The sequence below is a fragment of the Microbacterium lacusdiani genome, from assembly GCF_054779895.1.
This window is the reverse complement of record NZ_BAAGXJ010000014.1, coordinates 1-41699: the sequence shown is the minus strand read 5'-3', so window position 1 is coordinate 41699 and position 41699 is coordinate 1. Positions and strand designations below refer to the sequence as shown.

The 41699-nt window shown below is 71.5% G+C and carries 41 protein-coding genes and 5 tRNA genes; 30 read left to right on the top strand and 16 right to left on the bottom strand.

Features of this window, described 5'->3' with window-relative positions; genetic code table 11:
* Nucleotides 1–539, top strand: a 539-nt coding sequence (locus ACYVGN_RS09230) for a DUF2243 domain-containing protein (protein ID WP_460790282.1), incomplete at its 5' end; no start/stop codon positions are given.
* Nucleotides 540–556: 17 nt separating this feature from the next.
* Nucleotides 557–1036, top strand: coding sequence for a hypothetical protein (locus tag ACYVGN_RS09225; protein ID WP_460790281.1), 480 nt, complete (start codon nt 557–559; stop codon nt 1034–1036).
* Nucleotides 1037–1083: 47 nt separating this feature from the next.
* Here the strand turns inward: ACYVGN_RS09225 and ACYVGN_RS09220 are convergent, their stop codons facing one another.
* Nucleotides 1084–1380 (bottom strand): metal-sensitive transcriptional regulator, encoded by a 297-nt coding sequence (locus ACYVGN_RS09220; RefSeq protein WP_055988447.1) that lies wholly within the window; start codon nt 1378–1380, stop codon nt 1084–1086.
* Nucleotides 1381–1485: 105 nt separating this feature from the next.
* On the opposite strand from ACYVGN_RS09220, the gene ACYVGN_RS09215 reads away from it, so the two are divergent.
* The 3 genes from ACYVGN_RS09215 (at nt 1486) to ACYVGN_RS09205 (ending at nt 3646) form a co-directional block, all read left to right on the top strand.
* Nucleotides 1486–1671, top strand: coding sequence for a hypothetical protein (locus tag ACYVGN_RS09215; RefSeq protein ID WP_055988449.1), 186 nt, complete (start codon nt 1486–1488; stop codon nt 1669–1671).
* Nucleotides 1672–1686: 15 nt separating this feature from the next.
* Complete coding sequence (gene trxA / locus ACYVGN_RS09210; RefSeq protein WP_055988450.1) at nt 1687–2049, top strand: thioredoxin; 363 nt, start codon at nt 1687–1689, stop codon at nt 2047–2049.
* 184 nt (nt 2050–2233) lie between these two features.
* Entirely contained in the window at nt 2234–3646 is a 1413-nt protein-coding gene (locus ACYVGN_RS09205; protein WP_460790278.1) for an MBL fold metallo-hydrolase, read from the top strand.
* Here ACYVGN_RS09205 and ACYVGN_RS09200 read toward each other — a convergent pair.
* From ACYVGN_RS09200 to ACYVGN_RS09185, 4 genes are all read right to left on the bottom strand, one after another.
* Entirely contained in the window at nt 3598–4080 is a 483-nt protein-coding gene (locus ACYVGN_RS09200) for a hypothetical protein (protein ID WP_134745533.1), read from the bottom strand. The genes ACYVGN_RS09205 and ACYVGN_RS09200 overlap by 49 nt on opposite strands.
* 486 nt (nt 4081–4566) lie before the next feature.
* A tRNA-Phe gene (locus ACYVGN_RS09195) sits at nt 4567–4642 on the bottom strand.
* A gap of 69 nt (nt 4643–4711) precedes the next feature.
* Nucleotides 4712–4785: transfer RNA gene (locus ACYVGN_RS09190), tRNA-Asp, on the bottom strand.
* Nucleotides 4786–4811: 26 nt separating this feature from the next.
* Nucleotides 4812–4884, bottom strand: a tRNA-Glu gene (locus ACYVGN_RS09185).
* A 187-nt stretch (nt 4885–5071) separates the two neighbouring features.
* Here ACYVGN_RS09185 and ACYVGN_RS09180 point away from each other — a divergent pair.
* Nucleotides 5072–6532: a peptidoglycan DD-metalloendopeptidase family protein gene (locus tag ACYVGN_RS09180; protein ID WP_460790276.1), complete on the top strand. Its 1461-nt coding sequence runs from the start codon at nt 5072–5074 to the stop codon at nt 6530–6532.
* 84 nt (nt 6533–6616) lie between these two features.
* On the opposite strand, the gene ACYVGN_RS09175 is transcribed toward ACYVGN_RS09180, so the two are convergent.
* The gene (locus ACYVGN_RS09175; protein ID WP_055988458.1) at nt 6617–7153 is read right to left on the bottom strand and encodes an inorganic diphosphatase; all 537 of its coding nucleotides are present in this window, start codon (nt 7151–7153) and stop codon (nt 6617–6619) included.
* Between the two features lie 103 nt (nt 7154–7256).
* Here ACYVGN_RS09175 and tilS point away from each other — a divergent pair, with 103 nt between their 5' ends.
* The 13 genes from tilS to lysS all read left to right on the top strand — a co-directional run bounded on the left by tilS (nt 7257) and on the right by lysS (nt 19805).
* A complete protein-coding gene (tilS, locus tag ACYVGN_RS09170) occupies nt 7257–8246 on the top strand; it encodes a tRNA lysidine(34) synthetase TilS (protein WP_460790274.1) in 990 nt (329 codons plus the stop codon).
* The gene (locus tag ACYVGN_RS09165; RefSeq protein WP_460790273.1) at nt 8243–9466 is read left to right on the top strand and encodes a hypothetical protein; all 1224 of its coding nucleotides are present in this window, start codon (nt 8243–8245) and stop codon (nt 9464–9466) included. The genes tilS and ACYVGN_RS09165 overlap by 4 nt, the downstream gene beginning before the upstream one ends.
* A 66-nt stretch (nt 9467–9532) precedes the next feature.
* Nucleotides 9533–10084 (top strand): hypoxanthine phosphoribosyltransferase, encoded by a 552-nt coding sequence (gene hpt, locus ACYVGN_RS09160; protein WP_055988462.1) that lies wholly within the window; start codon nt 9533–9535, stop codon nt 10082–10084.
* A 280-nt stretch (nt 10085–10364) separates the two neighbouring features.
* On the top strand, nt 10365–12368 hold the full coding sequence (gene ftsH, locus ACYVGN_RS09155; protein WP_460790271.1) for an ATP-dependent zinc metalloprotease FtsH: 2004 nt from the start codon (nt 10365–10367) through the stop codon (nt 12366–12368).
* An 8-nt stretch (nt 12369–12376) separates the two neighbouring features.
* Entirely contained in the window at nt 12377–12964 is a 588-nt protein-coding gene (gene folE, locus ACYVGN_RS09150; RefSeq protein WP_460790269.1) for a GTP cyclohydrolase I, read from the top strand.
* Entirely contained in the window at nt 12961–13782 is an 822-nt protein-coding gene (gene folP, locus ACYVGN_RS09145) for a dihydropteroate synthase (RefSeq protein WP_460790267.1), read from the top strand. The genes folE and folP overlap by 4 nt, the downstream gene beginning before the upstream one ends.
* Nucleotides 13779–14177: a dihydroneopterin aldolase gene (gene folB, locus ACYVGN_RS09140; protein WP_460790266.1), complete on the top strand. Its 399-nt coding sequence runs from the start codon at nt 13779–13781 to the stop codon at nt 14175–14177. Before folP ends, folB begins: the two co-directional genes overlap by 4 nt.
* Nucleotides 14174–14710: a 2-amino-4-hydroxy-6-hydroxymethyldihydropteridine diphosphokinase gene (gene folK, locus ACYVGN_RS09135; protein ID WP_134745531.1), complete on the top strand. Its 537-nt coding sequence runs from the start codon at nt 14174–14176 to the stop codon at nt 14708–14710. Before folB ends, folK begins: the two co-directional genes overlap by 4 nt.
* Nucleotides 14707–15210 carry a DUF3180 domain-containing protein gene (locus ACYVGN_RS09130; RefSeq protein WP_055988471.1) on the top strand — a complete coding sequence of 168 codons (504 nt, stop codon included), beginning with the start codon at nt 14707–14709 and terminating at the stop codon, nt 15208–15210. Before folK ends, ACYVGN_RS09130 begins: the two co-directional genes overlap by 4 nt.
* Complete coding sequence (locus tag ACYVGN_RS09125; RefSeq protein ID WP_460790263.1) at nt 15161–15805, top strand: PH domain-containing protein; 645 nt, start codon at nt 15161–15163, stop codon at nt 15803–15805. Before ACYVGN_RS09130 ends, ACYVGN_RS09125 begins: the two co-directional genes overlap by 50 nt.
* The gene (locus ACYVGN_RS09120) at nt 15802–17502 is read left to right on the top strand and encodes a PH domain-containing protein (RefSeq protein ID WP_460790262.1); all 1701 of its coding nucleotides are present in this window, start codon (nt 15802–15804) and stop codon (nt 17500–17502) included. Before ACYVGN_RS09125 ends, ACYVGN_RS09120 begins: the two co-directional genes overlap by 4 nt.
* Nucleotides 17499–18197, top strand: a complete 699-nt coding sequence (locus tag ACYVGN_RS09115) for a DUF2520 domain-containing protein (RefSeq protein WP_055988473.1) — start codon at nt 17499–17501, stop codon at nt 18195–18197. Before ACYVGN_RS09120 ends, ACYVGN_RS09115 begins: the two co-directional genes overlap by 4 nt.
* Before the next feature lie 87 nt (nt 18198–18284).
* Nucleotides 18285–19805: a lysine--tRNA ligase gene (lysS, locus tag ACYVGN_RS09110; protein ID WP_460790260.1), complete on the top strand. Its 1521-nt coding sequence runs from the start codon at nt 18285–18287 to the stop codon at nt 19803–19805.
* A gap of 3 nt (nt 19806–19808) precedes the next feature.
* Here the strand turns inward: lysS and ACYVGN_RS09105 are convergent, their stop codons facing one another.
* The gene (locus ACYVGN_RS09105) at nt 19809–20921 is read right to left on the bottom strand and encodes a DUF4192 family protein (RefSeq protein WP_460790258.1); all 1113 of its coding nucleotides are present in this window, start codon (nt 20919–20921) and stop codon (nt 19809–19811) included.
* A gap of 125 nt (nt 20922–21046) precedes the next feature.
* Between ACYVGN_RS09105 and ACYVGN_RS09100 the strand changes: the two genes are divergently transcribed.
* Complete coding sequence (locus ACYVGN_RS09100; protein WP_055988479.1) at nt 21047–21247, top strand: hypothetical protein; 201 nt, start codon at nt 21047–21049, stop codon at nt 21245–21247.
* A 78-nt stretch (nt 21248–21325) separates the two neighbouring features.
* Nucleotides 21326–22786 carry a cardiolipin synthase gene (gene cls / locus ACYVGN_RS09095; protein ID WP_460790287.1) on the top strand — a complete coding sequence of 487 codons (1461 nt, stop codon included), beginning with the start codon at nt 21326–21328 and terminating at the stop codon, nt 22784–22786.
* Between the two features lie 21 nt (nt 22787–22807).
* Here the strand turns inward: cls and ACYVGN_RS09090 are convergent, their stop codons facing one another.
* Nucleotides 22808–23866, bottom strand: a complete 1059-nt coding sequence (locus tag ACYVGN_RS09090; protein WP_460790257.1) for a diacylglycerol/lipid kinase family protein — start codon at nt 23864–23866, stop codon at nt 22808–22810.
* Between the two features lie 129 nt (nt 23867–23995).
* Here ACYVGN_RS09090 and ACYVGN_RS09085 point away from each other — a divergent pair, with 129 nt between their 5' ends.
* Both ACYVGN_RS09085 and ACYVGN_RS09080 read left to right on the top strand, forming a co-directional pair.
* Entirely contained in the window at nt 23996–25627 is a 1632-nt protein-coding gene (locus tag ACYVGN_RS09085; protein WP_460790285.1) for a flavin monoamine oxidase family protein, read from the top strand.
* A 4-nt stretch (nt 25628–25631) separates the two neighbouring features.
* Nucleotides 25632–26420 carry a carbon-nitrogen hydrolase family protein gene (locus ACYVGN_RS09080; RefSeq protein WP_460790255.1) on the top strand — a complete coding sequence of 263 codons (789 nt, stop codon included), beginning with the start codon at nt 25632–25634 and terminating at the stop codon, nt 26418–26420.
* Between the two features lie 110 nt (nt 26421–26530).
* Here the strand turns inward: ACYVGN_RS09080 and ACYVGN_RS09075 are convergent, their stop codons facing one another.
* The 3 genes from ACYVGN_RS09075 to ACYVGN_RS09065 are packed head-to-tail and all read right to left on the bottom strand — an operon-like array spanning nt 26531 to nt 29348.
* Nucleotides 26531–27691 carry an acyl-CoA dehydrogenase family protein gene (locus tag ACYVGN_RS09075; protein WP_460790253.1) on the bottom strand — a complete coding sequence of 387 codons (1161 nt, stop codon included), beginning with the start codon at nt 27689–27691 and terminating at the stop codon, nt 26531–26533.
* A 39-nt stretch (nt 27692–27730) separates the two neighbouring features.
* Nucleotides 27731–28930: a CaiB/BaiF CoA transferase family protein gene (locus ACYVGN_RS09070; protein ID WP_460790252.1), complete on the bottom strand. Its 1200-nt coding sequence runs from the start codon at nt 28928–28930 to the stop codon at nt 27731–27733.
* Nucleotides 28931–28958: 28 nt separating this feature from the next.
* Nucleotides 28959–29348, bottom strand: coding sequence for a GNAT family N-acetyltransferase (locus tag ACYVGN_RS09065; protein WP_460790284.1), 390 nt, complete (start codon nt 29346–29348; stop codon nt 28959–28961).
* Nucleotides 29349–29469: 121 nt separating this feature from the next.
* Between ACYVGN_RS09065 and ACYVGN_RS09060 the strand changes: the two genes are divergently transcribed.
* Complete coding sequence (locus ACYVGN_RS09060; RefSeq protein WP_460790250.1) at nt 29470–31197, top strand: nuclease-related domain-containing DEAD/DEAH box helicase; 1728 nt, start codon at nt 29470–29472, stop codon at nt 31195–31197.
* A gap of 18 nt (nt 31198–31215) precedes the next feature.
* Here ACYVGN_RS09060 and ACYVGN_RS09055 read toward each other — a convergent pair whose 3' ends face one another.
* Together ACYVGN_RS09055 and ACYVGN_RS09050 are read right to left on the bottom strand one after the other, a co-directional pair.
* Entirely contained in the window at nt 31216–32493 is a 1278-nt protein-coding gene (locus ACYVGN_RS09055; RefSeq protein ID WP_460790249.1) for an HNH endonuclease signature motif containing protein, read from the bottom strand.
* Nucleotides 32494–32674: 181 nt separating this feature from the next.
* Complete coding sequence (locus ACYVGN_RS09050; protein WP_460790247.1) at nt 32675–33307, bottom strand: cation transporter; 633 nt, start codon at nt 33305–33307, stop codon at nt 32675–32677.
* 147 nt (nt 33308–33454) lie between these two features.
* Between ACYVGN_RS09050 and serS the strand changes: the two genes are divergently transcribed.
* Both serS and ACYVGN_RS09040 read left to right on the top strand, forming a co-directional pair.
* Entirely contained in the window at nt 33455–34735 is a 1281-nt protein-coding gene (serS, locus tag ACYVGN_RS09045; protein ID WP_460790245.1) for a serine--tRNA ligase, read from the top strand.
* Complete coding sequence (locus tag ACYVGN_RS09040) at nt 34732–35580, top strand: HAD-IIB family hydrolase (RefSeq protein ID WP_460790243.1); 849 nt, start codon at nt 34732–34734, stop codon at nt 35578–35580. The genes serS and ACYVGN_RS09040 overlap by 4 nt, the downstream gene beginning before the upstream one ends.
* Before the next feature lie 128 nt (nt 35581–35708).
* On the opposite strand, the gene menC is transcribed toward ACYVGN_RS09040, so the two are convergent.
* Entirely contained in the window at nt 35709–36833 is a 1125-nt protein-coding gene (menC, locus tag ACYVGN_RS09035) for an o-succinylbenzoate synthase (RefSeq protein WP_460790242.1), read from the bottom strand.
* Nucleotides 36830–37678, bottom strand: a complete 849-nt coding sequence (locus ACYVGN_RS09030; RefSeq protein ID WP_460790240.1) for a hypothetical protein — start codon at nt 37676–37678, stop codon at nt 36830–36832. Before ACYVGN_RS09030 ends, menC begins: the two co-directional genes overlap by 4 nt.
* Before the next feature lie 122 nt (nt 37679–37800).
* Between ACYVGN_RS09030 and ACYVGN_RS09025 the strand changes: the two genes are divergently transcribed.
* The 4 genes from ACYVGN_RS09025 to ACYVGN_RS09010 all read left to right on the top strand — a co-directional run bounded on the left by ACYVGN_RS09025 (nt 37801) and on the right by ACYVGN_RS09010 (nt 40751).
* Nucleotides 37801–38982 (top strand): M20 family metallopeptidase, encoded by a 1182-nt coding sequence (locus ACYVGN_RS09025; RefSeq protein WP_460790238.1) that lies wholly within the window; start codon nt 37801–37803, stop codon nt 38980–38982.
* Between the two features lie 132 nt (nt 38983–39114).
* Nucleotides 39115–39199 (top strand) — tRNA-Ser (locus ACYVGN_RS09020).
* An 87-nt stretch (nt 39200–39286) separates the two neighbouring features.
* Entirely contained in the window at nt 39287–40567 is a 1281-nt protein-coding gene (locus tag ACYVGN_RS09015; protein WP_460790236.1) for an LCP family protein, read from the top strand.
* Nucleotides 40568–40659: 92 nt separating this feature from the next.
* Nucleotides 40660–40751 (top strand) — tRNA-Ser (locus ACYVGN_RS09010).
* Nucleotides 40752–40801: 50 nt separating this feature from the next.
* Here ACYVGN_RS09010 and ACYVGN_RS09005 read toward each other — a convergent pair.
* A complete protein-coding gene (locus tag ACYVGN_RS09005; protein ID WP_460790234.1) occupies nt 40802–41401 on the bottom strand; it encodes a hypothetical protein in 600 nt (199 codons plus the stop codon).
* Nucleotides 41402–41699 lie beyond the last annotated feature (298 nt).

Below are 41699 nucleotides of genomic sequence, written 5' to 3'. Positions count from 1 at the left end.
TCCGGGAGACCTCGACGCCTACCCGGCCACCGCGACGCTCAGACCGCTACACGCTCAAATGCGATGAGCCCAACAAGTCCTACTGGGCAGCGTTCCTGCTCGGCATAGCCACCATGGCCGCCATCGACGAGATCGTCTTTCACCAGATCCTCGCGTGGCACCACTTCTACGACAACGCCACCGCAGACATCGCGTTGCTCTCCGATGGCCTGCTCCACGCCGCGGAACTGTTCGTGTTCGCGGCCGGGTTCTTCCTGATGCTGGACGCACGACGGCGCGAGCAGTTCTGGGCCGCCGCCGCCTGGGCCGGCTTCCTGGTCGGCCTGGGCGTGTTCCAGCTGTGGGACGGCCTCATCGACCACAAAGTGCTCCAGCTGCACCAAATCCGTTACGGCGTCGATCTTCTGCCGTACGACATCGCCTGGAACGTCGGCGGTCTGGTGCTGCTGGTCGCGGGGATCGTCATGACGGTCATCCTCGCGCGACGTACGCGTCCCCAGGACGCACACGCTAATCGATCTCAGAGAGGAAAGTCCTGATGGGTACGACTTCACGAGTGAGCGGTGTGATCCGCGCGGCTGGCATCGGAGCTGTCGCCGGACTGGCCGGTGGGTCAGCGATGGTCGTCGGCGAAAAAGTAGAGCAAGCGATCACCCGCCGTCCGAACTCATACGTGCCCCGGCGTGTGCTGCTGACTCTGCTCGGCCGGCGGCCGACCGATGCAGACAAGCCCTTCATCTCCAACCACCTGATGCACTACGCCACCGCCGCGCTCCTCGGCGCGCTTCGCGGCGTGTGGGCCGCAGTCGGCATCCGCGGCGTCTACGCCAACGCCTGGTACAGCCTCGTGCGCCTCGGCTTCGATCAGACCGTTGAGAACGCGACCGGCGTCGGCGCCCCACCGCACACCTGGCCCCGACGCGAGCTGGTGGTCGACGTGCTTCACAAGGTTGTCTTCGCCGTCATCACGGGAATCGTCGCAGACCGGATGATCCGACCGCACTTGGTCTCCACCAGGGGGCGAACCAGCCACTGACCAGGGCGACGCGCGAGGCGCGTTAGCACGCCTTCCTTCCGCTAGGGCTATGCGAGGGAGAGGAAGAGTTTCTCGAGTTCTTCGGGGCGTGTGGCATCTTCTGCGTCTGGGTCGGCGAGGCACTCGCGGAGGGCGCTTGAGATGACGAGGAAGCCGGCCCTGTCGAGCGCCTTCGAGACGGCGGCGAGCTGCTGCACGACGTCGCGGCAGTGGGCGTCCTGTTCGACGGCGGTGATGACCGCTGCCAGCTGCCCGTGTGCTCGGCGGAGCCGGTTGACGACCTTGCGCTTTGCCTCCTGGTCGTGCTCCGGTGCCGCGTCCGCGAGTGTGGGTGTGCTTGCCATGAGAGGTCCTTTCGTGAGCCCGAGTTGACAACCAGCATACCCCCGGGGGTATAGTCGGGCTACCGGCGGCGAATACTCCCCCGGGTATAGCGAAGGGATGCGCAGATGTGCCGAGCAGTGATGTGCCGCACGTGCGGCAAGACGACATGGGCCGGCTGCGGCCAGCATGTCGCGGCGGTGAAGAGCAGCGTCGCGAGCTCCGACTGGTGCGGTGGTCAGCACACCGCCGCGGAGCTGGAGGCGGCACAGGCGAACCGCGGCGGGTTCTGGTCACGCCTGTTCGGACGCTGAGGTCGGAGGACGCGCATGCCTACAAAGAACCTGACTGCTGAGACGTTCGAGAGCACCGTCACCGCCACCGGCATCGTGCTCGTGGACTTCTGGGCTGCCTGGTGCGGCCCGTGCCGCGCCTTCGCGCCCGTGTTCGAGTCCGCCTCGAACCGCCACCGCGACGTGGTGTTCGCAAAGGTCGACACCGAGGCTGAGCCTGAACTCTCGGCGGCTAACCGCATCACCTCGATCCCGACGCTCATGGTGTTCCGCGACGGAGTGCTCGTGTACTCCCAGCCCGGCGCGCTCCCGACACCGCAACTCGAGCTGCTGATCCAGAAGGCGCGTGAACTCGACATGGACGAGGTTCACCGGCAGCTCGCGCAGCGCACCGCCTAACCAACTCACACAGACTAAGAGCCCCGAAAGGAACGCCATGTGCGCACGAATCATCTGCCCTGCGTGCGGCAAGCCCACGTGGGACGGCTGCGGCCAGCACATCGAGCAGGCCCTCGCAGGAGTCCCCGAGAACGAGCGCTGCTCATGCAACTGATCACGGATCACGAGGAAAGGAGCGATCGCGATGCTGCTTGAGCGCATCTACGACGAAGACCTCGCACAGGCCAGCTACCTGATCGGCTGCCAGCGCAGCGGCGAGGCCGTCGTGGTGGACCCCCGACGCGATATCGGCGCTTATCTGGATCTCGCCGGCAAGCACGGCATGCGCATCGTCGCAGTGACCGAGACGCACATCCATGCCGACTACCTGTCCGGCACGCGCGAGCTCGCTGCGCACACCGGCGCGACCGCGTACGTATCCGACGAGGGCGGCCCGGACTGGACGTATGGGGCAGGCTTCGACACCGCCGTGCGCATGAAGCACGGTCACCAGATCACGCTGGGGAACGTCACGCTGGAAGCCGTTCACACCCCCGGACACACTCCCGAGCACCTGTCCTTCCTCATCACCGACGGCGCTCAGACCAACGAACCCGGCTACATGCTCACGGGCGACTTCGTCTTCGTCGGAGACGTCGGCCGGCCCGACCTGCTCGACGAGGCAGCCGGAGGCGTAGACACCCGCTTCGCAGGCGCCCAGGCACTGTTCGCGAGCCTGCGCGATCACTTCCTCACACTTCCCGACTACGTGCAGGTGCTTCCCGCGCACGGATCCGGATCCGCCTGCGGAAAGGCGCTGGGAGCGATCGCCGCCTCCACGGTCGGGTACGAGCGTCGCTTCTCCTGGTGGGGTTCGTACCTCGCCAACGACGACGAGCAGGGCTTCGTCGAGGCGCTGCTGAGCGACCAGCCCGATGCCCACGCCTACTTCGCGCGGATGAAGACACAGAATCGTGTGGGACCGGCCGTGATCGGAGAGTTGCCGACGCTGAGCGAGTACACGACAGCCGAGCTGCTCGTCGCCCTGGCAGAGGATCGGGTGATCTTCGTCGACACCCGTCATCACAGTCAGGTGCACGAAGGAACGGTCGCGCGTTCGCTGAACGTGCCGGGCGAAGCCAAAGCGGCCACCTACGGATCGTGGGTCTACGACCCCGAAACCGAGTTCCGGCCCCTCGTGTTGCTGGCCGACTCCCGGGCCGCCGCAGAGCGGATCCGCGACCACCTCATCCGGGTCGGCATCGACAACGTACAAGGCTTCATCACGACCATCGAGGGTCTTTCATTGGTGCGCCCCAAGACTGTCGCGCCGGATCGGCTCGGTCAGATCGATCGCGCGCTTCTGCTGGATGTGCGCAACCGGACGGAGTTCGCCGCCGGCCACATCCCCGGCGCCGACCAGATGTCCGGCGGTCGCGTCATGTGGCACACCGACGGACTGCCTGAGACCGGCACCATCGTGACTTACTGCCAGAGCGGTGTCCGCAACAGCGTCACCGCGAGTGCCCTGCGGCGGGCCGGCTACGACATCGCCGAACTAGAGGGCAGCTACGCCGCATGGTCGGCGCTACCCGACGCAACCCGACCGGCCGCCTGACTCCCGCGGTGGGACCTCGATGAACTCGGATGATGGTCAACGCCGCGCCCGAGGTGGTCTCGAATCAGACCGACACAACGGTCTCGTATCCGGTTGACATAGCCACTCGCGATCTCTAGGCCGTTGCGCACCTCCAACCCATCTGCAAGGAACTCGTAGCCATCTTGAATGATCGGATCTCCCTCGATCGGATGTCCGGCCTGGAAGCGCATCATCAACATGAGGGTCTGTCGGTCGCGGGCAGTTAAGTGGATCTGGAGCGCGGCGCGATGCTTGTCATCGAGATCCAGTTCGTGCAGCAGCGGCAGGGCAAACGCTTGCGGGTCGGACGCCATGAACGGCTGCACCGACCTGATCCTCTCCAACACGTCGTCGGGGATGCTTGCCAACGTGGTGCGGACCAGCTCGTTCCAGCGAGACTCAGTCTTGGCCATCGGGAAGTAGAGCTTGCGGGCGGAGTTGCGGCTCGGCTGCCCGCCGTCGAGATGAGCGACCTCCCACGCGAGCCCATCGAGCGCGGCGCGGAAGTTGTGGACGCGTCACCGTACCTCAGAGCCCAGTCGTCAATCGGCGGTGCGGACGGGAGTGCGGCGCGGAGGAGTGCGGTCTTTCGGTCTGCGCTGAACTCTGAACGGGTGTGAGGCGAGCCCGATTCGCTCCATGCGACGAAGTCCTGGTAGATCTCCGCCGCCAACTTGTTTGCTCGCACAAGCTTGAGCAGCGGGACACGTGAGATCTGCTCGCCGGGGATGATGAACCTGGTTCGGGGCACGGGGGCACCTTATCCCCAGGTCGCGGGGTCATCGCGGTGCAGATCCCTTGAGCCCTGTACCGGCACAAAACCGGCACAACCCGGGACCGGTCCAACCCAGGACCATCCGCAGCAACGAGAAAACCCCCGGCGAACCGGGGGTTTCAGGTGGTGGCTCCGACGGGCGTCGATCCCGTGACCTCACGATTTTCAGTCGTGCGCTCTACCAACTGAGCTACAGAGCCTCGCGAGAGGCGAACCTGTCGCGTCCTAGACGAAAGGCCTCCTTGTGAAAGAAGGCCCGTCGCTCGGAGCGACCCTGACGGGACTTGAACCCGCGACCTCCGCCGTGACAGGGCGGCACGCTAACCAACTGCGCTACAGGGCCAAACTATGGAATTGTATCAGCTCGTGTGACCCCAACGGGATTCGAACCCGTGCTACCGCCGTGAAAGGGCGGCGTCCTAGGCCGCTAAACGATGGGGCCGGGGTGAACCGCCGGGGCTCACGTGCCGACGATCAAGCATAAGCGGAGCGCTGCGGATTTTCCAATTCGGGGCGCGTCCTCCCGCATCCCGGGCGTTTCGCGGCGAGGATGAACGCGCCCTCCCGGCCCTCCCGAGCCGCGGTGTCGCGCGCCCCGGGGTGTTGCAAGTGAGACGGATGTTGTTAGTGTGACGGATGTGAAACAGGCGGTGACCAGCCCGATGGACGCCCTGGAGTCCACAGCGGAAGAGTGCGACTGCGCTCCGACCGCCGCTGAGCGACGCCGCCTGTGGGTGCCGTTCTCGCGCCGCACGGCGCTCGCGCTCGCGGGCGTCGGAGCGGTCACCCTGGGAGTGGGCCTCTCGGGCGCGGGCAGCGCCTTCGCCGTGACCTACAACCCCGACGACTACCCCTCGTGGGAGGACGTCGAGCGCGCCAAGCGCAACCAGTCCGACAAGGAAGGCGAGATCCGCCGCCTCGAGGACATGATCGCGCAGCTGCAGCGCCGCGTGGAGGAGACCCGCGCCGCCGCTGAGCAGGCCGCGAACGAGTACTACGAGGCGCAGCAGGCCTTCTTCGAGGCCTCGTACCGCGCCGAGGAGCTGCAGAAGCAGGCCGACGAGCAGGCCGCGCTCGCCGACACCGCCGCCACCAACGCAGCGCGCGTCGCGTCGCAGCTGTCGCGCGCGGGCGGCGACGGCACGTCGCTCGAGGTGCTGTTCGCCGGCTCGGCCGCGAGCGCCGACGAGCTGCTCACCAAGCTCGGCCAGATGGACAAGCTCATCGCCGGCAGCGAGACGATCTACGCCGAGGCGGCCGCGGCCCGCGACTCCGCCCAGTCCCTCTCGGACCAGGCCGAGGTCGCCCGCGCCGAGCGCGACCGCCTGCAGAAGATCGCCGAAGAGAAGATGATCGCGGCGCAGAACGCGCAGATCGCCGCCGAGGAGGCGCTCGCGCAGCAGCAGGAGCACATGGTGACCCTCGAGGCCCAGCTCGCCGCGCTCCGCGACACCACCAGCAAGACGGTCGCCGACTACGAGAAGGGCGTCGCGGCCAAGAAGGCGTACGAGGAAGAGCAGCGCCGCAAGGAGGAGGAGCGCCGCAGGAAGGCCGCCGAGGAGGCCGCCCGCCGCGCCCGCGAAGCCGCCGAGGCGGCCGCCGCGGCGGCGAACAGCGGCGGCGGCGGGGGCGGATCGCCCGCGCCCGCGAGCGGCGGCGGCGCGCCGCAGGGCTCCGGATGGGCCCGCCCGAGCGACGGATGGCGCACGTCCGGCTACGGCTCGCGCCCCAAGATGTGCGGCCCCAGTTACTGCGGCTCGACCTTCCACGCCGGCGTCGACCTCGCCGCCGGCTGCGGGGCGCCGATCTACGCCGCCGCGAACGGCACCGTCGCCTACGCGGGCCCGAACGGCGGCTACGGCAACTACATCCGCCTCGACCACGGCAACGGCGTCGGGACCGGCTACGCGCACATCGTCAGCGGCGGCATCCTGGTCGGCTACGGCCAGTACGTGCGCGCGGGACAGGTCATCGCGTACGAGGGCAACACGGGCAACTCGTTCGGCTGCCACCTGCACTTCGAGGTCTACCTCGGCGGGGCGCCGACCAACCCGATCCCGTGGATGGCCGACCGCGGCGTCTACGTCTGACCCGGCGCTTCCCCGACAGAGTGTGAAAGGGGCCCGGCCGCTCGATCGAGCGGGCCGGGCCCCTTCCGCGTGTGCGGATCTGCGTCAGGCGCGCGTGTCGGGGAACTCGCCCTCGCCCTGGGTGCGGGTCTCGCCCTCGTGCTGCTCGAAGCGCTCGTAGGCCTCGGTCACCAGGCGCTCGGCCTCGGCGGCGTCGCCCCACTGGTCGACCTTGACCCACTTGTTGGGCTCGAGGTCCTTGTAGTGCTCGAAGAAGTGCTCGATCTCCTTCTTCGTGTACTCCGCCAGGTCGCCGATGTCCTGGATGTGCTCCCAGCGCGGGTCCTTCGCGAGCACCGCGATGACCTTGTCGTCGCCGCCGGCCTCGTCCTTCATCTTCAGGACCGCGACGGGGCGCACCTTGACGCCCACGCCCGGGTACACGGCGTGGTCCATGACGACCAGCACGTCCAGCGGGTCGCCGTCCTCGCCGAGCGTGTTCTCGAAGAATCCGTAGTCGGTCGGGTAGCCGAACGTCGTGTACAGCACGCGGTCGAGGAAGACGCGGCCCGTGCCGTGGTCGACCTCGTACTTCACGCGGCTGCCGCGCGGGATCTCGATGACTGCGTCGTAGGCGCCCATGCGGGTTGCTCCTTGAAATCAGTGGGATGTAGCCGCGTCAAGCCTACTGTTCCGCTCCGGGTGCCGCTGAGTGGCGCGGTTCTCAGGCCGATACCGTTGACGCGTGCTCGATCCGTCCGTCGCCGCCGTGCGTCTCGCCGTCCGCACCGCGCTGTCCGCGCTCGACGACGGCGCGACGGTGCTGATCGCCCTCTCGGGCGGCGCGGACTCGCTCGCGCTCGCCGCGGCCGCCGCGCACGAGGCGCGCCCGCGCGGGATGCGCGTGACGAGCGTCACGGTCGACCACGGCCTGCAGGACGGCTCCGCCCGGGTCGCGGAGCGCGCGTCCGCGCAGGCCGCGGAACTGGGGATCGAGTCCCGCGTCGTGCGCGTCGAGGTGGGAACGGATGGCGGGCCCGAGGCCGCCGCGCGAGATGCCCGGTACGGCGCGCTGCGCGACGCCGCGGAAGGCGCCGCGGCCGTCCTCCTCGGCCACACGCTGGACGACCAGGCCGAGACCGTGCTGCTCGGCCTCGCGCGCGGCGCCGGCGGCACGAGCCTGGCGGGCATGGCACCCGCGCGGCGCGACGAGCGCGGCATCCTGTGGCTGCGTCCGCTGCTCGCGCTGCGGCGTTCGGTCACGCGCGAGGCGTGCGCGGCGCTCGGGCTCGAGGCATGGGAGGACCCGCACAACGCCGACGAGCGGTTCTCGCGCGTGCGCGTGCGCGAGCGGGTGCTGCCGGTGCTGGAGGCGGAGCTGGGGCCGGGCATCGCCGAGGCGCTCGCGCGCACCGCCGAGCAGTTGCGCGAGGACGCCGAGGCGTTCGCCGAGATGATCGACGAGACCATCGAGGACATCGTCGAGCCCGCCGAGGCCGGCATCGCCGTCTCGGTGCCCGCGCTCGCCGCGAACCCGGCCGCGCTGCGGAACCGGATCATCCGGCACGTCGTGCAGAGCGAGTTCGGCGTCGCGCTGACCCGCGTGCAGACGCTCGAGGTGGCCCGGCTGGTGACCGACTGGGCGGGCCAGGGGCCGATCGACCTGCCGGTCTGCACGGCGTCGCGCCGCGGCGCCCGGATCGTGTTCGCGGCCCGTTCCGCGGGGCTCGGATGACGGGCGCGGCCGAGCGGGTCGGCGGGAGGGTCGTCGAGCCCGGGCCGGTCGGTCCGCTGCAGGCGCTGGTCTCGGGGCTCGCCACGCTGACCGTCGGCGTGTTCGCTGCCGCGCTCATCCTGTTCGGCGCGCTGCTGGTGTTCGGGATCGCGGGCGAGGAGGTGCTGTCGCTGCCGTCGGTGTTCGACGTCGCCCTGCGCGGGCTGATCGGGCCGATGGGGGCCCTGGTCGGATGCGCGATCCTCTTCGAGCTGGGGCGTCGCGCGCTGGACCGCTGGATGAGGCTGCGCGCCGCCGAGGCGCGATTCCGCGAGAACCCGGCGGCGCCGAGGCTTCCCATCGCCGAGCATCGCCGGCTGCGCAGCGACCCGTTCTGGCCGCTGCGGATCGTCGCCATGTTCCTGGTGGTGCTCGGGCCGGTGACCATGATCGTCGAGCTCGTGTCGGGCTTCGAGTTCGACGGCATCGCGCTGATCGTCGGCGCGCTCATGACCGCCGCGGCGATCGGCCTGTTCGCGGCCGCGACGGCCGGCGGCACCGCGTGGAGCGCACGGCTCGACCGGATCCCGGGCCCCGTCGCCGCGACGACGCCGCGCCGGGCCGCGCGTCCGGGCGCGAAACGCAGCGGCGCGGCGTGGGTCGTGCTCGTCGTCGCGCTGCAGATCGGCGCGACGGTCTTCTTCGGCGGGGTGCTGATCCGCCAGCCCTGTCGCGGGTGCGACCCGATCGACTGGGGCGGCGGGCCGATGGAGGGCGTGATCGACGTGCTGGTCGGCGCGGGTGCGCTGCTCGTGGCGGTGCCCGTCGTGACGCTCCTCGCCTCCACGTTGCCGTTCCTGATCGGGCGGCTCCGCCGCGAGCGGCGCGCGGTGCGCGCGGCCCTCGCGGGCACGCTGGAGCCCGACGAGGACGCCGCCGTGCAGCTCGAGGCCACGGGGTCCGTCGAGTGGCTGGGCCACGGCCTGGCCGTGGTCGGCTTCTCGCTGCTCATGATCGGCTCGATCGCGTGGGGCGCGCTCGCGAACGAGGGAGCCGCCGACGAGGACGTCGCCGCGCTCACGGGCCTGCAGGTGCTGCTCGGCCCCGGCGCGGCGCTGGTCGCCGTGGCGCTGGCGGTGGGCGTCGCGGGCGTGGTCGAGGCGCGGCGGCGCCGCGCGCTCATCCACCGCGCGCTTCCCGGCTTCGACGTCGGAGCCGTCGAGGATCCGGGCGAGGACTGACGGGCAGGCCGACCGCCCCTGCGTGATCGCCGGAGGCCGCCGCCCGCCCGCCCGTAGACTCGACGCATGCGCGCGGCAGACATCCCGAACGACCTCACCTCCGTCCTCGTCACCGAGGAGCAGATCAACGAGAAGCTCGCGGAGCTCGCGCGTCGCGTCGAGGCCGACTACGCCGGGCGCAAGCTGCTGCTGGTCGGCGTGCTCAAGGGCGCGGTCATGGTCATGGCCGACTTCGCGCGCCACCTCACGCGGGACATCGCAATGGACTGGATGGCCGTCTCCAGCTACGGCAGCTCCACCAAGTCGAGCGGCGTCGTGCAGATCCGCAAGGACCTCGACACCGACCTGGGCGGCTGGGACGTGCTGATCGTCGAGGACATCATCGACTCGGGCCTGACGCTCAGCTGGCTGCTCGACAACTTCGCGTCGCGCGGCGCCGAGTCCATCGAGGTGCTCGCGCTGCTGCGCAAGCCCGAGGCCGCGAAGGTCGAGATCGACTGCAAGTACCTGGGCTTCGACATCCCCAACGAGTTCGTCGTCGGCTACGGCCTCGACTACGCCGAGCGCTACCGCAACCTCCGCGACGTCGCCGTGCTCGCCCCGCATGTGTATGCATAGTTTTTTCAGAAGCGCCTCGCACGCTCGCGCCGACGCTCCGCGCCGGACACTCGCGAGCGAGGACGGTCGCTGACGCTCCCGTCGGCAGCGCTTCGCGCTGCGTTCGGCCGCATCCGCGGCACGCTCGCTTCGCTCGCACGACGGCAGATCGGTTCCGCGGGGCGTCCGTACGCCATGGGCGAATCCCAGACGGCGCATAAGCGGCGCGGGGTAACGTGAAGCAACGTCGCCGGAGCGACAGCGCGCACGACAGGAGGGGCAGGGGGAGGACCCCCGAACCATGGACTTCAAGAAGCTCACCCGCAACCCGCTGATCTACGTCCTGCTGATCGGCGTGCTGCTCGTCGTCGGGTTCTCGCTCATCTCCAGCCTCACCGGCACGCGCCAGGTGACGACGCAGGAGGGCCTCGAACTGCTCGACGGCGGCACCGTGCAGGAGGTGCTGATCACCGACGGCGACCAGCGGGTCGACCTGCACCTGTCCGAGCCGCACGAGGGCACCAGTCACGTGCAGTTCTACTACGTCGAGGCTCGCGCGGCCGAGGTGGTCGAGGCGGTCGACGCGGCCGCGCCCGCCGACGGCTACAACGACGCCGTGCCGCGCGCCACCTGGTTCGACAGCCTGCTCTCGCTGCTGCTGCCCATCCTGCTGCTCGGCGTGCTGTTCTGGTTCCTGATCTCGAGCGCCCAGGGCGGCGGCGGCAAGGTCATGCAGTTCGGCAAGTCGCGCGCCAAGCTCGCGAACAAGGAGCATCCGGACGTCACGTTCGCGGATGTCGCGGGCGCTGACGAGGCGCTCGAGGAGCTGCAGGAGATCAAGGACTTCCTGAAGGACCCGGCCAAGTACCAGGCCCTCGGCGCGCGCATCCCGAAGGGCGTGCTGCTGTACGGCCCTCCCGGCACCGGCAAGACGCTGCTGGCGCGCGCGGTCGCGGGCGAGGCCGGCGTGCCGTTCTACTCGATCTCGGGCTCGGACTTCGTCGAGATGTTCGTCGGCGTCGGCGCGAGCCGCGTGCGCGACCTGTTCAAACAGGCCAAGGAGAACGCGCCGGCCATCATCTTCATCGACGAGATCGACGCCGTCGGCCGCCACCGCGGCGCCGGCATGGGCGGCGGTCACGACGAGCGCGAGCAGACGCTGAACCAGATGCTCGTCGAGATGGACGGCTTCGACCCCAAGGCGAACGTCATCGTGATCGCGGCGACGAACCGCCCCGACATCCTCGACCCGGCGCTGCTGCGTCCCGGCCGCTTCGACCGCCAGATCGGCGTGGACGCACCGGACCTCGCCGGCCGTCGCCGCATCCTCGAGGTGCACGGCCGCGGCAAGCCGCTGGCCGACAGCGTCGATCTCGACGTCGTGGCCCGCAAGACCCCCGGCTTCACGGGCGCGGACCTGGCGAACGTCCTCAACGAGGCCGCGCTGCTCACGGCCCGCTCGAACGCGCAGCTGATCGACAACCGCGCGCTCGACGAGGCGATCGACCGCGTGATCGCCGGCCCGCAGCGCCGCACCCGCGTGATGAACGACAAGGAGAAGCTCATCACCGCGTACCACGAGGGCGGCCACGCGCTCGCCGCGGCGGCGATGAACCACACCGACCCCGTGACGAAGATCACGATCCTGCCGCGCGGCAAGGCCCTTGGCTACACGATGGTGCTGCCGCTCGAGGACAAGTACTCCGTCAGCCGCAACGAGCTGCAGGACCAGCTCGCCTACGCCATGGGCGGCCGCGTCGCCGAGGAGATCGTGTTCCACGACCCGACCACGGGCGCGTCGAACGACATCGAGAAGGCCACCGGGATCGCCCGCAAGATGGTCACCGAGTACGGCATGACCACCGAGGTCGGCCCGGTCAAGCTCGCGTCCTCCAGCGGCGAGGTGTTCATGGGCCGCGACATGGGTCACGGACGCGACTACTCCGACCGGCTCGCCGAGCGGATCGACGAGCAGGTGCGCGGACTGATCGAGCAGGCGCACAACGAGGCGTACCAGGTGATCAACGAGAACCGCGACGTGCTCGACCGCCTCGCGCTCGAGCTGCTCGAGCACGAGACGCTCGACCACACGCAGCTCGAGGACATCTTCAAGGACGTCAAGAAGCTGCCGCCGCGCCCGCAGTGGCTCTCGAGCGAGGAGCGCCCCGTCTCGCCGCTGCCGCCCGTCCAGGTGCCGCGCCGCGCCGACGCCGCAGGCGTCGCCGCCTCGGCCGCCACCGAGCAGACCGCGAAGACCGCGACGCACCGCCCGGCGACCGGCCAGGCGCGCCCGGCCACCGCGTAGGAGGCGCCGTGGCCGTCGACAGGGAGCGCATCGCCGCGCTGACCCGCGAGCTGCTGATCGCGATCGGCGAGGATCCGGACCGGCCGGGCCTGCGCCAGACGCCGCAGCGCGTCGCGGATGCCGCGGTGGAGATGTACGGGGGAGTGGGACAGGATCCGGCCGAGCCGCTGTCGCACACGATCAGCGTGACGCACGGGCCGGCTCCCGACACGCTGCCGTCCGGGGCGGTGATCCTGCGCGACGTGCGCTTCCGCTCGACGTGCGAGCACCACCTGCTGCCGTTCGCGGGCCACGCGCACATCGCCTACCTGCCCGGCGAGCAGGTCGTCGGGCTCGGCGCCCTGCCCAAGGTGGTCGAGATCCTGTCCGCGCGCCCGCAGGTGCAGGAGCGGCTCGGCGAGCAGATCGCCGACACGATCGCGTCGTCGATCGACGCCCGCGGCGTCCTCGTCGTCCTGGACGCCTCGCACCAGTGCGTGACCATGCGCGGATCCCGCCAGACCGAGAGCACGACCGTCACGGTCGCCGTCCGCGGCGAGCTCGCGGACGCCGCGCTGCGCGCCGAGGCCATCGCCCTGATCGGGGTGCACGGATGACGCAGGTCTGGGGCATCGTCAACGTCACGCCGGACTCGTTCAGCGACGGGGGCCGGTACCTCGATCCGGAGCGCGCGATCGCCCACGGGCGGCTGCTGCGCGCCCAGGGCGCCGACGTGCTCGACATCGGGGGCGAGTCGACCCGCCCCGGATCGGAGCCGGTCGGCGCCGAGGAGGAGATCCGCCGCATCGTGCCCGTGATCGAGGCGCTCGCGGCCGACGGCGCCGTGGTCAGCGTCGATACGTACCGCGCGGAGACCGCGCGGGCGGCCCTCGAGGCGGGCGCTGCGATCGTCAACGACGTGGCGGGCGGCCTCGCCGACCCCGAGATCCTGCGCGTGGTGGCCGCGTCCGACGCGCGCATCGCACTGGGGCACTGGCGCGGTCCCTCCGCGGACATGTACGCCAAGGCCGAATACGCCGACATCGGCCGCGAGGTCGCCGCCGAGCTGACCGAGCGGGTCGATGCCGCCCTCGCGGCCGGCGTCCCGCGCGAGCGGATCATCCTGGACCCGGGCGTAGGCTTCGCGAAGGCCGGCGAGCAGAACTGGGCGCTGCTGCGCGAGCTCGACGCCGTGCAGGACCTCGGGTTCCCGGTCCTGATCGGGACGTCGCGCAAGCGCTTCCTGGCGTCCGCCCTCGGGGAGGACGCCCGGATCGAGCGCAAGGACCTCGCCACGGCCGTGACCAGCGCGCTCGCCGCGGCGCGCGGCATCCACGCGGTGCGGGTGCACGACGTGCAGGCCACGCGCGACGCGATCGCCGTGGTCGAGGCCTGGCAGGGCGGCGTGCCGAGCGAGCGGAGCGAGGCGAAGTGAACTTCGTGGACATGATCGAGCTGACCGGGCTGCGCGCGTTCGGGCGGCACGGGGTCTTCGACTTCGAGCGCGAGAACGGGCAGGACTTCGTGATCGATGTGCGGCTCGGTCTGTCGACCGCGCGCGCGGCCGAGACGGACGACGTGGTCGACACCGTGCACTACGGCGAGCTCGCCGAGAAGATCGTCGCGATCGTCGGCGGCGAGCCCGTCAACCTGATCGAGACCCTCGCGCACCGCATCGCGGACGCCGTCATGGAGGACGAGCGCATCTCGCACGCGGCCGTGACGGTCCACAAGCCGCAGGCGCCGATCGCGGCGCAGTTCCAGGACGTGTCGGTCACGGTCCACGCCTCGCGCGACCTTCCGCCGCACCGCGAGGGGAAGCACGGATGAGCCGCGACCTCACGAGGCCGCTCGACGGGATGCCGCCGGTCGAGCGCCGCGAGCCCGTGACCGCCGTGGTCGCGCTGGGCGCCAACCTCGGCGACCGCGCCGCGACCATCGCGCAGGCGCTCGCCGAGCTGCGCCGCCTGCCGCTCGTGGAGGACGTCGTCGCGTCGACCCCGATCGAGTCCGTCGCCCTGACGCTGGACGGCCCGGATGAGTCCGAGCCCGCGTACCTGAACGCCGTCGCGCTCGTGCGCACGCGCCTGGATGCGAGCGTGCTGCTGGGGCTGCTGCACGCGATCGAGGCGCGGCACGGGCGCGAGCGACGCGAGCGCTGGGGCGCCCGCACCCTCGATCTCGACCTGATCGCGTACGGCGAGCTGACCTCGGACGACGAGAAGCTGAAGCTCCCGCACCCGCGCGCCGCCGAGCGCGACTTCGTGCTGGCGCCCTGGCTCGAGGTCGATCCCGACGCCGTCCTGCCTGGCCGCGGGCGGGTCGCCGACCTTCTCCGGGCCCTGCGGGAGGGCGAGGGGTGACCCGCACCTCGCCGCTGGCGCTGATCGTCGCCGCCGTGCTGGGCGGCGGCGCGGGGTTCCTGGTCGACCACGTGCTGACGATGGGCGGCCGCGCCACGTTCACCCCGGCCGCCGGGCTGCCCATCCTGCTCGTGCTGCTCGGCGCGCTCTGCGTCGCGCTGGCGTGGCCCGTGCGGCGTTCGGTGCGGCGTGCGGACGCGCCCCGCGTCGACCCGTTCCGCGCGGTTCGCATCGCGATGCTCGCGAAGGCGTCGAGCATCGTCGGCGCCGCGGTCGGCGGCGTGGCCGCCGGGCTGCTGCTGTACGTCGCGACGCGGCCGGTGACCCCGCCGCTAGGCTCGATGGCGACGACCATCGCGACGATCGCGGCGGGGGTCGTGCTGGTCGTGGCGGCCCTGATCGCCGAGCAGTTCTGCAGCCTTCCCCCCGACGCTGGTGCAAAGGATCCGGATGACCGAGAGCCAGACGACGCCGAACCCGGAGCCGCCCGCGGGCGCTGACGTGCCGCCCGCGGCGCCGCCCGAGCCGTCGGTGGCGCCTCAGCCGTCGGCCGCCCCTCCCGCGCCGGCGGTCCTGGACCAGGGCACGTACACCGCGATCCGCGAGCCCCGCTCGGCCGCGCGCCTCGCGCTCGACGGCACGTGGCACCAGATCTCGCCCCGGTACGTCGCGTCGCAGACGCTGCAGAACGCGATCTTCGTGGCCGTGGTGCTCGGCCTCGCCGCCGTCCTCGCCGTGGCGCTCGGCCAGGTGTGGGCATGGATCCCCGCCGGCGTGCTCGTGGCGATCACGCTGATCTCGCAGCTCGTGCTGCCGCGCCAGGCGCGGGCGCTCGGGTACATGCTGCGCGACGACGACATCGTCTTCCGCCGGGGCATCCTGTGGCAGCGCATGGTCGCGGTGCCCTACGGGCGCCTGCAGCTCGTCGACATCACGCACGGCCCGCTCGACCGCGCGTTCGGGATCGCCAAGCTCAAGATGGTCACGGCCGCCGCGACCACGGGTGTGGAGATCCCCGGGCTGGGCCGCGAGGCCTCCGAGGCGCTGCGCGACACGCTGATCCACGTCGCCGAGACGAGGCGGACCGGGCTGTGACCGACCCGGCCCTGCCGCCGCGGCCTCTCGCGGAGCCGCCCGCGCCCGGCGCGCTGCCGAGCGGGGGCGGCGCCTCGTCGCTCGCGGACGGCGAGTGGCACCGCATGCATCCGCTCACCCCGCTGTTCAAGGGCGGGCTCGCGCTGATCATCGTCGCCGGCATCGTGATCGGCAACCTGCGCGACCAGCTCGTCTACTGGTTCGTCGCGGTGCTCGCGCCCGGGGTGGATCTCGGCGAGGACCAGCCGGACCCCGGCTCGGACCCGTTCGGTTGGATCATCCGGAACGGCCTGCTCGTGTGGGCCCTGCTCGCCCTGCTGATCGTCCTCGCCGTGCTCGTCGGGGCGTTCTGGGTGCAGTGGCGGTTCCACCAGTTCCGGATCACGGGCGACGACGTCGAGGTGCGTCGCGGCCTGGTCTTCCGCTCGCACCGCAGGGCGCCGCTCGACCGCGTGCAGGGCGTCAACCTCACGCGGCCGTTCCCTGCGCGGCTGATCGGCATGGCCAAGCTCGAGGTCGTCGGCGCGGGCGCCGACGCCAACGTCGCGCTCGAGTACCTCGCGACCGAGCGCGCGGAGCGCGTGCGCGGCGACATCCTGCGCCTCGCCTCGGGCGCCCGCGCCGCGCGGCAGGCCGCGCGCGACGCCGCCGCGGGGATCGCGCCCGCGCCGCGGGAGCGGCTCATCCAGGCGCTCAACGGCGGCGTGACCGGGATGATCGAGGGCGTCGATCACGCCGATCTCGTGCCCGAGAGCGTCGTGAAGATCCCGGCCGGCCGCCTCGTCGGCGCGCATGCGCTCTCGGCGCTCCCGTGGATCGGCTTCGCGTTCCTCGCGGTCGGGGTCGCGCTCGCGGTGGCCGCCGCGAACGTCGCCGACGATCCCGGCGGCCTGCTGCTGCTCGCGGGCACGGCCCTCGGCACCGGCCTTCCCGCGGTCCTCACGGTCTTCGCGGTGCTGTGGTCGCAGATCGCGCGGTCGCTGCGCTACTCGATCGCGCCGACGCCCGACGGCGTGCGCGTGACGTTCGGCCTGTTCACGACGGTGACCGAGACGCTGCCGCCCGGCCGGATCTTCGCGGTCGAGGTGTCGCAGGCCCTGCTGTGGCGGCCCTTCGGCTGGTGGTCCATCCGGATCAACCGGATGAGCGGCAAGAGCATGATGCAGGACCAGTCGTCCGCGGGTCAGCAGTTCAACACGGTGCTGCCCGTCGGCACGCGCGAGGACGTCGAGCGCGTGCTCGGCCTCATCCTGCCCGACATGCCGCACGCCGACCGCGCCCTGGTGTGGGAGCACGGCCTGCTGGGGCCCGCCGCCGGAGACCCGTTCCGGACCATCCCGCCCCGCGGCTGGTGGCGGCGGCCCGTGTCGTGGCGGCGTCATGGCGCCTTCGTCACGGCGTACGCGCTGCTGCTGCGGCGGGGCCGGATCTGGCGCAGGCTCGCGATCTTCCCGCTCGCGCGCCTGCAGGGCTTCTCGATCGCGCAGGGCCCGGTCGACCGGCTGCAGCGGCTCGCGTGGGCGCAGGTCCACACCGTGATGGGCCCCGTGTCGGGCCGGGTCACGGGCCTCGAGCGCGACGACGCGGTCGAGCTGCTGCAGAGCGTCAGCCGTGGCGCGGTCGCGGCCGCCGCCGAGGACCGCAGCCATCGCTGGATGCAGCACGTGGCCGCCGCGGCCCCGGAGCGCGAGGCATGAGGCGCGACGGACGGCTCGGCGTGGGCATCATCGGCGCCGGGCGGGTGGGTCCCGTGATCGGCGCCGCGCTCGCCGGCGCGGGGCATGCGCTGACCGGCATCACGAGCGGCTCGGACGACGAGCGCGTCGAGGCCATCCTGCCCGGCGTGCCCGTGCTCGACGCGCTCGAGGTCGTGCGCCGCAGCGAGCTCGTGATCGTCGCGGTGCCGCGGGCGGAGCTCGCGGGGCTCGTGGCGGGCCTCGCGGATCTCGAGGCCTGGCAGATCGGGCAGCTCGTGCTGCACACCGACGCGGCCCACGGCATCGAGGTGCTGCGTCCCGCGGCCGAGCGCGGGGCGATCCCGCTCGCGGTGCATCCGGCCATCGCGTTCACCGGCACGAGCATGGACCTGCGTCAGCTCGCGGCCTCCTACGCCGCGGTCACGGCGCCCGCCGCCGTGCTGCCGATCGCGCAGGCGCTCGCGGTCGAGCTGGGATGCGAGCCGGTCGTCGTCGCCGAGGAGGACCGCGCGGCCTACGCGGAGGCGATCGAGACCGCATCCGAGTTCTCACGCCAGATCGTGCGCCAGGCCACCGGCATCCTGCGCGGCATCGGCTTCGACAACCCGGGCGGCTACCTCTCCGCGCTCGTCCGCTCCACGGTCGACCACGCCCTGACCGAGGGAGACCCGCCCCTCACGCCGCCGGACGAGTGACCGGTCCCGGGTCAGTGCTGTCGGGACGCACAGGATGGCCCGCGGCGCGCCCATAGACTTGAGGGCAGACTTCCGAGGAGCTTCTTCATGACCGACACCCCTGCCGAGACCCCGTCCGAGCCGACCGACGAGGACATCTTCGAGCAGAAGGCGGTGCGCCTCGCGAAGCGCGAGCGCCTGATCGCGGAGCGCGAGAGCGCTGCCGGCGGCGCCTACCCCGTGGTCGTGCCCGTCACCCACACGATCCCGGCCCTGCGCGAGCAGTACGGCGAGCTCGAGGCGGGCGCCGAGACCGGCGAGCAGGCCGCGGTCGCGGGCCGCATCGTGTTCAGCCGCAACACCGGCAAGCTCTGCTTCGCGACGCTGCAGGCCGGCGACGGATCGCGCATCCAGGCCATGGTCTCGCTCGCGAACGTGGGCGACGCGTCGCTCCAGCGCTGGAAGGAGCTCGTCGACCTGGGCGACCACGTCGCGGTGTCGGGCGAGATCATCTCCAGCCGCCGCGGCGAGCTGTCGATCATGGTGTCGGAGTGGCAGATCGCCGCCAAGGCCGTCCTGCCGCTGCCGAACATGTACACCGAGCTGAACGAGGAGACGCGGGTCCGCCAGCGCTACCTCGACCTGATCGTGCGCGAGCAGGCCCGCACCACGGTGCGCACGCGCGCCGCCGTGATGGCGAGCCTGCGTGCCACGTTCGCGGCGCACGACTTCCTCGAGGTCGAGACGCCCATGCTGCAGGTGCAGCCGGGCGGCGCGACCGCGCGTCCGTTCATCACGCACTCGAACGCGTTCGACATCGACCTCTACATGCGCATCGCGCCGGAGCTGTACCTCAAGCGCGCGGTCGTGGGCGGCATCGACCGGGTGTTCGAGATCAACCGCAACTTCCGCAACGAGGGCGCCGACTCCACGCACAGCCCCGAGTTCGCGATGCTCGAGGCCTACCAGGCCTACACCGACTACAACGGCATCGCCGACCTGACGCAGGAGCTGATCCAGAACGCCGCGATCGCGGTCGCCGGATCCACCACGGTCACGTGGGCCGACGGCACCGAGTACGACCTGGGCGGCCAGTGGGACCGGATCTCGATGTACCCGTCGCTGTCCGAGGCCGCGGGCGTCGAGGTCACGCCCGAGACGTCGCTCGAGGAGCTCGTCGCGCTCGCCGAGAAGAGCGGCGTGGACGTGCCGCCGCACGCCACGCACGGCAAGCTCGTCGAGGAGCTGTGGGAGCACTTCGTCAAGACGCACCTCACCAAGCCCACGTTCGTGATGGACTTCCCCGTCGACACCAGCCCGCTGGTGCGCGAGCACCGCTCGATCCCGGGCGTGGTCGAGAAGTGGGACCTCTACATCAACGGCTACGAGCAGGGCACGGGCTACTCCGAGCTCGTCGACCCCGTGATCCAGCGCGAGCGCTTCGTCGAGCAGGCCAAGCTCGCCGACCGCGGCGACGACGAGGCCATGCGCATCGACGAGGACTTCGTACGCGCGCTCGAGCACGGCATGCCCCCGACCGGCGGCATGGGCATGGGCATCGACCGCCTGCTCATGACGCTCACGGGCCTCGGCATCCGCGAGACGATCCTCTTCCCGCTCGTCAAGTAGCCGTCACCGGCGGCCGCGGCGCTTCGCGCGTCGGGCCCGGCCGCGCGGCACCGGGCGGTCGAACACCCACTCTGGCAGGTGCCCGGCCGCGAGCATGGTCGTCAGGATGTCGGCCAGCCCGTGATCCGGATCCAGTTCGCGCACCAGCCCTGTGAAGTGCGCCGCGTGGGTGGACCGGCCGAGCGCCCAGGACAGCCACGCGGCCGCGACCAGAGGGCCCGCGCGATGCGCGCGCGGCGCGCAGGACGCGAGGCGCTTGGCGAGCTCCAGCGCGCGCTCGAGCCGCCGGGCCTTCGGGCGCGGGCCCTCGCCGGCCAGCCGCAGCGGCCCGTCCGGCAGCGCGACGTCGCCGCGCGACCAGGCGAGCTGCCATGCCTGCGTCGCGACGCCCTCGTCGTATCCGCCGCACCACTGCGTCAGGGCGACGTCGCGCAGCGCCGGGCGGTCGAGCAGGTGGATCAGCAGCGCGAGCGCGCGGGGCGGCAGGTCGTCGGCCTCCTCCTCGATGGCGTGCTCGATCACGGCGGGAAGGGTGGCGTCGCCGAGCCTGAGGGAGATGCGGCTCAGCTCCCGCGCCACGAGCTCCCGCTCGGCCAGGTCGCTGGGCGGCAGCTCGCATCCGTCGGACTGGGCCCGGCTCACATCGATCGGGCGATCGTCGTCGAACTCGAAGTCGTCGGGGCGGATGTCCGACAGCGGCCGGCCCGCGAACGGGCCGTCGGGCTCGAGGTACGCGCCCCAGCCGTCGGCCGCCACGCACAGCGCGTCGACCAGCTCGAGCCCGCACTCGTCGGCGCGGCGGATCACCTCCTGCACGAGCGACGCGCGCGCGATCCTGCCGTCGGGATCGCGGTAGGGGGAGTCCGTGTAGACCACGACCGCGACGCGCGTGGCCCCCTGCACGCGGCAGAGCATGCCGACCACCGTGGCGGCGTACTCGGCCAGGTCGCCGCCGCCGTCGGGCGAGGCTCGCGGCAGGTCGACGCGCATGGCGCCGAGCGTGCGCCGTGCGGCGAACGGCACGAGCACGAGGCTCTCGCGCGGCGTGCACTCCGCGAGGTGCGGCACGAGGGACAGGAGGTCGGCGGGCTCCGAGGTGCGGATCACGGTGGTCATGCGCCGATCGTCGCGGCCCGGCGCGATGCCGCGGCAGGGGGCGGGACGAACCGGACGCCGGAACCGGCCTGGGGACGACCGTCCGGCCCGGGCGACCTCCCAGGCCGCGCGCGTACCATGGCAGCGTGGACAGTTACTGGTCGGCCGTCGTGTGGTCGCTCCTGCCGACCCTCGTGATCTGCGTCGTGTTCTGGTACATCCTGCGCAGCATCCTGCGGTTCGATCGCACCGAGCGCCGCGCCTACGCGCGCATCGAGGCCGAGGAGCGCGCCCGTCGCGGCATGCCCCCGCGCGCCGACGACCAGGACCAGACCACCGCCGACTGACCGGCTCCCATCGCCGCCCGGGCATGTCTCCCCGGAGCATTACGCTGGTGTCCTACCGGGGGAAGAGGTGATGCCGTGATCGACGTGATCCTCGCCACGCCGTGGTGGATCCTCGTGCTCACGGTCATCGACATCACCATCCGGATCGGGGCGATCATCGTCATCCCGCCGAACCGGCGCCCGACCGCGGGCATGGCCTGGATGCTGGCCGTCTTCTTCTTCCCGATCGCGGGCGCGCTGCTGTTCCTCCTGATCGGGAACCCGCGCCTGCCCCGTCACCGGCGGCGCCGTCAGGAGCAGATCAACCGTTACATCCACGCCGCGCGCGATCAGCTCGAGCGCGGCAGCCTGCGTCCGAACGAGCCGGCGTGGTTCACGTCGCTCGTGCGCATGAACCGCGAGCTCGGCGCCATGCCGCTCACGGGCGACAACGGCGTCCGCCTCATCAGCGACTACCAGGGCAGCCTCGCCGAGATGGCCGCGGCCATCCGCGAGGCGCACGAGTACGTGCACGTCGAGTTCTTCATCTTCAAGTCCGACGACTCGACCGACGACTTCTTCCGCGCGCTCGAGGAGGTGCGGGCCCGCGGCATCCCCGTGCGCGTGCTGCTCGACCACTGGGCCAATCTCGTCAAGCCGTTCCACCGCCGCACGCTCAAGCGGCTCGACGCCATGGGCGCGGAGTGGCGCTTCGCGCTGCCCATCCGGCCGCTCAAGGGGCAGTGGCAGCGGCCCGACCTGCGCAACCACCGCAAGATCGTCGTGGTCGACGGCGACGTGGCGTTCCTCGGCTCGCAGAACATCACGGATCGCAGCTACAACCTGAAGGCGAACATCCGGCGCGGCCTGCAGTGGGTCGACGTCATGGTGCGCCTCGACGGGCCGATCGTGTCGAGCGTGAACGCGGTGTTCCTGTCCGACTGGTTCAGCGAGGCAGACTCGCTGCCCGAGGGCATCGACCTCAAGCGCATGGATGCCGGCACGGGCGACCTCGACTGCCAGGTCGTGCCGTCGGGCCCCGGCTTCGAGTTCGAGAACAACCTCCGCCTGTTCCTCGGGCTGCTGTACGCGGCGCAGCGCAAGATCATCATGATCAGCCCGTACTTCGTCCCCGACGAGGCGCTGCTGCTCGCGATCACCGCCGCGACCAAGCGCGGCGTGCACGTCGAGCTGTTCGTGTCGGAGGAGGGCGACCAGGCGGTCGTGTATCACGCGCAGCGCAGCTACTACGAGGCGCTGCTGCGCGCGGGCGTGCAGATCCGGCTCTACCCGAAGCCGTACATCCTGCACACGAAGGGCCTCACGATCGACGACGAGATCGCCGTGATCGGGTCGAGCAACATGGACATGCGCTCGTTCGGCCTCAATCTCGAGATCTCGCTGCTGGTGCGCGGCGAGGAGTTCGTGCAGCAGATGCGGCAGCTCGAGGCCCAGTACCGCGAGCTCAGCCGGGAGCTCACGCTCGAGGAGTGGCTCCAGCAGCCGCTGCGCTCGACCGTGCTCGACAACCTCGCGCGCCTGACGTCCGCGCTGCAGTAGAGGCCGACCGCCGCGCCCGCATCACATCGCGGTGATCTTGTGGCCCTTCGGGACGGTGACCAGCAGGCCGCCCTTCTCGACCCGGCACGACACGCGCGTGGCCTCGCCGAACTCGTCGCCGTCGAGCTCGACCGGCTGCGGGATCGGGGTGGCCGCCTCGGCGGCGACGCCGCGCAGGTAGTGCACCGACGTGCTGCGGCCGCGGCGCTCGAGCACCGCGCGCCCGGCCCGCGTGCGCCGCAGCACCGAGTTGTCCCACCACACCTTGCGCCAGACGCCGAGCCAGCCAAGCGGCCCGGTCGGCTGCACGAGCGCGACGTCCAGCTGGCCGTCGATGATGGAGCCGTCGGGGATCAGCGAGATGCCCCCCGGCAGCTCGCCGCAGTTCGCGAACAGGATGCTCTGCACCGTCGCGGAATGCAGCCGCGCCGAGGTGGGCACCGCGCGGGTGATGCCCTGGCGGGTCTTCTCCCGCACGATCTCGTACACGACGCGGAACGGCTCGGCGCCCGCGAGCGAGCGGGCGGCGCCGTCCACGTACGCGACCCATCCCATCGACTTCTTCAGGTCTTCCTTGGTGTTCGCGATCATCGCGGCGTCCAGGCCCATGCCCGCCATCACGACGAACGCGTGCTCCTCGGAGTGGCCGTCGGGCCGGCGGAGGGTCGCGACGCAGATGTCGACGTCGACGGTCTCGCCGTCGAACGTGGCGGCGACCATGGTGTCCTGGCCGTCGAGCGGCAGCAGCAGGTTCCGGGCCAGCAGGTTCCCGGTCCCGCTCGGGATGATCGTGAGGGGCACGCCGGAGCCGCGCATCGCCTCGGTCACGGCGCGCACCGTGCCGTCGCCGCCCGCGACGAGCACCGCCGTGGCGCCCTCCTCGAGGGCCTCGCGCGTGGTGTGCTGGCCGGGGTCCTCGACCGACGTCTCGAGCAGCAGCGGCGGCTCCCATCCGGCCTCGGCCGAGTGGCGCTCCACGAGGGCGCACAGCGTCGGTCCGTCGACCTTGATGGGGTTGAACACGAGCGCCGCACGGCGGCGGGAGGGCGCGGCGTCCTGGGCGGTGCTGTCATCGCTCATGCGGCCAGCCTAGGCCCGCGGCCGGGATGGAGCGGGAGGTTGACAGCCGGCGGATAGACTCCGGACGTGACGACGACGCCACCCGATGAAGGCTTCCTGACCGGACCCGGCGAACCCGCCGGCATCACGATGTTCGGCCCGGATTTCCCATTCCCGTTCGACGACTGGATCTCGCATCCCGCCGGCCTGGGCGCGATCCCGCCCGAGGCGCACGGCCGAGAGGTCGCGATCATCGGCGCGGGCCTGGCGGGCATGGTCACCGCGTACGAGCTCATGAGCCTGGGCCTCACGCCCGTGATCTACGAGCCCACGCGCATCGGCGGCCGGCTGCGCACGCACCGGTTCGAGGGCGGCGACGGCGCGATCGCCGAGCTGGGCGGCATGCGCTTCCCGATCTCGGGGCGCGGGTTCTTCCACTACGCCGACGCGCTGGGGCTGACGCACCGGCCCTTCCCGAACCCGCTCACCGAGGCGGCGGGCAGCACCGTGATCGACCTCTGGGGAGAGACGCACTACGGCCGCACGCTCGACGACCTGCCCGAGTTCTTCCGCGAGGTGTCGGATGCGTGGGACGCCGCGCTCGAGGAGATCGGCTTCACGGCGCTGCAGGACGCGATCCGCGCCCGGGACGCCGTCGCGCTCAAGCGGCACTGGGACGAGCTGGTCGCCACGTGGGACGACCGCACGTTCTACGACTTCATCGCGAGCTCGCAGGCGTTCTCGAAGCTGACCTTCCGGCACCGCGAGGCGTTCGGCCAGGTCGGGTTCGGCACGGGCGGCTGGGACTCTGACTTCCCCAACTCGATGCTCGAGATCCTGCGCGTGGCCGTGCTCGAATGCGACACCGACCAGCGCCTGATCGAGGGCGGCGTCGAGCAGCTGCCCCGCGGCCTGTGGGACCTGCCCGCGCGCGCGGGAAGCCCGTGGCCGGAGGGCACGACGCTGGCGTCGCTGCACGGCGGGGCGACCCTGCCGGCCGCGGCCGCGATCTCGCGCGCCGACGACGGCCGGTTCGTCGTGCGCGACCGCTGGGGCACCGAGCGCTCGCACGACGCGGTCGTCGCGACGTGCCAGAGCTGGCTGCTGACCACCGAGATCGACTGCGACGAGAGCCTGTTCTCGCAGGACATGTGGATGGCGCTCGACCGCACGCGCTACATGCAGTCGACCAAGACCTTCGTGATGGTCGACGAGCCGTTCTGGAAGCGCACGGATCCGGAGACCGGGCGCGACGTCATGAGCATGACCCTCACCGACCGCCTGACGCGCGGCACCTACCTGTTCGACAACGGACCGGGCCGCCCCGCGGTGATCTGCCTGTCGTACTCGTGGATGTCCGACTCGCTCAAGATGCTTCCGCACTCGGTGGACCGCCGCGTGGACCTGGCCCTGAACGCGCTCGCCAAGATCTATCCGGATGTCGACATCCGCGCGCACATCGTGGGCGACCCCGTCACGGTCACGTGGGAGGACGACCCGTACTTCCTCGGGGCGTTCAAGGGCGCGCTTCCCGGCCACTACCGGTACAACCACCGGATGTACACGCACTTCATGCAGGACGGCGCGCCCGCGGACGAGCGCGGCATCTTCATCGCGGGCGACGACGTGTCTTTCACCCCGGCCTGGGCCGAGGGCGCGGTGCAGACGGCGCTCAACGCGGTGTGGGGCGTGATGCACCACTTCGGCGGCGCGAGCCACCCCGACAACCCCGGCCCGGGCGACCGGTTCGACGAGCTCGCGCCCGTGGCGCTGCCGGAGTGATCGGATGACCCCGCTGCGCGTCGCGGTCTGGCAGTGCGCCTCGCTGCCGGGAGACGTCGCGGGCAACCTGGCGCGGCTCGAGGCGGCGTGCGAGCGTGCGGCGGCCGAGGGCGCGGACGTTCTCGTCACGCCGGAGATGTTCGTCACGGGATACGACATCGGCGCCGAGCGGACGCGCGCGCTCGCCGAGCCGGCGGACGGGCCGATCGCCGCCGCCGTCGCCGAGATCACGCGGCGCACCGGGGTCGCGGTCGCGTACGGGTACCCCGAGCTGCTGCTCGACGGCGCGGTGGCCAACGCCGCGCAGCTGATCGACGACGGGCGCGCGGTCGGCGCCCACCGCAAGGCGCACCTGTTCGGCGGGCTCGACACCGAGCGTTTCGCGCCCGCGACCGAGCGGCCCGCGGCGTTCGAGTTCCGCGGACGCCGGATCGGGATGCTGATCTGCTACGACGTGGAGTTCCCCGAGGCCGTGCGGTCGCTCGCGCTGGACGGCGCCGAGGCCGTGCTCGTCCCGACCGCGAACATGGTGCCCTACGAGATCGTGTCGACCGTGCTCGTGCGGGCCCGCGCCTACGAGAACGGCGTCGCGCTCGCCTACGCCAACTACTGCGGCACGGAGTCTTTCGAAGGCGGGGGCGAGCAGGTCTACGCGGGCCTCAGCACGGTGTGCGGCGCCGACGGTTCGGTGCTCGCGCTCGCCGCGGCCGAGGGCGAGGAGCTGCTGATCGCCGACCTCACGGGCGACCCCCAGCCCTACCTCCGCGACCGGCGGCCCGACCTGTTCGGGTGAGTCGCTGCCGTTTCGACTCGCTTCGCTCGCTCAACGACCATGAAATCTATGGTCGTTGAGCGAGGGAGCGAAGCGACCGAGTCGAAACGCCCTGACGCCCGCCGCGGCTCCTAGCGGAACGCCTCGAGCCCCGTGATGTGGCGGCCGAGCACGAGCGTGTGGACCTCGTCCGTGCCCTCGTAGGTGCGCACCGACTCGAGGTTGTTCGCGTGGCGCAGGGGCGAGTACTCGGCCGAGATGCCGTTGCCGCCGAGGATCGTCCGGGCCTCGCGCGCGATCGCGATCGCGTCGCGCGTGTTGGCGAGCTTGCCGACCGAGATGTGGTGCGGCTGGAGCTTGCCGGCCTCCTTGAGGCGGCCCAGGCGCAGGGCGACGAGCTGCCCCTGCGTGATCTTCACGGCCATGTCCGTGAGCTTCGCCTGCGTGAGCTGGAACGACGCGATCGGGCGGTCGAACTGGCGGCGCTCCTGGGCGTAGTGCAGCGCCGTCAGGTAGCTGTCGCGCGCGGCGCCGAGCACGCCCCACGCGATGCCGTAGCGGGCCTCGTTGAGGCACGAGAACGGGGCGCGCAGGCCGCGCGCCTCGGGCAGCCGGGCCGACTCGGGCAGGCGCACGTCCTCGAGCGTGATGTCGCACTGGATCGACGCGCGCATCGACATCTTCGGCGCGATCGGCGTGGCCGTGAAGCCGGGGGTGTCGGTCGGCACCGCGAAGCCGCGCACGCCCTCGTCGGTCTGCGCCCAGATCACGGCGACGCCTGCGATCGACGCCAGGCCGATCCAGCGCTTCGCGCCGTTGAGCACCCAGTCGTCGCCGTCGCGGCGGGCGAACGTCTTCATGCTGCCGGGGTCGGATCCGGCGGTCGGCTCGGTCAGGCCGAAGCAGCCGACGAGCTCGCCCTTGGCCATCCGCGGCAGGTACTCGTTCTTCTGCTCCTCGGAGCCGAACTTGTGGATCGCCGACATCGCGAGCGATCCCTGCACCGACACGAACGTCCGAAGGCCCGAGTCGCCGGCCTCGAGCTCGAGGGCCGTGAGGCCGTACTCGACCGCGCCGCGGCCGGGGCATCCGTAGCCGGAGTAGATCATGCCGAGCGCGCCCAGGCGTCCGAGCTCCGGGATGATCTCGGTCGGGAAGTGCGCGCGGTCGTACCAGTCGGCGATGCTCGGACGGATGTGCTCGTCGACGAACGCACGGACGGCATCGCGGGTGGCGAGCTCCGTCTCGGTGAGCAGATCGTCGAGGTCGAGCAGGTCGGCGGGGCCGCTCATGGGGCCATCTCCTTCGGTGGCGGGGGTGTCGATCTCACGCTATCCGACGGCGTCGCCATCGGCCGTTTCGGGGGCGTCGAGCCACGCGCGCACGTCGTCGCCGTGCTCGTCGAGCGCGGGCGCCGCGCGGCGCGGCGGCTCGAACGCCGGGTGCCACAGCACCGGATGGCGCACCTGCCGCCCGTGCGAGACGCCCGCGTCGTCGACCACCTCGATCGTGGGCTCGAGGCCGATGCGCTCGGCGAACGCGAGCCCGTCGGCGATGTCGCCCGCCTGTCCCGCGGGCACGCCCGCCGCCGTGAGGCGCTCCTGCCACTCGGCCGCGGTCGCCGTCGCGAGCGCCGCCTCGAGCGCGTCGCGCATCTCGGCGCGGTGGGCGACGCGATCCGAGTTCGTGCGGAAGTGGTCGTCCTGCGCCAGCTCGGGGATCCCGAGCGTCTGGACGAGCTTCGCGAACTGGGCGTCGTTGCCCGCCGCGATCGCGAGGGGCCCGTCGGCGCAGCGCAGCAGCTCGTACGGCGCGATCGACGGATGCACGTTGCCCAGGCGGGTGGGGGAGACGCCCGCGCCGAGGTACGCCGACGCCTGGTTCGCGAGCGCGCCCTGCAGGCTCGAGAGCAGCGACACCTCGATGCGCGAGCCGGTGCCAGTGAGTTCGCGGCGGCGCAGCGCCGCGAGCGTGCCGATCACGGCGTCCTTGCCCGTGAGCACGTCCACGAGGGCGACGCCGACCTTCATGGGGTCGCCGTCGGGCTCGCCCGTGATGTGCATCAGGCCGCCGAGGGCCTGCACCACGAAGTCGTATCCGGGCATCCGCGCGCCGCCCGCGGAGCCGAAGCCCGTGACCGACACGTAGATCACGCGGGGGTTGTCGCGCGCGACGTCGTCGTAGCCGAGGCCGAGGCGGTCGAGCGTGCCGGGCAGGAAGTTCTCGATCACGACGTCGGCGCGCGCCGCGAGGCGCCGCGCTCGCGCGACGTCGGCCGGGTCCTTCAGGTCGAGCGCGACCGACTCCTTGTTGCGGTTCACGCCCTCGAAGTAGGTCGCGGCGTGTGCGCTGTAGGGCGGTCCCCACGCGCGGGTGTCGTCGCCGGCTCCGGGTCGCTCGACCTTGATCACGCGCGCGCCGAGGTCGGCGAGGGTCATCGTGGCGAGGGGGCCCGCGAGCACCCGCGAGAAGTCGGCGACCAGGATGCCCTCGAGCGGCGCCGGGGCGGAGGGGCGGGACGTCTCTGTCACTGCGCCAGCCTATGCGGGCGGCACGCGCTCAGCCGCGCCACTCCTCGGCGAGCAGGCCGTAGTTCATGCCGTCCATCCACTCGCCCGAGCGGTGCAGGCCCGTCTTGCGGCTGTGCTCCTCGCGTCGCATGCCGAGCCGCTCCATGACGCGCCACGACGGCTCGTTCGCGGCGAGGCACCCGGCGTGGACCCGGCGCAGCCCGAGCTGCGTGAAGCAGGCGCCGATCACGGCGCGCAAGGCCTCCGTGGCGTAGCCGCGCCCCTGGTGGGCGGGGTCGAGGGTCCACCCGAGCTCGGCCTGCACGCCGCGGCCCTGCTCGGCGACCTCGGCCTGCGCCCAGCCGTCCTCGATCCGGAGCATGACGTCGCCGATCAGCTGGTCCTCGCGCTCGATCACGAGCTGGTCTGAGGGAGGTATGGCCTCTTGTAGCCGACGAGTACGTCAGGATCTGGGATCTCCCAGGTCTCCGAAATACTTTCGGTTGACGAGCGATAGCTGAGTGTTAACCGCGCGCGCAGTTTGACGCGAGAATTCAGTCATGCCTCCCCACATGATCCCCGCCCGCCCCCGCAAGGGCGCGAACGGATCCGAGCGGCGGGTGTTCGACGCGTTCGCCTCGGTCCGCGGGCATGACGACTGGATCGTGATCCACAGCCTGCAGCTGCGACGGCACGCCACGCAGTTCCAGGGAGAGGCCGATTTCCTCGTCCTCGTGCCCGGGCGCGGGATCGTGGTGATCGAGGCCAAGAGCCCCGAGTACGTCTCGTACCGCGACGGCGAGTGGATGCTGGACCGGGTGCCGAACCCGGGCAAGAGCCCGTTCGATCAGGTCGACGGGGCGATCCGGAGCCTGCGCGGGTTCCTGGCCCGGCGCGAGATCCTCGTCGGATCCGAGCCGATCGCGCGGCTCGTGTGGTTCACCTCGCTCGGGCGCCACCAGTTCGAGACGCACGGCGACATGCAGTTCTTCGAGTGGGAGCTCGCGTTCCGCGACGACCTGCGCCGCCCGGAGGCGCTGATCGAGAAGGTGCTCGCCGAGCACGATGCCTGGTACCGCACGGTCGACGGGGTCGCGCACGACCCGGCCGTGATGACCGGCGATCACGTCTCGACGATCGCGCGGGCCCTGCTCGGCGACCTCGAGGGCGGGCGCACGCTCGCCGACCGCAAGCTCGAGCGGCTCGACGACGAGCAGCGACTACTGAAGTCGCAGGCGCGCATCCTCGACGCGGTCGCCCGCAACGACCGGATCTACTTCGAGGGCCCCGCGGGCACCGGCAAGAGCCACCTCGTGATGAGCGCCGCGAAGCGCCACGCGGGGCAGGGCGCGCGCGTGCTCGCCGCATGCTGGAACGAGCTGATGGCCGACGCGCTGCGCGAGCGTCTCGGTCGCCACGCGGCCATCCACGCCACGAGCCTGAACGCGCTCATGCTGCGGATCGCGGGCCTCGAGGCCAACCGGGTCGACGCCGACAACGCCTGGTATACCGAGCGCTTGCCGCAGCTCGCGATCGAGGCATTTCGCGCGGCGCCCGACCGGCACGCGTACGACGTCGTGTGCATCGACGAGTTCCAGGATGTCGCGGGCCTGCCGGGCGTCCTCGCCTTCCTCGACGAACTGGTCGCGGATGACGCGAAGCTGGTGCTCGCCGGCGATCGGCGACAGCAGATCCTGAGGCCGTCGACCACGCACGTCGATCCGTTCGCGGTCGCGCGCGAGCACTTCCCGGGGCTGATGCACGTCTCGGTGGACCAGGGTGTGCGCCAGGTCGCGGCGCTCGCATCCGGTGCCGAGGAGCTGCTCAGCCGCCGGTTCGGATACTCCAGCCACCGCCTCGTCACGAACGACCCGGGCGCCCTGTCGATCGTCCCCGTCGGTACCGACAACGCGGGCGCCGAGCTCGCCCGCTCCCTCCGCGAGCTGCTCGAGCATCATCAGGCGCACGACGTCGTGATCCTCAGCCCGTTCGGCGAGCGGCACTCGCTCGTGGGCCGTCTGCTCGCCGCGCAGAACTTCACGAAGGACGAGAAGTGGCTGCGTGCTCAGCTGCGGCCGCTCGTGGGCGCGGCGGACGGCGACGCGCATGGACGTGTGCGCTGGGGATCCATCGGCAAGTTCAAGGGTCTCGACGCCGAGGCGGTCATCCTGACCGACGTCGGCGACGCGGGCATCGCGTTCGCGTGGGAGCACGGACTGTCGTGGTTCGACCTGCTCTACGTCGGGCTCACGCGGGCGCGCTACCGCTGCGTCGTCGTCGCGGGGTAGGCGCCATCGCGCCCTGCGTCAGAACGGGGGATCCCCGTCCGCCGCGGCGGTGGCGACGAAGCGGACCGTGGGTGGCGGCTGTTCGTGGAGCACCTGGCCGGTGGGGGTGATCCACACCATGACGCCGTTGTCGTTGCGGCAGCCCCAGCGGCCGTGGTGCTTGAGCACGTGGTGGGCTCGGCAGAGCGCGGCCAGGTTGCCCACGTCGGTGGCGCCGCCCTCGCTGTAGGGCACCGTGTGGTCGATGTCGCATCGGCGGATCGGGCGGCGGCAGCCGGGGAAGCGGCAGTGCTCGTCGCGCGCGGTGAGGAACCGGCGCTGCTCGGCCGTGGGGGTGTAGGTGTCGACGGCCGTGAGAGCACCGGTCTGCGGGTCGCGGAAGAGCCTCGCCCAGGTGTGGGCCCGGCCGGCCAGGCGGCGGGCGGTCTCGGGGGCGACGGTGCCGACGCGCGTCGCGTGCGCGGGCTGGTCGTCGGCCCCGGCGATCACCTCGGCGGGCACGGTCACGTGGACCGCCGCGCGGATCTCGTCGAGACCTTCACCCGCCGCGGTCGGCGTCGCCGTGAGGAGCATGTCGGTGACGACGTCCGCCCGGATCTGCGCGAGCGTGCGCGGATCCTCGTCTCCTTCGCCGACGCCGGCCTTCACCTGGCGGGCGATCGCGTTCGACCGGTCGTCGATGCCGGCCGCGAGTGCCGCGTCGACGAGCAGCTGGACCAGCGCCATGCCGTCCTGGTCGGGCGTCACCCACATCCCCCGGCGCTCGTTGGCCTCCTCGTGGCGCTCCTCGATCGTCTGCGGCTGCAGCCGCTCGGCGATCGCCTGGCAGATCGGTCGCAGCTTGCCTGCGGTGGTGTCCGTGAACTGGAGGGCGATCTGCTCGTACCGGGCGCGGAGTTCGTCGTCGAGTCGGCCTCCCTCACCGCACACGACGCGGGCCTGAGCGGCCGTGATCCGGGACTCGGCGAGGGCCGTGAACGTCGCCGGGAAGCGCTGGATCATGACCGCGGCATCGTCCATCTTCGCGCGCACCGACGTGTCGGGAACGCGCGAGACGGCCGCGAGATCCGCGGCCATCGACCGGATCGGCACCTGATAGGACGACGGGCGAGTGCCCGGCATCGCGAACATCACGTCCTGCGCGATCGCGTACGCCTGCGCGTGGAGGCTCGCCTCCATCGCCGCCAGGCCTGCCTTCGCGCTCTCGACGTACGCGAGGCCTGCCTTGATGGTCAGCACCTGTTCGCGCTGCGCGTCGGAGAGATCCCAGCGCTCGTCGAACGGGTTGGTGGCCATGAAGCCAGTATAGAACGAATGTTCGAATGTCGCAAGAGATCTTGTGGGGAGGTTCGGTCGGTTTCGACTCGCTTCGCTCGCTCAACCAGCACAGAGCGGCTCGCTCAACCAGCACAGAGGGCTCGCTCAACGAGCACAGAGGGGCTCGCTCAACCAGCACAGAGAGGAGGAGGGAGGCGGATCAGTCCACCGCCTCGCCGGCGAGCACCTTCGCGGCCAGGCGCTCCTCCTCGCTGACCTCCCAGACCTCCCACGCGGAGTGCAGCGCCAGAAGGATGATCAGGCAGCCCAGGATGAGGTCGGGCCATCCGGACGACGTCCAGGCCGTGATCGCCGCCATCGCGATGATCGCGACGTTCACGAGCACGTCGTTGCGCGCGGACAGGAACGCGGCGCGGCTGAGGGACCCGCCGTGATGCCGGACCCGGGCGAGCAGGACGGCGCTCAGCCCGTTCACGACGATCGCCCCGATCGAGGCGAGCACCACAGGCAGCACCTTGGGAGCCTCGGGCGCGAGGAAGCGCTGCACGGCCTCCCACGTCGCGAACCCCGCCGGCGCCAGGATCAGCACCGCCATGACCTTGCCCATCAGGGCGCGACGGGCGAGGGCCCAGCCGAGTGCGATGAAGATCAGGAGGTTGATCGAGGTGTCCTCGAGGAAGTCGACGCTGTCCGCGAGCAGCGACACCGAGCGGGCCTGCAGCGCGACGACGAACTCGACGAAGAAGTAGGCGAGGTTCAGCAGCGCGACCGTCAGCACCGCGCGGCGGATGCGGCGGCGGAGGTCGGCCCCGTCGTCGGCAGAGGGCGTCATGGTTCGACGGTAGTGGGCGGGGGATGCCGTGACCGGGCTTCGGGGGTTTCGACTCGCTTCGCTCGCTCAACCGGCAGAGGAGGAGGGTCGTTCACCCTGCACCGGGTGAGAGGGAGCTCCCGCGTCCGCGAGACCTAGACTGGGCGGGTGATCGATCCCGCTCTGCTCCGCGACAACCCCGACCTCGTGACCCGCTCGCAGGTGGCCCGCGGGCACTCGCCCGAGACCGTGACCGCCGCGGTCGAGGCAGAGAAGGCGCGGCGCGCCGCCATCGCCGCGTTCGAGGAGCTGCGCGCCGAGCAGAACGCGTTCGGCAAGCAGGTCGCCAAGGCGCCCAAGGACGAGAAGGCCGCGCTCGTCGCGCAGGCGAAGGACCTCGCGAACCGCGTCAAGGACGCGCAGCAGGCCGTGACCGAGGCCGAGGCCGCGTTCGCCGAGGCGGCCGCCCGGATCGAGAACATCGTGCTGGATGGCGTTCCGGCCGGCGGCGAGGACGACTACGTCGTGCTGCGCGAGGTCGGCGACGTGCCGGCGTTCGACCCGGCCGAGTTCCCCGACGGCCCGCTCGACCACCTGGCCCTCGGCGAGAAGCTCGGCGCGATCGACATGGAGCGCGGCGCGAAGGTGTCGGGCGCGCGGTTCTACTTCCTCAAGGGTGTCGGCGCGCGGCTCGAGATCGCGCTCATGAACTACGCGCTCAGCAAGGCGCTCGAGGCCGGCTTCACGCCCATGATCACCCCCACGCTGGTGCGCCCCGACATCATGGCGGGCACCGGCTTCCTCGGCGCGCACGCCGACGAGATCTACCGCCTCGAGGCCGACGACCTGTACCTGGTCGGCACGAGCGAGGTCGCGCTCGCCGGATACCACAAGGACGAGATCCTCGACCTGTCGGACGGTCCGCTGCGCTACGCCGGATGGTCCACCTGCTACCGCCGCGAGGCCGGCTCGCACGGCAAGGACACCCGCGGCATCATCCGCGTGCACCAGTTCAACAAGCTCGAGATGTTCGTCTACACGACGCCGGAGGACGCGGCCGCCGAGCACGAGCGCCTGCTCGCCCTCGAGGAGGAGATGCTGCGCTCGCTCGGCCTCGCGTACCGTGTGATCGACACGGCCGCCGGCGACCTCGGCTCGAGCGCCGCGCGCAAGTACGACACCGAGGCGTGGGTCCCGACGCAGGGCGCGTACCGCGAGCTCACGTCGACCTCGAACTGCACCACGTTCCAGGCGCGCCGCCTGGACATCCGGCACCGGCCTGAGGGCGCCGCGAAGACCGAGCACGTCGCGACCCTCAACGGCACGCTCGCCACGACGCGCTGGATCGTCGCGCTGCTCGAGACGCACCAGCGCCCCGACGGCTCGGTCGTCGTGCCCGAGCCGCTCCGCCCCTACCTCGGCCTCGACGTGCTGGAGCCGATCGCGTGACGGACGAGCGCGTGGCGGGTCGCCGGCTGCTCGTGGCGCTCGACCTCGACGGCACGGTGCTGCTCGAGGACGAGTCGTTCAGCCCGCGCGTGCACGAGGCCGTGCGCCGCACGGTCGACGCCGGGCACATCGTGACGATCGCGACCGGGCGCAGCTGGGAGGCGACGTCGTACATCCTGCACGCGCTCGGCATCCTGCCGGAGTTCGTCGTGTGCTCGAACGGGGCGGCCATCCTGTCGCGCGACACCACGCAGGAGACCGGCTACGCGCGGCACACGACCGAGACGTTCGACCCGACCGAGGTGCTGACGCTGCTCGAGAAGCACCTGCCCGACGCCAAGTACCTCGTCGAGCTCGCCGACGGATCGCGCCTCTACACGCATTACGTGGACGACTGGGGCCTCGAGCGCGACACTGCGAAGCACGTCGAGATCGACGACATGAAGGGCCGCCAGGTCGCCCGCGTCGTGGTCGTCTCGCCCGAGCACTCCGAGGACGAGTTCGTCAGCCTCGTCGACCAGATCGGGCTGCACCACGTGTCGTACTCCGTGGGCTGGACCGCGTGGCTCGACATCGCTCCGCAGGGCGTCGACAAGAGCACCGCGCTCGAACAGGTGCGCGAGTGGGAGGGCATCGACCCGGCGGACGTCGTCGTGATCGGCGACGGCCGCAACGACATCGGGATGTTCCAGTGGGCGTCGGGGCACGGCGGTCGCGCGTTCGCGATGGGGCAGGCCCCGGATGAGGTCATCGCCGTGTCGACGGACCTCACGGGAACGGTCTACGACGGCGGCGTCGCGCAGGCGCTCGACACGCTGCTCGAGACGGCGGCGACGCCGAGCTGACTCGCGCGGCCCGTTTCCTGGGTTTCGACTCGCGCTGGCGCGCTCGCTCAACCACCCTGTGGGAGGACTCTCCCCCCGTGCTGGTTGAGAGGGCGGAGCGAGTCGAAACCGTTGAGGCGGCCCTCGCGTCAGAGGGCGATCTCGACCAGGCGGGTGCGGAAGCGCTCGAGGCGGTCGGGGTCGATCTCGACGCCGAAGCCGGGGCCGGTGGGCACGTCGACGACGCCGTCGTGCATCCGGATCGGCTCGGTGACGATGTCCTCGGCATAGAAGCGGTCCGATCCGGAGATGTCGCCGGGCAGCGTGAAGCCGGGCATGGCCGCGAGCGCGGCGTTGGCGGCCCGGCCGATGCCGGTCTCGAGCATGCCGCCGCACCACACCGCGATGCCGTGCGCGCGGGCGAGGTCGTGGATGCGGCGCGCCTCGAGATAGCCGCCCACGCGCCCCGGCTTGATGTTGATGACGGCGGCGGCGCGCAGCGCGATGGCGTCGGCGGCCGCCTCGGCGGACACGACCGACTCGTCGAGGCAGATCGGGATGTGCAGCAGCCTCGCCAGTTCCGCGTGCTGCCGGATGTCCGCCTCGCCGAGCGGCTGCTCGATCAGCAGCAGCCCGAACTCGTCGAGCCGGCGCAGGTGCGCGGCGTCGACGAGCGTGTAGGCCGCGTTCGCGTCGACCTGGAAGGGCAGGTCGTCGCCGAACGCGCGCCGCACGGCCGCGACGTGCGCGACATCCGCGCCCGGCCGGATCTTGAGCTTGATGCGCGCATAGCCCTGCTCGATGTATCCGCCGATCACGCGCACGGTCGCGTCGACCGAGTCCTGGATGCCCACCGAGACACCCGACGGCACGGATGAGCGCACCGCGCCGAGGTACGACGCGAGCGACCGGCCCTCGGCGCGCAGCTGCGCGTCGAGCACCGCCATCTCGACTGACGCCTTCGCCATCTGGTGCCCCACGATGTGCCGCAGGTGATGCGCCACGGTCTCGGCCGTGAGGTCGTCCACGGCGGCGAGCAGGGGAGCGAGCCAGCGCTCGATGACGTCGGCGGCGCCGTCCAGGTACTCGGGGGAGTAGATCGGCCGGTCGAGCGCGACGTTCTCGCCCCATCCGGTCACGAGCTCGCCCGAGGCGGTCTCGAGCTGCGCCTCGACCAGGAAGCAGTGCTTGACGGTCTGCGTGCCGAACGACGTGGTGAACGGCGCGACGAGCGGCATCTCGAGGTGGTGCAGCCGGATGGCGCGGAGCTTCATGGGGTTCCTTCCGTGGGCTGGTCGGCGCGGCGCAGCACGTACTGCCCCGCGTCGGTGAAGCCGTCGACGCCCCATCCGGTCGCGAGCAGGTCGGTGAACGCGGCGCGGGTCTCGGAGCGCCAGCGGCGGGCCGCCTCCGGATCCGTGCGCCGCAGCGCCTCGATGTCGGTGGGCGTGGCGAGGAGCGCGGGCCCGTCGCCGCTCGGCCGCGCGTAGGCGGACGGGACGTCGCCCTCGTCGGCGATCGCGTGCGCCCCGTCGACCTCGACCGCGCCGCCCCGCTCGGGCGGCGTGCGCGTCAGATCCCAGCGCACGAGCATGCGGTCGGAGTCCTGGCCCGCGTTGATCGCGTCGCGCATCTCGCCGTAGAGCGACGGCAGGTACTCGACCGGGCGCGCGCCGAGCGTGCGGATGTTGAAGTGCGCGTTGCGCCGGACGAGCGGATCGAACGTCCACGTCATGGCGTCGATCCCGCGCTCGAGGCACCACGCGCGCTGCGCGAGCTTGATCGCGCGGCCCGCCCCGCGGCCGGCGGCCTCGGGCAGCAGGCCCACGATGTGCGAGTGGAACGGCGTGCCGGGCGGCCCGCAGAAGCCCATCGCGGCGCCGACCGGCCCGTCCTCGCGCAGGGCGAGCGTGACGGGGTTGCCGGCGTGGGCGAGCGCGACCAGCAGCGCGGGGTCGAGCATCTCGGCGCCCGTGCGCCCCCACACCTGGCCGAGCACCTCCGACACGCTTCGGCACGCGGCGGCGTCGTGCGCCTCCTCGAGCAGGATGCCCGCCTGCGCGAGCGCCTCGTCCGCGAGGGCGCGGGCCGCGGCGGCGACGTCGGCGGGCGGATGCATATCCCCAGCTTCCCACTCCCGCCCTGGCTCCATGACGCTGCGAGCCGCCCCGGTTCACGCGCCCGGCGTGCGGCGGATATCGTCGGTAGGACACCCTGACGCGCACCGAGGAGAGGCGACACATGACGGATCGCGACACCGCCCTCGCCCGTCGGGCGCCCGCCGAGGTCGACGGGCTGCTGGAGTGGGCGCGCGACAGCCTGCCGCAGATGCTCACCGACATGGAGCACCTCATCCTGTGCGAGTCGCCCACCGGCGACCGGGAGGCGATCGCGCGATCGGCCGATCTCGTCTCGGCGATCGGCACGCGCATCCTGGGCTTCGGGCCCGAGCGTCTCGTGATCGACGGGTTCACCCACCTGCGCTGGCACATCGGATCGCCGGCCCCCGAGGCGCCGCGCGTGCTCGTGCTCGCGCACCACGACACGGTGTGGCCGCTCGGATCCATCGAGACGCACCCGTTCTCGATCCAGGACGGCGTCATGCGCGGGCCCGGGTGCTACGACATGATCGCGGGCCTGGTGATGGGCCTGCACGGCATCGCGGCGCTCGGGCACATGGACGAGGCGGCGGTGACGCTGCTCGTGACGGGCGACGAGGAGATCGGATCGCCGTCGTCGCGCGACCTGATCGAGCAGGAGGCGCTGGGCTGCGTCGCGTCGCTCGTGCTCGAGTCGGCCGAGGGCCGCGCGCTCAAGATCGGCCGCAAGGGCGTGTCGCGCTACCGCATCGACATCACGGGCCGCGCCGCGCACGCCGGGCTCGAGCCCGAGAAGGGCATCAACGCGACCGTCGAGATGGCGCACCAGATCGGCGCCGTCACTGCGATCGCCGATGCGGCGGCCGGCACCTCGGTCGTCCCCACGGTCGCCAAGGCCGGCACCACGACCAACACCGTCGCGGCGCACGCCTCGTTCGAGGTGGACGCGCGCGCCTTCACGGCCGCCGAGCAGCACCGCGTCGACGAGGCCATCCGGTCGCTGACACCCGTCACCGGCGCGGTCATCCACGTGCACGGCGGCGTGAACCGCCCCCCGATGGAGAGGTCCTCGGCCGAGGGGGTGTGGGCGCGGGCGCTCGAGGTGTCGCACCGGCTCGGGCTGCATCTGCCCGAGGCGGTCGTGGTGGGCGGTGCCTCCGACGGCAACTTCACGGCCGGCATCGGCGTGCCGACGCTCGACGGGCTCGGCGCCGTGGGCGGCGGCTCGCACGCGGACCACGAGCACGTGATGGTCGGCGAGATCCCCGAGCGCACCGCGCTGCTCGTGGCGCTGATGCGGGATCTGCTGCGCGTCGACGCGTGATCGCCCGGCATCCGCTCGTCCACAGCGGATGCCCGTGCGCCGTTCAGGGCCCGCCCAGAGCTCACGGGCACAATGACGAGAAGGCCTGTCGGATAGACTCGACGCCTGTTCGGCAGGGGAGACCCTGCTCCAGGAGGGTTGTCCGAGCGGCCGAAGGATCTGGTCTTGAAAACCAGTGGGCAGCAATGTCCCGTGGGTTCGAATCCCACACCCTCCGCGGAATGACGGCGGCGGGGTGCGAGCACTCGGGGGAGCCGCCGGCAGGATCACCGCGCCCCAGCGGTGCGATGAGAGGAACACCCGAGTGAGCGAGACGTCCCCGCGACGCCCCGGCCGGCGCACCATCGCGCGCCACGGTCACCTCTCCCGGCCCAGCCTGCTCAGCCGCGTGATGCGCTGGCTCGGCATCGCCATGGCGTGCGTGCTGGTCGCCGGCGTCGGCGTCGCCGCCTACGCCGCCTGGGACTTCTCGGCCACGTTCGCGGCCGACGCGCAGGAGCTCGAGGGCCAGGACACCTCGCCGCCCGACATCGGCCAGCTCGTGAACGACGAGGGCGTCGACCTGCTGCTCACCGGCATCGACATCTGCGAGTGGGACTCGCACGAGAAGTTCGGCGACCGCTGCCCGACCGAGCGCTCGGCCTACGGCGACGATGGGCGGCAGCTCGAGGCCGGCCTCAACGACGTCAACCTGCTCGTGCACATCTCGCCCGAGCCGCGCAAGGTCTCGGTCGTGGCGTTCCCCCGCGACCTCATGGGCCCCATGCCGGAGTGCACCAACTCGGAGACCGGCGAGGTCACGCCCGCGTCGGATCGCCGCATGCTCAACGAGGCCTACGCGGCCGGCGGCCTCGCGTGCGTCGCGAAGTCGATCGACAGCATCACGACGCAGTACGACCCCGAGCTCGCGATCGACTACGCCGCGACCGTGACGTGGAACGGCGTGATCGAGATCACGAACGCGCTCGGCGGTGTGGAGGTCTGCGTCGACCAGACGATCAACGACGTCGAGGCCGGCATGCTCTATCTCGAGCCGGGCACCCACACGCTCGTCGGAGAGCAGGCGCTCGCCTTCCTGCGTTCGCGCCACGGCGTCGGCGGCGGCGACCTCGCGCGCATCAGCAACCAGCAGGTCTACATGTCTTCGCTGGCGCGCAAGCTCATGAGCGCCGAGACGCTCACGAACCCGGGCACGCTTCTCAGCCTCGCGCGGACGACCGTGAGCAACGTCGACCCCAGCGCCCAGCTCACCCCCATCACGCTCGTCCAGATCGCCATGGCGGCGAGCTCGGTGCCGCTGTCGGACATCGAGTTCCTGCAGTACCCGGTGCTCGAGGACCCGCTCGACCGCAACCGCGTGGTGTCGGACGAGGCCGCCGCTGCGCAGCTGTTCGGCCTGATCTCGGCCAACCAGTCGGTCATCCCGGAGGAGCAGGTCGCCGCTTCGCCGGACCCGTCGCAGCCCGAGGCTCCGGTGGAGTCGGAGACGCCGACGCCCGAGGTCAGCGAGACTCCGACCGCCACGGCCGCGCCCGCCCCGGGCCGCACCGCCGAGGACACCAGCTGCTCCAACCCCATCGGCTGAGACCCTCGTTTTCGCCCTCGTCCGGCGAGCGGCTACTATGGAGGGACTGCGTCCGCGAGGGCGCGCGGTCCTTCGGGAGCTCCCGAAGGCCAGGAGACGTCGCATAGTCAGGCCTAGTGCACCACCCTGCTAAGGTGGAGTCCCCTTATGGGGACCGAGGGTTCAAATCCCTCCGTCTCCGCCAAAATCCCTGGCTAGGGCCCATTTCTTACGGCTCGCCGGGAGGCGTCGAGGTCAGCGTCCGAGGCCTGGGCCGCGCTGGGTGACCCCCAGGTGACCCCCATCGACGCCGAAGCTCTCAGCGGCGGCGAGGCGGCGGATGTGGTCGCGGCGCTGGCCTTCTCCGAGGACGTGCGCGTAGACCGCCAGAACGGTGCGCGCCTCGTCGCCCAGGTACTCGGCAACCTCGTGAACGGGCGTGCCGAGGCGCAGCCAGGTCGAGGCGGCGTAGTGCCGGAGAGCGTGGCGGCGGAAGCCGAGCGGGAACTTGCGGGCAACGCCGACGGAGAGCTGCCCGCCCTGCTGGTTAGTGAACAGGTAGTCGTCGGCGGACTTGCCGGCGGCGTACTGCCGGAAGATCGCCAGGGCGCGCGGGGACAGCGGCACCGGGCGGGTGCCGCGCCAGGACTTCGGAGCCTTCTCGTCGTACCCGTCCGAGTGGGATCGCTCGACATGGAGCTGGGGCAGCGGAATCTCGGAGAGCCAGTGGACGCGGATCGCGCGGGTCGTCTTGGCCCGCGCGACCGTCGAGGGCTTCTTCCCACCGCGCAGCTCTGCGAGCAGGTGGCCGCGGATATCGTCGGCCTGGATCGTGGCGAGCGGCCGGGCGAGCATCGTGTCCGGCAGCGCCGCGAGGTTGTTCCGGTCGGTATCGACGGTGTGCGGGTTTGCCGCCCTCGCGGGCGGCCAGGAACATCGTCACCAGCTCTTGCAGCGTGAACGACCGCTTGGGGGCAAGAGGCCGGCCCGTCTCGATGAGGTGCTTCTGCTTGCGCTCCCACGTCTGGGCCTCGCGCTTGGTGTCGAACGACTTGGATGCGACGAGCTTGCGGCCGGACTTCAGGTGGCGTCCCGCTGTGTGGTGGAGTTTCTCAACACCGGCGAGGTCAGCTGTTTCTGATTATGCCGCGAT

Bases quoted from the DNA above. Each gene is read 5' to 3' on its own strand.
- ACYVGN_RS09080 (WP_460790255.1), top strand. From the start codon at position 25,632: ATGACCCCGCTGCGCGTCGCGGTCTGGCAGTGCGCCTCGCTGCCGGGA.
- trxA (WP_055988450.1), top strand. From the start codon at position 1,687: ATGCCTACAAAGAACCTGACTGCTGAGACGTTCGAGAGCACCGTCACC.
- ftsH (WP_460790271.1), top strand. From the start codon at position 10,365: ATGGACTTCAAGAAGCTCACCCGCAACCCGCTGATCTACGTCCTGCTG.
- ACYVGN_RS09030 (WP_460790240.1), bottom strand. From the start codon at position 37,678: ATGCATCCGCCCGCCGACGTCGCCGCCGCGGCCCGCGCCCTCGCGGAC.
- hpt (WP_055988462.1), top strand. From the start codon at position 9,533: ATGCGCGCGGCAGACATCCCGAACGACCTCACCTCCGTCCTCGTCACC.
- ACYVGN_RS09085 (WP_460790285.1), top strand. From the start codon at position 23,996: ATGTTCGGCCCGGATTTCCCATTCCCGTTCGACGACTGGATCTCGCAT.
- folP (WP_460790267.1), top strand. From the start codon at position 12,961: ATGACGCAGGTCTGGGGCATCGTCAACGTCACGCCGGACTCGTTCAGC.
- ACYVGN_RS09060 (WP_460790250.1), top strand. From the start codon at position 29,470: ATGCCTCCCCACATGATCCCCGCCCGCCCCCGCAAGGGCGCGAACGGA.
- ACYVGN_RS09165 (WP_460790273.1), top strand. From the start codon at position 8,243: ATGACGGGCGCGGCCGAGCGGGTCGGCGGGAGGGTCGTCGAGCCCGGG.
- ACYVGN_RS09075 (WP_460790253.1), bottom strand. From the start codon at position 27,691: ATGAGCGGCCCCGCCGACCTGCTCGACCTCGACGATCTGCTCACCGAG.
- ACYVGN_RS09090 (WP_460790257.1), bottom strand. From the start codon at position 23,866: ATGAGCGATGACAGCACCGCCCAGGACGCCGCGCCCTCCCGCCGCCGT.
- ACYVGN_RS09055 (WP_460790249.1), bottom strand. From the start codon at position 32,493: ATGGCCACCAACCCGTTCGACGAGCGCTGGGATCTCTCCGACGCGCAG.
- ACYVGN_RS09050 (WP_460790247.1), bottom strand. From the start codon at position 33,307: ATGACGCCCTCTGCCGACGACGGGGCCGACCTCCGCCGCCGCATCCGC.
- ACYVGN_RS09025 (WP_460790238.1), top strand. From the start codon at position 37,801: ATGACGGATCGCGACACCGCCCTCGCCCGTCGGGCGCCCGCCGAGGTC.
- ACYVGN_RS09220 (WP_055988447.1), bottom strand. From the start codon at position 1,380: ATGGCAAGCACACCCACACTCGCGGACGCGGCACCGGAGCACGACCAG.
- ACYVGN_RS09125 (WP_460790263.1), top strand. From the start codon at position 15,161: ATGACCGAGAGCCAGACGACGCCGAACCCGGAGCCGCCCGCGGGCGCT.
- folK (WP_134745531.1), top strand. From the start codon at position 14,174: ATGAGCCGCGACCTCACGAGGCCGCTCGACGGGATGCCGCCGGTCGAG.
- ACYVGN_RS09200 (WP_134745533.1), bottom strand. From the start codon at position 4,080: ATGGCCAAGACTGAGTCTCGCTGGAACGAGCTGGTCCGCACCACGTTG.
- lysS (WP_460790260.1), top strand. From the start codon at position 18,285: ATGACCGACACCCCTGCCGAGACCCCGTCCGAGCCGACCGACGAGGAC.
- ACYVGN_RS09115 (WP_055988473.1), top strand. From the start codon at position 17,499: ATGAGGCGCGACGGACGGCTCGGCGTGGGCATCATCGGCGCCGGGCGG.
- ACYVGN_RS09175 (WP_055988458.1), bottom strand. From the start codon at position 7,153: ATGGGCGCCTACGACGCAGTCATCGAGATCCCGCGCGGCAGCCGCGTG.
- menC (WP_460790242.1), bottom strand. From the start codon at position 36,833: ATGAAGCTCCGCGCCATCCGGCTGCACCACCTCGAGATGCCGCTCGTC.
- ACYVGN_RS09205 (WP_460790278.1), top strand. From the start codon at position 2,234: ATGCTGCTTGAGCGCATCTACGACGAAGACCTCGCACAGGCCAGCTAC.
- ACYVGN_RS09005 (WP_460790234.1), bottom strand. From the start codon at position 41,401: ATGCTCGCCCGGCCGCTCGCCACGATCCAGGCCGACGATATCCGCGGC.
- ACYVGN_RS09105 (WP_460790258.1), bottom strand. From the start codon at position 20,921: ATGACCACCGTGATCCGCACCTCGGAGCCCGCCGACCTCCTGTCCCTC.
- ACYVGN_RS09215 (WP_055988449.1), top strand. From the start codon at position 1,486: ATGTGCCGAGCAGTGATGTGCCGCACGTGCGGCAAGACGACATGGGCC.